The organism is Streptomyces sp. NPDC057445 (assembly GCF_042802855.1).
In the GTDB taxonomy this organism is placed as follows: domain Bacteria; phylum Actinomycetota; class Actinomycetes; order Streptomycetales; family Streptomycetaceae; genus Streptomyces.
This window is the reverse complement of record NZ_JBHVDH010000023.1, coordinates 1-57,671: the sequence shown is the minus strand read 5'-3', so window position 1 is coordinate 57,671 and position 57,671 is coordinate 1. Positions and strand designations below refer to the sequence as shown.

17 protein-coding genes and 2 pseudogenes (1 of these 19 running past the window's edge) are annotated in these 57,671 nt (G+C 70.9%); 15 read left to right on the top strand and 4 right to left on the bottom strand.

Annotated features, from left to right (window positions below):
- The 6 genes and pseudogenes from ACFU5O_RS31625 to ACFU5O_RS31600 form a co-directional block, all read left to right on the top strand.
- Positions 1 to 537, top strand: partial view of an AMP-binding protein gene (locus ACFU5O_RS31625; RefSeq protein WP_384245652.1) — the end only. 1,032 nt of this gene lie to the left of the window's left edge; the window shows 537 of its 1,569 coding nt (coding positions 1,033-1,569); its start codon lies off the left edge, out of view; it ends in the stop codon at positions 535 to 537.
- A 138-nt stretch (positions 538 to 675) separates the two neighbouring features.
- Positions 676 to 16,983 (top strand): type I polyketide synthase, encoded by a 16,308-nt coding sequence (locus ACFU5O_RS31620; RefSeq protein WP_384245732.1) that lies wholly within the window; start codon positions 676 to 678, stop codon positions 16,981 to 16,983.
- Positions 16,983 to 18,347, top strand: a pseudogene (locus ACFU5O_RS31615) (type I polyketide synthase); the annotation flags it as partial. The gene ACFU5O_RS31620 and the pseudogene ACFU5O_RS31615, both read left to right, overlap by 1 nt.
- A gap of 31 nt (positions 18,348 to 18,378) precedes the next feature.
- A complete protein-coding gene (locus tag ACFU5O_RS31610; RefSeq protein WP_384245651.1) occupies positions 18,379 to 19,059 on the top strand; it encodes a flavin reductase family protein in 681 nt (226 codons plus the stop codon).
- Between the two features lie 111 nt (positions 19,060 to 19,170).
- Positions 19,171 to 20,457, top strand: a complete 1,287-nt coding sequence (locus tag ACFU5O_RS31605; RefSeq protein WP_384245650.1) for an LLM class flavin-dependent oxidoreductase — start codon at positions 19,171 to 19,173, stop codon at positions 20,455 to 20,457.
- A 112-nt stretch (positions 20,458 to 20,569) separates the two neighbouring features.
- Positions 20,570 to 21,334: a thioesterase II family protein gene (locus tag ACFU5O_RS31600; protein WP_384245649.1), complete on the top strand. Its 765-nt coding sequence runs from the start codon at positions 20,570 to 20,572 to the stop codon at positions 21,332 to 21,334.
- A gap of 120 nt (positions 21,335 to 21,454) precedes the next feature.
- On the opposite strand, the gene ACFU5O_RS31595 is transcribed toward ACFU5O_RS31600, so the two are convergent.
- Positions 21,455 to 21,724, bottom strand: coding sequence for a hypothetical protein (locus tag ACFU5O_RS31595; protein WP_384245648.1), 270 nt, complete (start codon positions 21,722 to 21,724; stop codon positions 21,455 to 21,457).
- A gap of 252 nt (positions 21,725 to 21,976) precedes the next feature.
- Between ACFU5O_RS31595 and ACFU5O_RS31590 the strand changes: the two genes are divergently transcribed.
- Together ACFU5O_RS31590 and ACFU5O_RS31585 are read left to right on the top strand one after the other, a co-directional pair.
- Positions 21,977 to 22,954 carry an ATP-binding cassette domain-containing protein gene (locus ACFU5O_RS31590; RefSeq protein ID WP_384245647.1) on the top strand — a complete coding sequence of 326 codons (978 nt, stop codon included), beginning with the start codon at positions 21,977 to 21,979 and terminating at the stop codon, positions 22,952 to 22,954.
- Positions 22,955 to 23,006: 52 nt separating this feature from the next.
- Positions 23,007 to 23,738 carry an ABC transporter permease gene (locus tag ACFU5O_RS31585; RefSeq protein ID WP_384245731.1) on the top strand — a complete coding sequence of 244 codons (732 nt, stop codon included), beginning with the start codon at positions 23,007 to 23,009 and terminating at the stop codon, positions 23,736 to 23,738.
- A gap of 98 nt (positions 23,739 to 23,836) precedes the next feature.
- On the opposite strand, the gene ACFU5O_RS31580 is transcribed toward ACFU5O_RS31585, so the two are convergent.
- The 3 genes from ACFU5O_RS31580 to ACFU5O_RS31570 all read right to left on the bottom strand — a co-directional run bounded on the left by ACFU5O_RS31580 (position 23,837) and on the right by ACFU5O_RS31570 (position 28,324).
- Positions 23,837 to 24,583: a TylF/MycF/NovP-related O-methyltransferase gene (locus tag ACFU5O_RS31580; protein WP_384245645.1), complete on the bottom strand. Its 747-nt coding sequence runs from the start codon at positions 24,581 to 24,583 to the stop codon at positions 23,837 to 23,839.
- Positions 24,584 to 24,890: 307 nt separating this feature from the next.
- Entirely contained in the window at positions 24,891 to 27,017 is a 2,127-nt protein-coding gene (locus ACFU5O_RS31575; protein ID WP_384245644.1) for an MMPL family transporter, read from the bottom strand.
- A 551-nt stretch (positions 27,018 to 27,568) separates the two neighbouring features.
- The gene (locus ACFU5O_RS31570) at positions 27,569 to 28,324 is read right to left on the bottom strand and encodes a TetR/AcrR family transcriptional regulator (RefSeq protein WP_384245643.1); all 756 of its coding nucleotides are present in this window, start codon (positions 28,322 to 28,324) and stop codon (positions 27,569 to 27,571) included.
- 306 nt (positions 28,325 to 28,630) lie between these two features.
- Here ACFU5O_RS31570 and ACFU5O_RS31565 point away from each other — a divergent pair, with 306 nt between their 5' ends.
- From ACFU5O_RS31565 to ACFU5O_RS31535, 7 genes and pseudogenes are all read left to right on the top strand, one after another.
- Entirely contained in the window at positions 28,631 to 29,866 is a 1,236-nt protein-coding gene (locus tag ACFU5O_RS31565; protein WP_384245641.1) for a cytochrome P450, read from the top strand.
- Between the two features lie 15 nt (positions 29,867 to 29,881).
- On the top strand, positions 29,882 to 30,076 hold the full coding sequence (locus ACFU5O_RS31560) for a ferredoxin (protein WP_384245640.1): 195 nt from the start codon (positions 29,882 to 29,884) through the stop codon (positions 30,074 to 30,076).
- A gap of 134 nt (positions 30,077 to 30,210) precedes the next feature.
- Positions 30,211 to 31,401 carry a DUF993 family protein gene (locus ACFU5O_RS31555; protein ID WP_384245639.1) on the top strand — a complete coding sequence of 397 codons (1,191 nt, stop codon included), beginning with the start codon at positions 30,211 to 30,213 and terminating at the stop codon, positions 31,399 to 31,401.
- The gene (locus ACFU5O_RS31550) at positions 31,398 to 32,810 is read left to right on the top strand and encodes an NAD(P)/FAD-dependent oxidoreductase (protein WP_384245638.1); all 1,413 of its coding nucleotides are present in this window, start codon (positions 31,398 to 31,400) and stop codon (positions 32,808 to 32,810) included. The genes ACFU5O_RS31555 and ACFU5O_RS31550 overlap by 4 nt, the downstream gene beginning before the upstream one ends.
- Positions 32,807 to 40,774 carry an SDR family NAD(P)-dependent oxidoreductase gene (locus tag ACFU5O_RS31545; RefSeq protein WP_384245636.1) on the top strand — a complete coding sequence of 2,656 codons (7,968 nt, stop codon included), beginning with the start codon at positions 32,807 to 32,809 and terminating at the stop codon, positions 40,772 to 40,774. The genes ACFU5O_RS31550 and ACFU5O_RS31545 overlap by 4 nt, the downstream gene beginning before the upstream one ends.
- Positions 40,775 to 40,786: 12 nt before the next feature.
- Positions 40,787 to 45,634, top strand: a pseudogene (locus ACFU5O_RS31540) (type I polyketide synthase); the annotation flags it as partial.
- A gap of 37 nt (positions 45,635 to 45,671) precedes the next feature.
- Positions 45,672 to 57,671: SDR family NAD(P)-dependent oxidoreductase (locus tag ACFU5O_RS31535; protein WP_384245635.1), on the top strand; the 12,000-nt coding region annotated here is incomplete at its 3' end.

Genomic DNA, 57,671 nt, shown 5'->3' with positions numbered 1-57,671 from the left:
CACGAGGGACACCGGCACCTGCTGCTCACCCCGGACGGAGACCTGTCGGACCACGAGGGCGAACTGTGCGTCACCGGGCCGCAGATGACCCCCGGCTATCTCGATCCGGCGGACGACGCCGGACGGTTCCTCGAGCACGAAGGGCGGACCTGGTACCGGACCGGCGACCGGGTGCGCAGGCTGGGCAACGACGAGCTGATCTACCTCGGCCGGTGGGATTCCCAGGTCCAGGTCAACGGCTGGCGGGTGGAACTCGCCGAGATCGAGTTCGCGCTGGCCGGATGTCCCGAGGTGCGGGACGCGGTGGCGGTCGCCAGAACCGTGGACGACGGCACCGAGCTCGCGGTCTTCTACACCGGCGAACCCGTTCCCGCGGCCCGGCTGGCGAAACAGCTCGCAGAGATCCTGCCCAAAGGGATGATGCCGCGGCAGTACACGCACCTGACGGAATTCCCGCTGAATTCCAACCGGAAAATCGACCGGATCCGTCTGGCCGGCGAGGCGGCCGACCGGCCCGGCGGCATGCGGTCGAACTGAGGTCACATAGGGGTCGTTAGGGGCTCTTGCCCGTCACATCGCCGCGCATTGTGGGCCGGGAAAAGCAGGCGGAAACAGATCGCGGAGGACCTCGTGACGTCGGCACACACGCTCGGAGCGCTGCCCGGATCCGAGCAGATGCGAGTCCTGGTCGAGATGGTGCGCGAGCACCTGATGTCCGCGCTTCGCGAGGCCGGTACGGAGCCGCCCGCGACGGTCGACCCCGACCGCCCGTTCCGTGAGCTCGGCGTGGACTCGCTGGCACTGGTCAGGCTGCAGCAGCTGCTGAACGCCGCGACCGGCCTGGCACTGCCGCCCACGGTCGGTTTCGACTTCCCGACCGCGGCGGAGCTGGCCGCCCACCTGCGCGCCGAACTGCTCGGTTCCGCCGACGCGGCGCAGGAGCCGCCCGCCCCGGTGCCAGCCGCCGACGACGAGCCGATCGCGGTGGTGGGCATCGGATGCCGTTTCCCCGGCGGGGTGGCCTCGCCCGAGCAGCTGTGGCAGCTGGTCGCCGGGGGCAGTCATGTCGTCGACGAGTTCCCGGCGGACCGGGGCTGGGAGCTCGACACGCTGTACGACCCGGAACCCGGAAAGCCCGGTTCCACGTACGTGCGCCACGGTGGCTTCCTCGAGGGCGCCGGGGACTTCGACGCCGGCTTCTTCGGGATCAGCCCGCGCGAAGCCCTGGCCATGGAACCCCAGCAGCGCCAGATCCTGGAGACCACCTGGGAGGCACTCGAGCATGCCGGGATCAAGCCGGACTCCCTGCGCGGGAGCCGGTCCGGTGTGTTCATCGGCGCCGACCCGCAGGACTACGGCATGCCGCTGCACGAGGCGCCGGACGGGATCGACGGCTACTTGATGACCGGCAACGCGCCGAGCGTGCTGTCCGGCCGGGTCGCCTATGTACTGGGCACCGAAGGGCCGTCGCTGAGCGTGGACACGGCCTGCTCCAGCGCGCTGGTGGCGCTGCACCTCGCGGTGCAGTCGCTGCGGCGCGGCGAGTGCTCACTGGCCCTGACCGGCGCCGCGTCCGTGGTGGTCAATCCCGGGGTGTTCACCTCGTTCAGCCGCCAGCGCGGACTGGCACCGGACGGGATATGCCGTCCCTTCGCCGCGTCTGCCGCCGGCACGGCATGGGCCGAGGGCGTCGCGGTGTTCGTGCTCACCAGGCTCTCAGAGGCGCAGCGGCTGGGGCACCCGGTCCTGGCGGTCATCCGGAGTACGGCCGTCAACTCCGACGGTGCGAGCAACGGCCTCACCGCTCCCAACGGCCTCGCGCAGCAACGGGTCATCAGGCAGGCACTGGCCGAGGCAGGACTGACCGCCGCCGATGTGGACGCGGTCGAGGCGCACGGCACCGCTACCGTCCTCGGCGACCCGATCGAGGCCCACGCGCTGATCGCCACGTACGGCAAGGGGCATTCCGCCGACTCGCCGCTGTGGCTCGGCTCGATCAAGTCGAACATCGGGCACAGCCAGGCCGCGGCGGGCGGCGCGGGCCTGATCAAGATGATCATGGCCATGCGTCACGGCGTGCTGCCGCGGACCCTGCACGTCGACGAGCCCACGCCCCATGTGGACTGGTCCGCCGGAACCGTACGGCTGCTCACCGAACCCATGGCCTGGGAGGCGGGCGGACGAGCGCGCCGAGCCGGTGTCTCGGCCTTCGGCGTCAGCGGTACCAACGCCCATGTGATCGTGGAGGAGGCCCCGCCGGCGCGGCCGGCTCCCGAGCCGAAGCCCCGACCGGAAGTGCCGCTGCCGGTCGTTGTGTCGGCACGGTCCGGACAGGCCCTGCGGGCACAGGCACAGCGCCTGCTGGAGTTCGTCCGCACGGAGCCGCGGCCACAACTGGCCGATGTCGGCTACTCGCTGGCCACCGGCCGGACCTCCATGGCACACCGTGCCGTGCTGCTGGCGTCGGACCACGAGGATCTCGACGCGGGCCTTCGGGCGCTCGCGGCCGGTGAGCCGCACCGGAACCTGACGACCGGTCAAGTCTCTTACGGGGGCCTGGCGTTCCTGTTCACCGGGCAGGGCTCCCAGCGGCTGGGGATGGGCAGACAGCTGTACCAGGAGTACCCGGTGTTCGCCGAAGCGCTGGACGACGCCATCGGCTACCTCGATCTTCAGCTCGACCACTCGCTCTGGGACGTGCTGTTCGCCGATGAGGGCTCCGCGGCCGCGGAGCTGCTCGATCTGACGGTGTACGCCCAGCCCGCGTTGTTCGCGGTGGAGACCGCGCTGTTCCGCCTGGTGGAGTCCTGGGGCCTGCGTCCGGACTTCGTCGCAGGGCACTCGCTCGGCGAGCTCACGGCGGCACACGTCGCCGGGGTGCTCAGCCTGGCGGACGCTGCCGTGCTGGTGGGCGCCCGTGGCCGATTGATGCAGGAACTGCCGCGTACGGGCGCGATGGTGGCGGTGGAGGCGCCGGAGGAGGAGATCGCCGCACTGCTGCCGGGTGCGCCCGGGGTGGCCATCGCCGCCGTCAACGGCCCCACCGCCGTGGTGATCTCGGGCGACGAGGCCCAGACGCTGCGGGTCGCGGCCGCGCTGGCGGCACGGGGCCACCGGACCAAGCGGCTGCGGGTCAGCCATGCCTTCCACTCGGCGCTGATGGAGCCGATGCTGACCGAGTTCCGCCGGATCGCGCAGGTCATGTCGTACGAGGCGCCGAGCATTCCGCTCGTGTCGAACGTCACCGGTGCTCTGGTGGGCAGTGATCGGTTGTGTTCTCCGGAGTACTGGGTCGAGCACGTCCGGCGCCCGGTGCGGTTCGCCGACGGTGTCGCCTTTCTCGAGGCGGCGGGCGTGAGCACGTTCGTCGAGCTCGGCCCCGACCCTGTGCTCTCGGCCACGGGCCGGGAGTGCGTGGGCGAGGAGAGCGACTGCGCGTTCGTGCCGGCGATGCGCCGTGACCACGACGAGAGCACCGAAGTGCTCTCAGCCATGGCCTCGGCGCACGCACGGGGTGCGCGGGTGGCCCTGGGCGCCTGTTTCACGGACGCGCGGCGGATCGAGCTGCCGACCTACGCCTTCCAGCGGCAGCGGTACTGGCTGACCGCGCCGAGGTCGTCGGGCGACGCCTCCCGCATCGGACAGCTGCCCGCCGGTCACCCGCTGATCGGTGCGGTGCTGCCCCTGGCGGCCGGAGACGGCGTGGTCCTGACGGGGCGGCTCTCTCCGCGCTCGCAGTCGTGGCTCGCGGACCACCGGATCGCGGGCGCGACCCTGCTCCCGGGCACGGCATTCGTGGAACTGGCCGTGTTCGCCGCCGACCAGGTGGGCTGCGGCGCGGTCGACGTACTCGACCTCGAAGCACCGCTGGTACTGCCGGACGACTGCCCGATGGCGCTGCAGGTGGTGGTCGGCGAGGCCGATGCGGACGGGCGGCGGCCCGTGGAGTTCTACGCGCGCCGGGAGGACGGCCCCGCGGACGGCGACTGGACCCGCCATGCCGGCGGTGTGCTCGCGCAGGCCCGGACAGCGCCAGGGGCGGGGACGGCGCAGTGGCCGCCGACGGACGCGGAACCGGTCGACATCACCGGGTTCTACGAGAGCCTCACGGCTGAGGGATACGGCTACGGGCCGGCGTTCCAGGGCCTGAGGGCGCTGTGGCGCCGGGACGGGGAGGCGTTCGCCGAGGTGGCGCTGCCGGCGACAGAGGACGCAGCCGGGTACGGTCTGCATCCCGCACTGCTGGACGCGTCGCTGCACGCACTGAACCACGCGCTGCCAGGGTCAGACGGCGAGGTGACCCTGCCGTTCAGCTGGGGCGGGGTGTCGCTGCACTCCACCGGTGCGGCCTTGGTCAGGGTTCACATCGCGGCGACCGGGCCGGACACGGTACGCGTGGAGCTGGCCGACGCCGCGGGTGCGCCGGTGGCGTCCGTGGACTCGCTCGTGGTGCGCTCGGTCGGAACCGATCAGCTTGCCGGGACCGGCACGAAGGGCGCGTTGCTGCGGATCGACTGGACCGAACTGCCGCCCGACGCACATGCGGAGAGCGGCCCCTGGGCGATTCTCGGGCCTGATCCGTTCGACCTGGGCGGGGCACTGGGTGGAGCATCGGGCGGCGCACGGTATGTGGCAGGGCCGGACGAGGCCCCGGACGCAAGACTGTTCCTGGCATCCTTCGGGGCCACCGCGGGCGAACCCCTCGGCGCGGTTCGCGAAACGGTGGCACGGACGCTGCGGCTGGTACAGGACTTCCTGGCCGAAGAGACCTCGGCCGACGCCCGGCTGGTCGTGGTGACCAGGAACGCCGTACCCGCCTTGTGGGAGGAGGCTCCGGACGACTCAGCACTGGCGGTCGCCCCGGTGTGGGGGCTGCTGCGCGCCGCGCAGGCCGAGAACCCGGGACGGCTGGTGCTGCTGGACGTGGACGCGGCGGCGGGAGCGGAACCGGCATCGGCGCTGCCCGCCGCGGTTGCCGCCGGAGAGCCGGAACTGGCCCTCCGGGACGGGCGGCTGCTGGCCCCCCGTCTGGTCCGGACGTCGCACGGCAACGACGAGGAGGGCGCCTCCTGGTCCGCCGACGGCACGGTGCTGATCACCGGTGGCACGGGCGGACTCGGGGCACTGGTGGCACGCCACCTGGTCGTGGAGCACGGTGCCCGGCGCCTGGTGCTGGTCAGCCGGCGCGGGATCGAGACGCCCGGCGCGGCGGCACTACGCGAGGAGCTGACCGAACTCGGCGCCGAGGTCACGGTGGCTGCCTGCGATGTGGCGGATCGTGACGCGGTGGCCGCCGTGCTGGCCGGGATCCCGCGGGAGCATCCGCTGACCGCTGTGGTGCACGCGGCAGGTGTGGTCGACGACGGCACCTTCGGTGACCTGACGCCGGAGCGCATCGACACGGTGCTTGCGCCCAAGGCCGACGGGGCATGGCATCTGCACGAGCTGACCCGCCACATCCCGCTGCGCGTCTTTGTGCTGTTCTCGTCGGCGGCAGGATTCCTGGACGGGTCGGGCCAAGGCAACTACGCAGCGGCCAACACCTTCCTCGACGCGCTGGCGTGGCAGCGGCGGCTGGCCGGGCTGCCCGGCACCTCGATCGGATGGGGTCTGTGGCCGCGCGAGCACGGCATGGGCGCAGGCCTGTCCGACATGGCAGCGCACCGGGTGACGCGTCTTGGCCTGCGAGAACTCTCCGTTGCAGAGAATCTGGCCATGCTGGACGCCTCGCTGCGCAGTGGCGAGGCTTTCACCGCGCCGCTGTGGTTCGACACACAGGGCCTGCGCAGCCGCCCGGGCGGAGTGCCGCCACTGCTGCGCACTCTGGTCCGGGTGCCGACCCGGCGGGTGGCGGGCGCAAGCAGCGCCGCGACCGAGGACTCCTCCCTGGTGCACCGCCTCCGTGAGTTGCCGGATGCGGAGCGACCGGCCTTCCTGCTCGACCTGGTCCGTGGGCAGGTCGCCTCGGTGCTCGGGCATTCCGGCGCGGACGCGATCGAGGCGAAGCGGGCGTTCAACGAGATCGGGTTCGACTCGCTGGCGGCCGTGGAACTGCGCAACGCGCTGAACGCCGTCTCGGGCCTGCGCCTGTCCGCGACCCTCGTATTCGACTATCCGACGCCGCTGGCGCTGGCGAAACACCTCGGCGACAAGCTCCTTGACGTGCGGGACAAGCAGGCCACCGGCGGACCGGCGGCGACGGCCGTGACCGCGGCCTCCGGCGAACCGATCGCGATCATCGGCATGGCCTGCCGCTACCCCGGTGATGTGTCGTCGCCCGAGGACCTGTGGCGGCTGGTCTCGCGGGGGCAGGACGCGATCGCCGAGTTCCCCGGTGACCGTGGCTGGGACATCGCCGCACTGTACGACCCCGAGCCGGGCAAGCGGGGCAGGACCTCCACCAAGGAGGGCGGATTCCTTTACGACGCAGCCCAGTTCGACCCGGACTTCTTCGGTATCAGCCCGCGCGAGGCCGTGGCCATGGACCCGCAGCAGCGGCTGATGCTGGAAACCTCCTGGGAGGTGTTCGAGCGGGCCGGGATCGATCCCCGGTCCGTGCACGGTTCGCGGACCGGCGTGTTCACCGGCGTGATGTATCACGACTGGGCGACCAGGCCGGGCGAGGTGCCGGAGGAGTACGAGGGATATCTGGGCAACGGCGGGCACACGGCCGTGGTCTCCGGCCGAGTGGCCTACACCCTCGGCCTGGAGGGCCCGGCGGTCACGGTGGACACCGCGTGCTCGTCATCCCTGGTGGCACTGCATTTCGCGGTGCAGGCACTGCGCAACGGGGAATGCTCGCTGGCGCTGGCGGGCGGTGTCACGGTGATGTCCACGGCGGACACCTTCGTGGACATGAACCGGCAGGGCGGCCTGTCCAAGGACGGCCGGTGCAAGTCCTTCGCCGCCACGGCCGATGGAACCGGCTGGGGCGAGGGCGCCGGTGTGTTGTTGGTGGAGCGGTTGTCGGATGCGCGGCGTCTTGGGCATCCGGTGCTGGCGGTGGTGGCGGGTTCTGCGGTGAATCAGGACGGTGCCTCGAACGGGTTGACGGCGCCGAACGGTCCTGCGCAGGTGCGGGTGATCGAGCAGGCGTTGGTGTCTGCGGGGTTGTCTGCGGTTGATGTGGATGCGGTCGAGGGTCATGGGACGGGCACGGTTCTGGGTGATCCGATTGAGGCGCAGGCGTTGTTGGCGGCGTATGGGCAGGGGAGGGCTGAGGGTCGTCCGTTGTGGTTGGGTTCGGTGAAGTCGAATCTGGGGCATACGCAGGCGGCTGCGGGTGTGGCCGGGGTCATCAAGATGGTGCAGGGGATGCGGCATGGGGTGTTGCCGAGGACGCTGCATGTGGATGAGCCGTCGGGTCAGGTGGATTGGTCGGCTGGTGCGGTTGAGCTTCTGACGGAGGCGCGGGAGTGGCCGCGGGACGGGGATCGTCCGCGGCGGGCGGGTGTGTCGTCGTTCGGGATCAGTGGGACGAATGCGCATGTGATTCTCGAGGAGCCTGGGGCGGTCGAGGCGGCGGAGGATGTCCCGTTCGTTGCTGAGGGTGGGCCGGTGGCGTGGGTGTTGTCGGGGAGGTCGCCGGGGGCGTTGGTGGGGCAGGCGGAGCGGCTCGGGTCGTGTGTGGCTGAGTGTCCGGCGTTGCGGCCGGTGGATGTGGCGTGGTCTTTGGCGGGGCGGTCCGGGTTTGAGCATCGGGCTGTGGTGGTGGGTGCGGATCGTGCGCAGCTTCTGGACGGTCTGGCATCGGTGGTGCGCGGCGAGACGGCGACTGCGGCGGCCGGTGTGGGTGGGAAGTTGGCGTTGTTGTTTACGGGGCAGGGGTCTCAGCGGTTGGGGATGGGCCGGGGTATGTATGAATCATTCCCGGTGTTTGCTGAGGCGTTCGATGCTGTGGTGGGGGAGTTGGAGGGGTCTCTGCCGGGGTCGTTGCGTGGGGTGTTGTGGGGCGAGGATGCCGGGTTGGTGGAGGGGACGGGGTGGGCTCAGCCAGGGTTGTTCGCGGTTGAGGTGGCCTTGTTCCGGCTGCTGGAGTCTGCTGGTGTGCGGCCGGACTTTGTGGCGGGGCATTCGGTGGGGGAGCTGGCGGCTGCTCATGTGGCGGGGGTACTGAGTCTGGCGGATGCGGCCAGGCTGGTGGCCGCGCGCGGACTGTTGATGCAGGGCCTTCCTTCGGGTGGGGTGATGGTTGCGGTCCAGGCGTCCGAGGCGGAGGTTGCCCCCCTGTTGGGTGAGGGTGTGCAGATCGCGGCGGTGAACGGTCCGTCGTCGGTGGTGCTCTCGGGCATCGAGGATGCGGTGCTTGCGGTGGTGGCGGGGTTCGAGGCGTTGGGGCGCCGGACCCGCCGGCTCGCGGTGTCGCATGCGTTCCATTCGGGGTTGATGGATCCGATGCTCGAGGAGTTCGCGACGGTGGCGGGCGAGGTCTCGTTCCATCGTGCGGGGATTCCGTTGGTGTCGGCGCTGACCGGGCGGCTTGCGGGTGAGGAGGTACTCGCCCCGCAGTACTGGGTGCGTCACGCTCGGGAATCGGTGCGGTTCGCCGATGCGGTGAGCACTCTGGCGGGTTTGGGCGTTTCGCGGTTTGTGGAGGTGGGTCCGGATGCGGTGCTGACGGCCATGGCCCAGGACTGCCTGGCCGACACCGACGAGGCGCTGCTGGTTCCTACCTTGCGCCGGGACCGGGACGAGCCCCACGCACTGCTCACCGCTCTGGGTGACCTGCACACCCACGGTACCGACATCGACTGGAAAGCCACACTCACCGGCCGCGGCGCCCGCCGTGTCGACCTGCCCACCTACCCCTTCCAACGCCAACGCTACTGGCTGTCGCCGACCCGGACTGCCGGTGATGTCGGCTCGGCCGGGCTGGACGCCGTCGAACACCCCATGCTCAGCGCCGCCGTGACAACAGCCGACGCGGACCGTGTCATCCTGACCGGCCGACTGTCGCCCGGCCGGCAGGAATGGCTCGCCGACCACGAGATCCTCGGCAGCCTGCTGCTGCCGGGCACCGGTTTCGTGGAGCTGGCCGTCCGGGCCGGCGACCAGGTCGGCTGCGGACGTGTGGACGAGTTGACCCATCAGGCGCCGCTGATCCTGCCCGCCACCGGCACGGTGAGCGTCCAGGTCGTGGTGGGCGCGCCGGACGAGACCGGCGTACGTCCCCTGACCGTCCACTCGCGGCCGGACGACGCCGATGCCGTATGGACTCTGCACGCCACCGGCGCGGTGGCCCCCACCGTGACGGAACCTTCCTTCGATCTCACCGAGTGGCCGCCGCCCGGCGCGACTCCGCTGCCGGTCGACGGTTTCTACGAGGGTCTGCGCGAGCGCGGCTACGGCTACGGACCGGTCTTCCGGGCGCTGCGCAAGGCATGGCGGAACGGCGATCACGTGTACGCCGAGGTCGCCCTGCCCGAAGGCGGCGACGGGGCGGCGTACGGACTCCACCCCGCGCTGCTGGACGCCGCCATGCACGCGGACCAACTCGGTGAACACGGAGCGGTGGACGGGGACACGCTGCTGCCGTTCGCCTGGTCCGGCGTGACCCTGCACGCCACAGGCGCCACCACCTTGCGGGTGCACCTGGAGCGTTTGCGTGGCGACGAGGTGTGCGCCATGCGGCTGGCCGACCCGGAGGGCAAGCCGGTGGCCACTGTGGAGCGGATGTCCGTGCGTCCGGTGTCCGCCGCCCAGCTCGACCGGGGCCACAGGCCCGACGACCTGCTCCGGCTGCAGTGGACACCGGTTCCGGTGCCGCAGGACGCGACCACCACCGCCGCCGTGGTGATCGGCGATCTGCCGGGAACCCGGCTCGCGCAGTACCCGGACCTGGCCACGGTGGACGCCGTACCGCCCGTGGTCCTCTGGTCCGTCGGGCCCGTCGAGGGCGACCCGGTCACGGGAGGCCGCGAGGTCACCCGGGAGGTGCTGTCCGCGGTGCAGTCCTGGCTGGCGGACGAACGGTTCGCCGACAGCAGGCTGGTGTTCGTGACACGCGGCGCCGTCGCCACGGCCGTCGGTGAGGCGGTCGAGCCGGCCCAGGCGCCGGTGTGGGGCCTGGTGCGGGCGGCGCAGGCCGAGAACGTGGGTCGGTTCGCGCTGATCGACATCGACGGCGCGGCGGAATCCTGCGCTGTGCTCGGGCAGTTGGCCGGGCTCGTGGAACCGGAACTGGCGGTGCGGTCCGGCGCGGTGACGGTGCCACGCCTGGCAGCCATGCCCGTACCCGTGAGGCGCGAGTCGCCGTGGAATCCCCTCGGCACCGTGCTGATCACCGGCGGCACGGGCGGACTTGGTGCGCTGGTCGCCCGGCACCTGGTCACCGAGCACGGTGTCGGTCACCTGCTGCTGCTCAGCCGCCGTGGTCCGCAGGCGCCCGGTGCGACCGCCTTGCGTGACGAGCTTGTCGAGCTCGGCGCGGAGGTGACCGTCGTGGCCTGCGACGCCGCCGACCGGTCGCAACTGGCGGCCGTGCTGGACGGCATGCCGGACGAGCACCCCCTGACCGCCGTCGTGCACGCGGCGGGCATCGCCGACAGCGGCCTGGTCGCCGATCTGACGCCCGAGCGGGTCGACGCGGTACTCGCGCCGAAGGCGGACGCGGGCTGGCATTTGCACGAACTCACCCTCGGCAGGGAACTCGAAGCGTTCGTGATGTTCTCCTCGGCCGGTGGTCTGGTACTCGCCGCCGGGCAGGGCAACTACGCCGCGGCCAACGTCTTCCTCGACAGCCTTGCCGCACACCGCGCTGCGGCGGGACTGCCCGCCACATCGGTGGCTTTCGGCCTCTGGGACACCAGTGACCCCGCGGCGCCGGATCCCGCCCTGGAGGCCGACGCGGCGCATGTGCGGCGGCTGGGCCTTCCCGCACTGCGGCCTGCCGACGCTCTGGCGATGCTCGACGCGGCCGTCCGATCCGGTGAGCCGTTCGCGGCAGCGTTGAAGATCGACCGTACGGTGGTACGGGCCAGGGGCGATGTCCCGGCGCTGCTGCGCGGACTGGTCCGCGGCGCCCGGCGCAGCGCACAGTCCGCCGCCGGCACCGGCCGCTCCGCGTTTGCCCGGCAGGTGGCCGGGCTGCCCGAGGCCGAGCGGCTGCGCGTCGTCTCGGACCTGGTACGTGCCCGGGCCGCCACCGTGCTCGGCCACGCCGACGGCGACGACGTGCGTGCCGACCGGCCGTTCTCCGACCTCGGGTTCGACTCGCTGGCGGCGGTGGAGCTGCGCAACTCGCTGAACACGGCCACGGGTCTGCGGCTGCCCGCGACGCTGGTCTTCGACCACCCGAACGCCCAGGCGGTCGCCGAGTTCATCGTGTCCAAGCTGTCCGGCGCCGCACCCGCGACCACCCGGACCACGGTCTCGCCCAGGGACGGCGCCGCGGCCGACGAGCCGATCGCCGTCGTGGGTGTCCACTGCCGGTTCCCCGGCGGCGTGAACTCGGCCGAGGACCTCTGGCGGCTGCTCGCGGACGGCCGCGACGCGATCACCGACTTCCCGGTCGACCGAGGCTGGGACACCGACGGCGTTTTCGACCCGACGCCGGGCGCACCAGGAAAGACCTATGTGCGCCGCGGTGGATTCCTGCACGACGCGGGCGAGTTCGATCCCGAGTTCTTCGGGATCATGCCGCGCGAGGCACTGGCGATGGACCCGCAGCAGCGGCTGCTTCTCCAGGGCGCCTGGGAGACCTTCGAGCGGGCGGGGATCGACCCCACCTCGATGCGCGGCAGCCGGACCGGCGTCTACGTCGGCGTGATGTACACCGAGTACGGGGTACGGGTGCAGCAGTACGTGCCCGAGGAGATCGCCGCGTACCTCTCCGGCGGCAGCGGCGCCAGCATCGCCTCCGGTCGCGTCGCCTACACCCTGGGGCTCGAGGGCCCGGCGGTCACGATCGACACGGCGTGCTCGTCGTCGTTGGTGACGCTGCACATCGCCTGCCAGGCGCTGCGGCAGGGTGAGGTCGGTATGGCCCTGGCGGGCGGAGTGACCGTGCTGCCGACGCCGGACGTGTTCGTGGACTTCAGCCGCCAACGCGGTCTGGCGGCCGACGGCCGGTGCAAGGCCTACGCCAAGGGCGCGGACGGCACGGGCTGGTCGGAGGGCATCGGCCTGTTGCTGGTGGAGCGCCTCTCCGACGCCCGCCGCAACGGACATCCGGTGCTTGCCGTGATCCGCGGCTCCGCGGTCAACCAGGACGGTGCATCCAACGGCCTCACCGCCCCCAACGGCCCGTCCCAGCAGCGGGTGATCGAGGCCGCGCTGCTCGCCGCCGGGCTGTCGCCCCAGGACATCGACCTGGTCGAGGGCCATGGCACGGGGACCGCGCTCGGCGACCCGATCGAGGCGCAGGCGCTGCTCGCCACCTACGGCCAGGGCAGGCCGGAGGGCGATCCGGTATGGCTGGGCTCGGTCAAGTCCAACCTCGGACACACCCAGGCCGCGGCCGGGGTCGCCGGGGTGATCAAGCTGGTGCAGGCCATGCGCCACGGTGTGATGCCGAAGACCCTGCACGTGGATGAACCGTCGGACCAGGTCGCCTGGTCGGCGGGGGCGGTGGAGCTGTTGACGGAGGCCCGGGAGTGGCGTGCGGACGGCCGCCCGCGGCGGGCCGCGGTGTCCTCCTTCGGACTCAGCGGCACCAACGCCCACCTGATCGTGGAGGAAGCGCCTGCGGAGGGCAGTGAAGGGCAGGGCGGTGGGCGTCCCGAAGGCGCCGTACCGGGCACCGACGCCGACGACGTGGTTCCCTGGGTGTTCTCCGCGCAGACCGGGGCGGCGCTGCGGGCCATGGCCGGGCGGCTGTCCGCGCGGGTGGCGGACACCGACGCCGCGCCGGCCGACATCGGCTGGTCGCTGGCGTCCGGGCGGGCCGCCATGGAACACCGGGCCGTGGTGCTCGGCGGTGACAGGGCTCAACTGCTCTCGGGGCTGGATGCCGTCGCCACCGGGACACAGTCGCCCTCGGTGGTGACCGGTACGGTCGGCCGGGGCGGCCGGCTGGCGGTGCTGTTCACCGGCCAGGGCGCGCAGCGGCTCGGCATGGGCCGTGAACTGCACGCCGCGTACCCGGCGTTCGCCGCGGCGTTCGACGCTGTGGTGGACCATCTCGACGAACACCTGGACCGGCCGCTGCGGGACGTGCTGTGGGGCGAGGACGAGGACCTGGTCAACCGGACCGGGTACGCGCAGCCCGGCCTGTTCGCCGTCGAGGTGGCCCTGTTCCGGCTGGTCGAATCGTGGGGCGTGCGCCCGGAGTTCGTCGCCGGTCACTCGATCGGCGAACTGGCGGCCGCGCACGTGGCCGGGGTACTCACCCTGGCCGATGCCGCGAGACTGGCCGCCGCCCGTGGCGCACTGATGCAGGCCCTGCCCGTCGGTGGCGCCATGGCGGCGGTGCGGGCAGAAGCGGCCGAGGTACGCGAGGCACTGGTGGACGGACTGAGCATCGCCGCGGTCAACGGCCCACGCTCGGTGGTGGTTTCCGGTCCCGAGGACGCCGTGGCACGGCTGGTCGACCAGTTCGCGGCACGGGGTCGCAAAGCCACTCGCCTGAGGGTCAGTCACGCCTTCCACTCCGCGCTGATGGAGCCGATGCTCGACAGGTTCAGGGAAGTGGCGTCGGAACTGACGTTCAACGCCCCGCGGTTGTCGGTGGTGTCCAACGTGACGGGGCACCTGGCCGACGCCGAACTGCTCTGCTCGCCCGACTACTGGGTCGAGCACGTGCGGCGGACGGTGGCCTTTGCCGACGGCATCGGCGACCTCCTCGCCCGTGGCGTGACCGCGTTCCTCGAACTGGGTCCCGATGCCGCACTCACCCCCATGGTCGACGAGATGGCCGACGCGGGTCATGTCGTGGTGCCCGCGCTGCGCCGAGACCGCTCCGAGAGCGGACAACTGCTGACCGCGCTTGCCCAGCTCCATGTCACGGGCTTCCCGGTGAGCTGGGCGGAGAGCTTCGCCGGCACCGGCGCGCAGCGGGTCGACCTGCCCACGTACCCCTTCGAGAAGCGGCACTTCTGGCTCTCGCCCCCGGCGGGGTCGGCGGGGCAGCGGCCCGCCGACGCGAGCGGGCACGGCCAGCGCAACGCCGCCCACCCGCTGCTGTCCGCGGTGATGCCCTCACCCGAGGGCGGTGGCGTGGTGCTCACCGGCCGCATTTCGATGCAGACCGCTGCCCAGGCGTGGCTGGCCGATCACAACGTCATGGGCATGGGTCTGCTGCCCGGCACCGGATTCGTCGAACTGGCCCTGCGGGCGGCCGAGGAGGTCGGCTGCGACACCGTCGAGGAGCTGGTGATCCAGCAGCTGATGCCGCTGCCCGACCAGGGCGGCGCCGCCGTCCAGGTGGTCGTCGGTGAGGCGGACGAGTCCGGCCGGCGCCCGTTCGCGATCTACTCGCGGTTCGACGAGGCGCCCGACACGGTGCCCTGGACCCGTCATGTCACCGGCTCGCTGACGGCCGGGAACCGGCCCGCCGAGAGCCGGGAGGTCTTCGCCCCCGGTGTCGGGCAGTGGCCGCCCGCCGACGCGCGGCCGGTGGACATCGAGGGTGTCTACGACTACCTGACCGCCAAGGGCTACCACTTCGGCCCGATGTTCCGGGGCCTGCGCGCGGTGTGGCTGCGGGACAGGGACCTGTTCGTCGAGGTCGCGCTCCCGGACCACGCCGAGCCGGCCGCACGGGACTACCGGCTGCACCCTTCGCTCCTGGACGCCGCCATGTCGGCCACCGACTTCCTGGGCGGCCGCAAGCCGCAGGACATCGGCGCGGGTCAGCTGCCGTTCTTGTGGACCGGTGTGAGACTGCACTCGGCGGGCGGCCGGAGCAGGCTGCGGGTGCGGATCAACTGGATCGGCTCCGACGAGAAGGACGGTTCGGAAGCGGTCCGCATCGACCTCGCCGACACCGACGGCAACCCGGTCGCCTCCGTGGAGTCGCTGGTGGTGCGGCCGGTCACCGCGGACAGGCTGGTCGCCGCCGGCGCGGCACAGACCGGCGCCCGGCACCTGGAGTCGATGTTCCGGGTCGTCTGGAGCCAGCTGCCCCTCGGCGACGCGGCCGATGCCGCGACGGGCCGGTGGGCCGTGCTCGGCCACGACGGCTTCGGCATCGGCGGCGCGGACGTCCCGGTGTACGCGGGTCTCGGCGCGCTCAAGGCCGAGATCGACGCGGGCACGGCCGCCCCTGAGGTGATCTTCCTGCCGGTGGAACCGGGCGACGACGACGTGCCGGACGCGGTCCGCGCCGGACTGCGGACCGTGCTCGACACGGTGCAGTCCTTCCTGGCCGACGAACGGTTCGCGGCGAGCAGGCTCGCCGTCCTCACATGGTTCGCAGCGGACGGAGACGGCACGCACGTGGACGTCACCGTCGCACCGGTCTGGGGCCTGGTCCGTGCCGCGCAGGCGGAGAACCCCGGCCGGATCATGCTCGTCGACCTGGACAGCCAGGACTCCTCGATCCGCACACTGACCGCGGCCGCCGCCCTGACCGTCCCCGAGGTGTCGGTGGCCGGCAACCAGGTGCGGGTGCCACGGCTGGCGCACGTTCCCGCACCGCCGGAACCCGCTGGGCGGCCCTGGCGACCGGACGGCACCGTGCTGATCACGGGTGGCACGGGTGGTCTGGGCGCGCTGCTCGCCCGGCATCTGGTCGTCGAGCACGAGGTCCGCCACCTGTTGCTGGTCAGCAGGAGCGGTCCGGCCGCCCCGGGTGCCGTCGAACTCAGGGCGGAGCTCACCGGCCTGGGCGCGGAGGTCACCGTGGCCGCCTGTGACGTCGCCGACCGGGAGGCGCTGGCCGGGCTGCTGGGGTTCGTACCCGCGGAACACCCCCTCACCGGGGTGATCCACGCGGCCGGGGTCCTGGACGACGCGCCGGTCGCGTCGATGACGCCCCGGCAACTGGAGAAGGTGCTCGGGCCGAAGGTGGACGCGGCCTGGGCGCTGCACGAGCTGACCGAGGACCTCGGGCTCGACGCGTTCGTCCTGTTCTCCTCGGTCGCCGGGCTGTTCGACCCGCTCGGCCAGGGCAACTACGCCGCGGCCAACGCCTTCCTCGACGCCCTGGCCAGGCACCGGCGCCACCAGGGCCTGCCCGCCACCTCACTGGTGTGGAACCTGTGGGCGGGCGAGAGCGGCATGGCGGAGGTCACCGATCCCGCCGTGGTGCGCCGTCTGGCAGCCCGCGGAACGCCGGTGCTCACCACCGCAGAAGGGCTCGCCCTGTTCGACCGGGCCTTGGGCCTCGACGAGCCCGTGCTGGTGCCGCTGCGGACGGACCCCGGCGGTACGGAGATCCCGGACATGCTGCGCGACGTGGTGCGTACCCCCGCGCGCGGGTCCGACTTCGCCACCTCTGCCACCACGCCCGGTGGCACACCGACGAGAGCCCCCGACCCCGGGGACGAAGCAGGCCTGGTGCGGCAGTTGACGGCTCTGTCCGCAGAAGGACGGGAGCGGCTGCTGGCCGACCTGGTCCGCACGCATGTGGCCGGGGTCCGCCACGACGACGCGGGCACGGTCGACATGGAAAGGGGCTTCACCGAGCTGGGTCTCGACTCGCTCGCCGCCATCGAGCTGCGCAACCGGCTCGGCGCGGCCACAGGCCTGCGGCTGCCCGCCACCATGATGTTCGACCACCCGACCCCCGCGGAAGTGGTCACGCTGCTGCTCGAAGAGATGGGCGCCGTACTTCCCGAAGCAGGGGTGGTCGCGGAGTCCGCTCCGGCGCCGGACACCGGGGAACCCGACGACGCCGAGGTCCGGCGCAGGCTGGCCGCGATCCCGGTCGCCGCCCTGCGCTCGGCCGGACTGCTGGACGCGCTGCTGCGACTGGAGACGCCGGACGCCGGCACGCCCTCGGCCGGCACCGGGGACCGCAGCGAGGAGATCAGGAACATGGATGTCGACGACCTGGTCGCCGCCGCCCTCGCCGGTGCCGAAGCGAACGAGGAGCAGCGCTGATGGCGACGACCGGCACCGAGAAGATCGTCGCCGCGCTGCGGGCTTCCGTGCTGGAGAACGACCGGCTCAAGCAGGAGAACGCCCGGCTGCTGCGCGCGGAGACCGAGCCGGTTGCCGTCATCGGCATGGCCTGCCGCTACCCCGGCGGCGCCGACTCTCCCGAGGCGTTCTGGGGGCTGCTCGCAGAAGGGCGTGACGCGGTCACGTCCTTCCCCACCGACCGGGGCTGGGACGTTGAGGGGCTGTACGACCCGGAACCCGGCAAGCCGGGCAGGACCGTCACACTCGAGGGCGCGTTCCTGCACGAGGCAGCCGATTTCGACGCGGACCTGTTCGGCATGTCCCCGCGCGAGGCCCGCGACATCGACCCCCAGCAGCGGGTGGTGCTGGAGACGGCATGGGAAGCACTGGAGAACGCCCGGATCGACCCGCTGTCCCTCAGGGCCACCCCGACCGGCGTGTACTGCGGCGTCATGTACCACGACTACGACGGAGCCGACGGCGGGGGCAGTCTGACCAGCGGCCGGATCTCCTACACCCTGGGCCTGCAGGGGCCGGCCGTCTCCGTCGACACCGCGTGCTCCTCCTCGTTGGTCGCCCTGCACATGGCCATGCAGGCGCTGCGCTCCGGTGAGTGCACGCTCGCGCTGGCCGGTGGCGTGACCGTGATGTCCACGCCGGAGACCTTCGTGTACTTCAGCTCCCAGCGCGGACTGGCCCCGGACGGCCGGTGCAAGTCGTTCGCCGCCGCCGCGGACGGCACCGGATGGGGCGAGGGCTCGGGACTCCTCGTTCTGGAGCGGCTCTCGGACGCCGAACGCAACGGCCGGCGGATCCTGGCCGTCGTACGCGGCGCCGCCGTCAACTCCGACGGGGCATCGAGCGGCATCACCGTCCCCAACGGGCCGGCGCAGCGGCGGGTGATCCAGCAGGCCCTGCGGCAGGCGGGGCTGCGCCCCGACGAAGTCGACGCGGTGGACGCGCACGGCACAGGCACCCGGCTCGGTGATCCGATCGAGGCGCAGGCACTCCTGTCGGCCTACGGCCGTGCCATGCCCGCGGACCGGCCCCTGTGGCTGGGGTCGGTGAAGTCCAACATCGGGCACACGCAGGCCGCCGCGGGCGTGGCGTCGATCATGAAGATGGTGCTGGCCATGCGGCACGGCGTACTGCCCCGGACGCTCCATGTGGATGCGCCGACCCCACAGGTGGACTGGTCGGCCGGGGGCGTGGAGCTGCTGACCGGGCCCAGGCCGTGGCCGGACACCGGACGGCCGCGGCGTGCGGCGGTGTCCTCGTTCGGGATCAGCGGCACCAACGCGCATGTGATCCTGGAGCAGGCGCCCGTGGAACCCGATTCCGGCAATCCGGCCACCGACTGACAGCAGGTCAGTGATGCAGGCACATACGAAGCAGGCGCTGGAAGACAAGCCGCTCGAAGACAAGCACCCCGAAGAGGAGCCGCTCGCGGAGAAGTTGCCCGGAGACACGTCGCCGGAGGACGAGCGACCGGACGAGCGACCTGACAAGAGGCGACGGGACGACATGCCGCTCGGCGGCAAGCCGCTGGAGCCCGCACACCTGCGGCACGTCCTCGGTCACTTCTGCACCGGGATCACCGTCATCACCGCGATGGAGAACGGGCAGCCGCCGGTCGGTTTCGCCTGCCAGTCGTTCGTGTCACTGTCCCTCGAACCGCCCCTGGTGTCCTTCTCCGTCTCCCGCCTGTCCCGGTCCTGGCGGGGCATCCGGCGCGCGGGCCGCTTCTGCGTCAACATCCTCCATGCCGAGCAGGAGCCGCTGTGCCGCAGGTTCGCGGCCACCGGTGCCGACAGGTTCGCCGGCGTGGAGTGGTGGCCCAGCCCGGTCACCGGATCACCCCGGCTCGCGGGCGCGCTCGCATGGGTCGACTGCACGATCGAGACGGTGTATCCCGGCGGCGACCACAGGATCGCCGTCGGCCGGGTCCGGGACCTGGACATCGCCGACGGCGAGGCCGAACCCCTGCTGTTCTTTCTGGCCGGTTTCCGCCGAACGGCCCCACCCACCCCTAGCGCGTCAGCGCCCACCCCCTGAAGCCGTCGGCCGACCCCCTCAGTGCGCTGTCGGCCCCGGCTGATACCCGGTATCGCGTCCTAGTGTCGGTGACTGCAGCCCCCTTGCGGTTCTCGTCCTGCGGAGGAAGTCATGCGATTCGGCCTGATCTATCATCACCAGCTGCCGCGACCCTGGGAGGCGGACAGCGAGGAAAGACTGTTCACCGAGGCGCTGGAGCAGATAGAGCTCGCCGACCGGCTCGGGCTCGACTACGCCTGGGCGACCGAGCACCACTTCTTCGAGGAGTACTCCCACTCGTCGGCGCCGGAGGTCTTCCTGGCCGCCGCCGCGGCGCGTACGGAGAACATCCGGCTCGCCCACGGGATCGTCCACCTGCCGCCCGCGGTCAACCATCCGGTGCGGGTCGCCGAGCGGCTGGCCGTGCTCGACCTCATCTCCGGGGGCAGACTGGACTTCGGTTCCGGCCAGGGCAGTTCGCAGTTGGAGGTCGGCGCCTTCGGTATCGAGCTGCAGGACAAGTACACCCAGTGGCACGAGGCGCTGGAGGTCATCGTCCGGATGATGACCGAGACCCCGTTCACGGGTCACCGGGGCACATGGGTGGATCTGCCGCCGCGCAACATCGTGCCGAAGCCCAAGCAGAAGCCGCACCCGCCGCTGTGGCGGGCGTGCACGCGTCGCGAGAGCATCCAGGACGCCGCCCGTGAGGGCATGGGGGCGCTGGCCTTCTCCTTCGTCAACCCCGAAGAGGCCCGTGAGTGGGTGGAGGCCTACTACGACACCCTGGCGTCGGAGGAGTGCAGGCCGGTGGGGCGGGCCGTGAACGCCAACGTGGCGATGGTGCTGCCGTTCATGTGCCACGAGGACGAGGAGGTCGCCCTGGACCGCGGCCTGGAAGCGGCGCACTTCTTCTCGTACTCGCTGATGCACTACTACGTCACCGGTGAGCACCGACCTGGCGTCACGGACATCTGGGCGGACTTCCAGGCGGCCAAGGAGTCCCTGGGCTTCACCCGCGAACCCGTCGCCCCGAACGACGAGGACGTGCAGTCGCAGGTCGCGCAGGCGATGATGGACCAGGTCGGCATGCTGCGCCGGGGCATCGGCACGCCGGAGCAGATCCGCGACGTCATCCGGCGCTACGAGGCTGTCGGCGTCGACCAGATCATCTTCTCGGTGCAGATCGGCAAGAACAAGCACGAGCACATCTGTGAGTCGCTCGAGCTGTTCGCCCGCGAGGTCATGCCGGAGTTCGTCGAAGGCCGTGAGCAGAAGGAGGCCGAGAAGGCCGAGCGCCTGGTCGTGCCCGTCAAGGAGGCCCTCGGCCGGGTGGAGCGGAAGGCCGAGGACGTGTCGGACTTCTTCATCGCGCCCGAACTCTCCGCGGCCGGCTACGCCGACGAGGACGACGACTGACCGCTCGTCCGGTCGCACTGCCCTCGTTCCCCCGCGCCTCCGGGACCGGCCGCCCCTGCCGCGTCCCGGAAGCGTTGTGACACTCGTTCGACTCTTGACGAAAGGACAGTCGGTGGCCGTTGACAACGGTGCCTGGATCCGGCGCTTCCACCCGGCACCGGATGCGCCCGCCCGGCTGGTGTGTCTGGCTCACGCAGGTGGCTCGGCGTCCTATTTCTTCCCCGTCTCCCGGGCGCTGTCGCCGGTGGTGGACGTGCTGGCGGTGCAGTACCCCGGCAGGCAGGAACGGCGCTCCGAGCCCGCCTTTGAGGACGTGGGCCTGCTGGCGGACGCCATCGCCGAGCAGCTCGCGGCATGGACGGACCGGCCGCTCGCCCTGTTCGGCCACAGCCTCGGTGCCACCGTCGCGTTCGAGGTCGCGCTGCGACTCGAGGCGGGCGGCGTGACACCGCTGGCGCTGTTCGCGTCGGGGCGCCGGGCACCTTCCAGGCAGCGGGCCGAGCATGTGCACCTGGGCGATGACGAGCAGCTGCTCGCCGAGATCGTCAAACTCGAGGGCACCGACCCGTCGATGCTGCAGGACCCGGAGCTGGTCGGGATGATCCTGCCCGCCTTCCGCAGCGACTACAAGGCCGCCGAGACCTACCGGTGGCGGCCGGGAGCCACGTTGCGCTGTCCCGTGCACACCCTGACCGGGGACGCGGATCCGCAGGTCACCGTGGCAGAAGCCGAGGCATGGCACGAGCACACCACCGGCGCCTTCGAGCTGAAGGTGTTCCGGGGCGGCCACTTCTATCTCAACGCGCACGCGGCTGAGGTCATCGCGCTGATCCGGCAGCGGATGACGGCGCTGACGGGGAGTGTGACACCCCGTTAGCCCACGGTCCGGGCCGGGGGCGTGGACCGGTCCGCCCCCGATCCCGCCGAGAGCGTTCCCGGAAAGCCCGGAAAGCCCGGAAACGCCCGGACACCCGGCGCCGGCCTCGCAGGCGTCCGGTCAGCGGCCCTCGTGGATCAGCCCGGCAACGCGGAGCTCCTGCAGCCACCTCTCGATGACGACGAGAATCTCGGCCTGGTCCTCCCGCCAACTGGACGCGATCTCGTCCGCGGCGAGGTGGATGTCGCCGTCGTGGCGCTGCAGTGAGATCCAGGCGACCGTGTAAGGCGGCGGGTATTGAAACACCCTTGCGGTTCTCCCGCAGTGCAGAATCAGCCAGCCGTCCGCACTCACCGTCGCGTCGACTCCGTAAGTCCAGCGCACAATCATCCATGCCCTCCCCGACGAGAAATTCGGCAGTAGCGGTGTTCGAAATGCGTGAGGACGAGTACTGCTTCGGCGAACTCTTCGGTCACGGTTCCGGTCGACCGGGGCTCGGCCTGCCGAACGGCCTTTGTACAACCCTCTGTTGAGACGCAGAAGGTGGCTGGACGCCTGACTGTGTATGCTGTACGCTCTATAGCGTATGGTACACGCAGATCCTGTTCGACGAGCTGGTGGCGGCAAGGAGTGCGACGGAGTATGACCCACGATTTGGCGATCGAAGCCGAAGGACTGGTGAAGTCCTACGGCAAAGTACAGGTGCTCCAAGGTGTCGACATCGGCGTTCGGAAGGGCAGCGTGTTCGCGCTGCTGGGTCCGAATGGATCGGGAAAGACAACCACGGTCCGCATCCTGTCGACACTCACTTCCCTGGACGGAGGTCTGGCGAAAGTCGCCGGCTTCGACGTCACCCGGGAGGCCCGCAAGGTACGGCAGAGGATTTCGCTGACCGGTCAGCAGGCAGCGATCGACAAGAATCAGACGGGCGAGGAAAACCTCTTCATGATGGCCCGTCTGTGCGGCCTTTCTCGCACCCAGGCCCATGAGCGCGCGACCTATCTGCTCGAGCGGTTCGACCTCACCGAAGCGGGCGGCCGCCGACTGGGCACCTACTCGGGCGGTATGGCCCGTCGGCTGGACCTCGCGGCGAGCCTTGTCGGCGCGCCGTCGATCGTGTTCCTCGACGAGCCGACCACCGGCCTCGACCCGCGCAGCCGGCAGGCGCTCTGGGGTGTCATCGCGGACCTGGCCGCCAAGGGCCTGACCGTCTTCCTCACCACGCAGTACCTCGAGGAGGCCGACCGGCTCGCGGACCGTGTCGCGCTGCTCGACGGGGGCAGGGTCGTCGCCGAGGGCACTCCCGACGAGCTCAAGCAGCGGGTCGCCGGCCAGCGCCTGGACATCGAACTTGCCGACCGGCAGGCCTTCGAAGACGTGCTGGCCCTGCTCGGGAGCCGCGTGGTCGAGAAGGACCCCAACCTCCTGACCGTCGGGGTGCCCACGGACGGGTCGGCCGGTGAGGTCCGCGCCCTGCTCGACGAGGTGGACCTCGACCGCAGCCGGGTGGCGAAGTTCAACGTTCACAGCGCCACGCTGGACGATGTGTTCCTGGCGCTTACCGGTCGCACTGCCCCGAGCGCGGAGGCGGAACGAGTGAAGGAGACCGTCGGTGAGTGAGAGCCTCGTCCTGGAAACCGGGCCCCAGCCCCGGGGGACCGGGTCCAACCTGATGACCATGATCGGTCGCTGTACCCGGCTGACCAGCCGTGACGTCGACGCTCTCATCATGTCCCTGATGCTGCCGATCATGATGATGGTGCTGTTCGTCTACCTCTTCGGCGGGGCGATCCAGACCGGCGGCGACTACGTCACCTATGTCGCTCCGGGTGTGCTCCTGCTGTGTACGGCATGGGGAGCCGCCCAGACCGGTGTCGGTGTCGCCAACGACATGAGCACCGGCATCGTCGACCGTTTCCGGTCGATGGACGTCAGTGGCGCGGCTCTGCTCGGCGGACACGTGACGGCCAGCATCATCAAGAACATCGCCTCGACGGTCGTCGTGATCGGCGTCGCGCTGCTCATCGGGTTCCGTCCGAAGGCCGATCTGCTCCAGTGGCTCGCGGCGGCCGGCATCCTGGTGACGTTCATCCTTGCCATGTCCTGGCTCTCGGCAGTCGTCGGTCTGCTCACCAAGTCCACCGACGCCGCGGCCAGTTTCGCCTTCATCATGATGTTCCTGCCCTACGTCAGCAGCGCTTTCGTGCCGATCAACACGCTGCCCAGCTGGCTTCAGGGCGTGGCGAGGAACCAGCCGTCGACCGCCATCATCGAGAGCGTTCGCGGCTATCTGCTCGACCAACCGGTCGGCAACCACCCCTGGGTCGGGCTGCTCTGGTCCGGCGGCATCCTCGTGGTCTCGGTGGTGCTCGCCGCCGTCTTCTTCCAGCGGCGCGCGGACTGACGTGCCGCACCGCGTGAACCGGTCAAGGGGCGGCCCGTTGCGGGCCGCCCCTTGCCATGTCCGTCGTGGTCACGTCATCGACGTGACCACCGGGTGTGTCAGAGCTCCTTGCGCCAGTAGACCCCGACGCTGTCGGCGGGCTTGATCTCTTCCTTGATGCCGTGGGCATCGCGGTACTCGTGGACCGCGGTGCGGCACGGGGCCATGTTGTAGTCGTCGATGATGACGAAGCCGCCCGGGGAGAGCTTGGGGTAGAGCGCCGTCAGGGAGTCCATCGTCGACTCGTACAGATCGCCGTCCAGCCGGAACACGGCCAGCGAATCGATGGGCGCGGCCGGAAGGGTCTCGCTGAACCAGCCCTCGAGGAACTCGACCTGCTCGTCCAGCAGATCGTACGACTTGAAGATGGCGCGAACGGTGTCCGCGGACACGCTGAGTACGGTGTTGAGGTTGTGCAGTGCCATCTCCTGGTCGAGCGGGTGGCTGTCCTCGCCCGCCTCTGGCACGCCCTCGAAGGAATCGGCGACCCAGACGCGGCGGTCCTCGACCCCGTGCGCCTTGAGGACCGCCCGCATGAGGACGCACATGCCACCGCGCCAGACGCCGGTCTCGATGAGATCCCCTGGCACCCCGTCCGCCAGGGCCTGTTCGACGCAGTGCTGCACCGTGTCCAGCCCCTCGGGGCTGACCATGGTGTGGGCGGCGAACGCGGTCGGCTGCGTCTCGTTCGCGGCGGGTTCGTCTTCCGGGCCGGCCAGCCACGCCGTGGGGTTGTCCATCTGAATCCGGTTGGTGAGCACCTTCTTCAGCAGTTCCAGGTAGAGCATGGCATTCGTGTCGGTCATGTCGTCTCCTGCGAGCGGATGTCGTTGGCGCTGAGATGCCGTGCGCGTCGGCCGGCGCGGGATGGCACCGGACAGGGCGGGGCTGTGGGGAGACGCCCCGCCGGGAGCGCCGTGAACGCGGGCGCACTCGGGGCGGACCGTATCCGGATGAGACCTCGATGAGGCCCCCTGCTGTCCCCTAACCTCGGCGCCGGTGGCAGGAACGCGCATAGGCGTTGCGAACGACGCCGACGGCCACCGGGCGCGGGATGTCCGCGCCCGATGGCCGAGGAGGGGCAGAGGATGTGCCGGCCGGGGCCGGCTGGGGTCAGCGGCTCACCGTCACATCGGGCGGAGTCGTCTCGGACCGCACAACCGGTGCGGGCTGCCTGCCGAGTCGGCGGAACAGCGCGCCCGGCCACCAGCTTGCCCGCCCGATGTCGAAGGAGAGCGCGGGCACGAGCAGGGTGCGGACCAGGAACGCGTCCAGCAGCACGCCGACCGCGACGACGAGGCCGAACTGGACCATGTCGACGACCGGCATCGAGGCGAACACCGCGAAGGTCGCCGCCAGCACGATGGCGGCCGATGTGATCACACTGCCGGTCACGGAGAGACCTCGCCGAACGCCTTCCGCATGGCCGAGCAGCTCGGCCTCCTCCCGTACGCGGGTCATGAGGAAGATGTTGTAGTCGACGCCCAGCGCCGCGAGGAAGACAAAGCTGACCAGCGGAAGTTGCCAGGCGATGCCCGCATGTCCGAACACGTGCTCGAACAGCAGGCTGGACGCGCCCAACGCGGCGAAGTAGGACACGACGACGGTCGACAGCAGGACGAGCGGAGCGACCACCGCCCGGAGCAGAATGAGCAGGAAGAGCAGGATCACGCCCAGCACCACGGGGATGACGACCCGGACGTCGCGGCTCTGGGCCCGGTCGATGTCCAATGTCTCGGCCGTGGACCCGCCGACGATCGCGTGGGCCCCCGGCACGGCGTGCACGGCCGTTCGCAGATCCTCGATCGTGTCCCTGGCCGCATCGCTCTCGGGCGGATCCTCGAGGACGACATCGATCAGAGCACGGCGGCCGTCCGGACCGGGTGAGTCCTGGCCGACCTGAGCCCGGTCGACCTTCGCGAGCGCCGCCCTGACGGAATCCTTGGCCCCCGCGTCCGCGATGACGACGGCAGGATCGGACGCCCCGGACGGGAAGTGACGGGCAAGCTTCTCCTGGCTGGAGACGGACTCGGGCTTGCTCTGGAAGACATCGGACTGCCGCAGCCCCAGGTTCATGTCCAGAGCACTGAAGGCCAGGGCGCCGATCACCACAAGACAGCCGAGCCAGACCAACCGGGGTCGGCGCCCGACGGCGTTCCCGATCCGGGACCACATACCGGACGTGCTCCGGTCCTCCTGGCCCACCTTCGGCACGAACGGCCAGAAGACCCAGCGGCCGACGATGACCAGAAGCGCGGGCAGGATCGTCACCATGGCGATGTAGGCGCACAGAACGCCGGTGGCACCGACCAGTCCCAGACTGCGTGAACTCTGCATGTCCGCCAGGGCCAGGCAGGCGAGACCGACCACCACGGTCGCCGCGGACGCCAGGATCGCCGGGCCCGAGCGCCGCAGCGCGACCCCCATGGCCACGTGCCGGTCCTCGTGCCGGCGCAGCTCCTCGCGATAGCGGGCGATGAGCAGCAGGGCGTAGTCGGTGCCGACGCCGAACAGCAGGACCATCAGGAGGCTGGAACTGGCCGGATTCACGGGAAGACCGGCGTGCTTGGCGAGCAGGTAGGCCACACCCTGGGTCAGTACGCCGGCGAAACCGACCGAGAGCAACGGCAGGAGCCACAGGAACGGGCTCCGGTAGATCAGCAGAAGCAGGACGATGACGATCGAACTGGTCGCGATCATCAGGTTCACGTCAAGATTTTCGAACGCCTGGGTGTAGTCGTTCAGAAGGCCGCCCGGCCCGCCGACGGCGATGTCGAGACCGGCGGGTGCACCTTTCCCGGCCGTCGTGCGCATCTCCTTGACCGCGAAGTCGATCTCGACGTCGTCGCGGTTCAGCGGGACGACCATCATCAGCGCTTTCCCGTCCTTCGACGGGGTGGCCGGGGCGATGCTCTCGCCGCCCGCGACCAGCTTGGCGAACGCGGCGCGGTCGGACTCCGCCTTCTTGCGGTCCGCGTCCTGAATGCCGCTCTCGCGGGTGTAGACGGTGACCGCGGGCATCTGGTCCAGCGCCGAACTGTACCTGTCCAACTCGGCCATGACCGCGGTGGATTCCGCGCCGCGCGGCAGCGAGCCCGACGGGCTTCTGTCCTCGTAGTCCTCCAGGCCGCCGAAGACCGGAACGAGCAGGCCCGCCAGGATTAACCATCCGAGGAGGAGAAGCCACTTGGAGCGTCGGCCGCTCGGGACCTTCGCAAGAAGGCCCGTTGAATCACTCATGGTGAAGTACCTTTCCGTGCCCGGCGATTCGTCGTTGTCAGGGCACAGCTGCCCGGGAGGTCAACCACTCGCGACCGGAACCATCAACATGACGAGCGGGCTCAAGGCCCGCTTCTGCCTGTGCCGTGCCTTCTTGGGCTCACGCTTCTGCGTACGGCGCACGCGTATATGCTACGCAGTGCCGTCGAGGGCCGTCAAGCGTGTTGCGGGGCGTGTGGGAGTGAATGCTTCCGCACCGGAGGAATGGCATGCGACCTGCGGAAACGTGTAACCGGGGCGAGCGCGGCAAGGGCGGTGGGCGGCGGCGAGCAACGCCCCGCACCGGCCGGCCGGACCGGTCGGGGATGGTGCCGGTCGTGCGGGCACCCGGCGGCCGTAGAAGTCACTACCGTGAACGTGCCCCGAAGGTGGGGGAGTTGCGGCTGAGGGGGCACGGAAGGTGCCGGGCCGTCGAAGAGCCCGTCGGGCGTGATGCCGACGGGCTCTGCCCTCTCTGAAGCCCTCTCTGAAAGTCGTCGCGACGACCGGTCCATGGTCGCCGGCGGGGGAGATCAGTCCCGCGGCTGGTCGATGAGCACACCGACGCCGTCGAGAATGCGTTCAAGGCCGAACACGAACTCGTCGTCAGGACCGGCCGGCTCGTCCAGCACCCCGGCGTCGATCACCTTGTTGAGTGCGGGGAAGCGGTCGGGGCCGGTCAGTCTGCGGATGAGCTGGCCGTACGAGACCATGGCCGCGCGCTCGTCCGGGGCCTTCGCCATGAACGTCGCCTCGACATCGGCCGAGATGGTGGCCTCGCTCCTGGTGTAACCGCTCAGCAGCATGATCACCGAGAGCTTGTCGCCCTCAGCCAGCGGGGTGTCGCTCAGGCACTGCAGTCCTCGCTCGAGCCAGATGATCTGATTCGGTGTGACGGGCGGCCCCGTGATCGGAATGCGCAGTGCCCATGTGTGCTTGCGCAGGATGGTGTGCTGCTCCCAGGCCCAGCGCGACAGACCCTCGCGCCACCCCTCGTCGGCGGCCGCAGGCGGCGAGGGAGGAGTCTGGTAGATCGCGTCCATCATCAGAAGAAGCAGTTCGTCCTTCGATGTCAGATAGCGGTAGAGAGCCATGGTCGAGGCGCCGAGGTCGGCCGCCACGCGGCTCATCGAGACGGCCGACAGCCCCTCCGAGGCAGCGATCGCCACGGCGGCGTCGACGATCCGCGGGAGGCTCAGGCCGCGCTTCGGTCCCTTGCTCGGTCTCTCACGCAACCCCCACGCCTCGCCGAGGTAGCTCGGTAGGGCGGGCTCCCTGCTTGCGTCCATCGACTCCACTTCCTTTGAGCCCAGCCAGGGTCAGAGCTGGTCATTTCGTTCAGTGTAGGTGGTCGCCCGAACGTTGTCTGCGAAGGGTTGTCCCGTAACCGGAGGTCACGGCGCCGGCGTGACATGCCAACCATGCACGAGGTCTTTGGCCGAGAACGGCTCGACCGCCTGCTGTAGGGGAGACCCCAACAGGCCCGCCCCGCCGGGGTAGGGGTTGCCGGCCGACGTTAGGGGGAGGTTCCCGGCTGACCGGGTGTCCGGCGCGCGCTTGTATCGAGCCTCAATCGTAGAGAGGACACCTTGGTCATGACCGAGCACGCCGAGTCCGGCAGCACCGAAGGACCGCTCCCGGTGTTCCCGCTCGACCGCAGGAAGTGCCCGCTCTCGGTTCCTCAGGAATACGAGAACATGCGCGCCGGGGAACCGGTGGCCAAGGTCGTCAATCGCATGACCGGAAAGCCCGCGTGGGCGCTCACCCGGTACGCGGATGTGCGCGACGTATTGGGCGATCCCGCAATGAGCTCGAATGCCCGCAACCCCGGCTACCCCCATCAGTTCCAGGTGCCGGAAGAAATGCTGCCCTACATCGCCTTCCCGTTCGCAGCGATGGATCCACCGGAGCACACCGTGCGCCGCCGGATGGTGATCCCCGAGTTCACCGCCAAGCGGATCGCCGACCTGCGGCCGCGCACGCAGGCCATCGTCGACGCACGGATCGACGCCATGCTGGCCGGGGGCGGACCGCTCGACCTGGTCGCGGAGCTCGCCGTGCCGGTGCCGTCCCTGCAGTTCTGCGAGCTGATGGGGGCGGACCCGGAGCACATCGGCTACTTCCGGCGCTACGCCGAGACCACGACCGGCCGTGACTCCAGCCTGGAAGCGGTCGCCGGCGCGATCGCCGAGATGGACGAGTTCCTCGACGAGCTGATCACCGAGAAGACGCGTGAGCCCGGCGACGACCTGCTCAGCAGGATCGCCGCCAAGCTGCCGGAAGAACCCACACTCGAGCACGACGATCTGGTGGCCATCGCCCGTCTGCTGGTGATCGCCGGTTCGGACACCACGGCCAATGTGATCTCCCTGGGCACGGTCGTGCTGCTCGAGCACCCGGAGCAACTGGCCGAGATCCGCAACGACCCCTCGCTGCTGCCCGGCGCCATCGAGGAACTGCTGCGCTTCCTCAGCATCCTTGACTCGGCGACCGTGCGGGTGGCCACCCGGGACATCGAGCTGGCCGGCGGGGAGACCATTCGTGACGGCGAAGGAATACTCGCGCTCAACGGCGCCGCCAACTGGGACCCCGCGCAGTATCCGGAGCCGCACCGGTTCGACATCCATCGCGCGGTCGAGGGCCATATGGCTTTCAGCTACGGAAACCACATGTGCCCCGGCGCGAACCTCGCGCGGATGCAACTGGAAGTGGTGTTCCGCACGTTGTTCACCCGAATTCCGGGACTTCGCCTGGCGGCGCCCGTCGACGAACTTCCCTACATGTTCGATGCGCACGCGTACGGGCTTCACGAGCTGCCCGTCACTTGGTGAGGCAGGGCGAGGGAGATGCGCATCTCGGTCGACCGGGACGTGTGTGTCGGATCGGGAAACTGCGTCTTCTTCGCGCAGGGGGTGTTCGACCAGCATGCCGACGGTCGAGTACTCCTGGTCACCGATGAGCCGGACGAGGAAATGCGCGCCGCGACGCTGACCGCTTTCGCGAACTGTCCCGTCAACGCGATTTCCGTCGACGACGAATGAACCACGTCGCGCCCATCGGGGGCCGGGCGTGGGTTTCAGGGGCCCGACCGGTACGGCGCCGCTCTCGCCCGGCCCGCCGGGTGAATTCGACCGCATCACACGACCTTTCCAGGAATCAGGGTTCGGAGCAGAAGATGATCAAGATTCCCGCGGCGGACGGCACGCTGACCACCTACGAACCGGTGAACACCCCCGAGCAGTACCCGGCCGAGTCCGCCCCGTTCCGGACCCGCTCGGTACTGGCCACGGCACATGTGCTCGCCGACCCCCTGGCGGACAACGAACCGCTGGGCCCGGTGGGCCCCACCCCGCCTCCGCAGACACTGGACTGGGACGCCACGCTCGCGTTCCGCCGGCACCTGTGGTCCTACGGATTCACCCTGTGCGAAGGCATGGACACCGCGCACCGCGGCATGGGGGTGGACTGGCCGCTGGCCGCGGAGCTGATCCGCCGCTGCGGCGCCGAGGCGAAGGCGGTCGGCGGCCGGATGGCGGCCGCGGTCCTCACCGACCAGATCGGGCCGTTCGAGCCGTGCACGCTCAAGGAGGTACAGGGCGCCTACGAGGAGCAGCTGGAGGTCGTGGAGGAGGCCGGCGCCCAACCGGTGATCATGTGCAGCCCCCACCTCACCGTGGCGGCCCGGAGCTTCGACGACTTCGCCGAGGTCTACGGCCAACTCATCCGCCAGTCCAGCAGGCCCGTGATCCTCCACTGGATCACCTCGGAGTGGGACCCGCGCAACACCGAGTACTGGGGACACGAGGAACCCGAGCCCGCCTACGACGCCCTCCTCGAGATCGTCAAGGCGCATCCCGGCAAGGTCGACGGCGTCAAGATCGGGCCCGCGGATCTCGCGCGGCAGATCGAGTGGCGCGCCAAGCTCCCGGAGGACGTGAAGTTCTACACCAGCGACACCACCGACTACTCGCGCATGTTCGTCGGTGACGAACAAGGTCACAGCCACGCACTCACCCCCGTGATGGACGCGGTGATCCCCGTTGCCGCGCAGGCCTTCCGCGCGCTCGACGCCGGGGACGACGCGAGGGCGGGCGAACTGCTCGACGCGACCCTGCCGTTGAGCAGGCACCTGTTCAGCGGCGAGGGCCGCAGCATCTACTTCTTCCGGACCGGCGTGACCTTCCTCGCCTGGCTGTCCGGTCACGCCGACCACTTCCGGATGGTCTGGGGCGAGCAGTCTGCGCGCTCGGTGCCGCATCTGGCCACCGCGTACCGACTGGCCGACACACTGGGCGCCTTCCCCGACCCCGAACTCGCCGAGCAGCGGATGAAGCTGTTCCTCGCCGTCTCGGGGGTCGAGCAGTGACCACCGCACTCGTACTCGGCGGAGGCCTCGCGGGCCTGCTGGCCGCCACGGCACTCGCGGACCGGGTGGACGGCGTCACCGTGCTGGAGCGGGACAGGTTTCCCGACTCCGCCGCGCCGCGCCGCGGCCTGCCACAGGGCCACCACAGCCACATCCTGATGCGGGGCGGCGTCGAGGCGATCGACGAACTGCTGCCCGGCACCGTCGAGTTGCTCTACGCCGCAGGCGCCAAGAAGCGCGGGCTGCCCTTCGGCGCGCTCGCCCGCGGCCCGGAAGGCTGGATGGAGCGGCTCGAGACCGACGCGTATCTGCTGCTGTGCAGCCGCGACCTGCTCGACCACATCGTCCGTAGGCAGGTGCTGCGCAACAGCAGGATCAGTGTGCGCGAAGGCACCAAGGTGCTGGGGCTGACCGGCACCGCATCCCGGGTCACCGGGGTACGGATCGAGGACACCGGCCATGTGCGGGCGGAGCTGCCCGCGGACATCGTGGTCGATGCCACCGGCCGGGGCTCCGGCGCCCCGGACTGGCTGAGCTCCCTCGGGCTGCCCGAAGTCCGCGAGGACGTCGTCGACGCCGGGATCACCTATGTGAGCCGGTGGTTCGAGGCGCCGCCCGGCGCCAAGGAGGACTTTCCCGGCGTGATGATCCAGCTGACGCCCGGAACCGGGAAGCCGGGGAGAGGCGCCGGGCTGCTGCCGATGGAGGACGGGCGTTGGATTCTCAGCCTGTTCGGCAGCCGCGGTGGTGAACCGCCGTCCGACGAAGAGGGCTTCGAGCGGTTCGCCAGAGAGCGACACCACCCGATCATCGCCGACCTGATCGCCCAGGCCACCCCGGCCGGCCCGATCAGGACCTACCGCAACATCCCGGACCGCATTCGGCGGTTCGAGAAGCTCACCATGCCGGACGGTTTCGTGGTGATCGGCGACGCCGCGTCGGCGCTGAACCCCGTGCACGGCACCGGTATGTCCGTCGCGGCCCAGTGCGCCCGGCTGCTCCGCGACGAGCTGGGCAACGGAGGCGTACGGCCGGGTCTGGCCGCCCGCGTACAGGCCGGCATCGCCAAGATCAACGGTGGTGCGTGGCAGCTCGCGATCGGCACCGACCAGGGACTGCCGGACGTGCGCGCCAACGTCAAGCTGCGCGGCGGCGACTTCGCGAACAAGCTGGCGGCAAGGGTGGCCAGAACCGGCTGCCGCGACCGGAACGTGATCAACACGGTGTTCGGGGTGGCCTCGCTGGTCAAGCCGATGAGCGCGATGATGTCGCCCTCCTTCCTGCTCTCGGTGCTGCGCGGGCCCCGCAAGCCCGCGCTGCTCGCCGAGCAGGCGATCGCCCAGTTCCCGGAGTTCGACGGCCTGCTCCCGTACGGTTCGCCGGACCAGTCGACCCGCAGCAAGGCATGACCGGGCAGGCAGGCGGGCCGCGCGAGGCCATGCCGGTGGTGCCGTGGGTGGTGTCCGGCCGGGGAGAGAACGCGCTGCGCGGCCAGGCGGAGCGACTGGCGTCCTTTGCCGACGGTGGCTCCGACGCCGGCAGCACCGTCGACATCGGCCACTCACTGCTCACCACTCGCGCCCTGCTCGGGCACCGGGCCGTGGTGCTCGGCGCGGACACGCACGAGATGGCGGCCGGCCTGCGTCTGCTGGCCACCGGCGAACGCGAGGAGCCCGGTGCCGCCACCGTGGTCTCGGGTGTGGTGCTGCCGGACCCACGAGTGGCATTCGTCTTTCCCGGGCAGGGCTCGCAGTGGCGCGGCATGGCCCGCGAACTCCTCGACACCGCACCGGCCTTCGCCGGACGGCTACGGGAGTGCGAGTCCGCGCTGGAGCCCTTCGTGGACTGGAAGCCGACGGATGTGCTGCGGGACGCCGAATCCCCGCTGTGGGACCGTGTGGACGTGGTGCAACCGCTGCTGTGGGCGGTCATGGTCTCACTGGCCGGGCTCTGGCAGTCCTACGGAGTGCGGCCGTCCGCCGTCGTGGGCCACTCACAGGGCGAGATCGCCGCCGCGTGCGTGGCCGGCGCGCTGTCGCTGTCGGACGGCGCCAGGGTCGTGGCCCTTCGCAGCCGGCTGATCAGGGCCGAGCTGGCAGGGCTCGGCGGGATGATCTCCGTGCCGCTCTCCCAGGCGGACGCCGCACCCCGGCTGGAGCCGTGGGCGGACCGGCTGCAACTGGCCGCGGTGAACGGCCCCTCCTCCGTCGTCGTGTGCGGTGAGGTGACCGCGCTGGACGAGCTGTTCGCGCGGTTGACGGCCGAAGGGGTCCAGGTCCGCCGGATCGCGGTCGACTACGCCTCGCACTCGCACTACGTCGAAGCACTGAGGGACGCCCTGCTGGAGACCCTGGCACCGGTGCGGCCCGGCTCCGCCGAGATCGCGTTCTACTCCACGGTCACCGGCAGGCCACTGGACACCGCCGAGCTGACCGCCGACTACTGGTACCGGAACCTGCGCGGCACCGTCCGTTTCGCCGAGGCAACCCAAGCGCTGCTGGCCGACGGGTTCCGGGTGTTCGTGGAATCGAGCGCGCACCCCGTGCTGACCAGCGGTGTGCAGGACAGCTGTGAGGCCGCCGGGGTGGATGCGGCTTCGCTGGGCTCACTGCGGCGCGACGAAGGCTCCGTCACCAGGTTCGCCCTGTCGCTGGCGCAGGCGTACGTCCGGGGTGTCCCGGTGGACTGGACCCCGTTCCTTCGGGGAGCCAGGACCGTGGACCTGCCGACGTATGCCTTCCAGCGCAGCCGGTACTGGAAGAACGTGACCGCCACGGACAACGGCCGGTCCGTCGCAGGGCAGCGGGCCGTGGAACATCCGCTGCTGGCGACCGCGGTGGAACCGGCCCACGCCGGAGGCGTGCTGTTGAGCGGCCGTTTGTCCGCACAGGCGCAGCCGTGGCTGGCCGACCACGAGGTGTTCGGCGCGACGGTGGTGCCGGGGTCGGCGCTGGTCGAGCTCGCGCTCTGCGCCGGTGACCAGGTGGACTGCCCGGTGCTGGGAGAACTCACCCTGCGCGCCCCGTTGGTGCTGCCGGAACGAGGTGGTGTGGCCGTCCAGGTCTCCGTCGGAGCGGCCGACGAGTCGGGCGCCCGGTCCTTCCTGGTGCACTCAGGTGCCACAGAGGACGCGGGACCGTGGACACTGCACGCCGAAGGCGTGCTCACCGACGAACGAGACCCGACCGCCGAGCTCGACACGGACGGCGAGCGCGGCTCGGCCGGCGAGCTCGACGCGACCGACTCCGTATCCGGGTTCGACTTCACCCAATGGCCGCCCACCGGGGCCACGGTGGTGGACACCGCCGAGGCCTACACAAGCCTGTCCGCCAGGGGGTACGGCTACGGCCCGGCGTTCCGCGGCGTCACGGCGATGTGGCGGCGGGGCGGCGAGCTGTTCGCGGAAGTCGAGTTGCCGGAGGCCGCCCGGGCGGAGGCGGAATGCTACCTCCTGCATCCCGCACTGTTGGACGCATGCCTGCATCCCGCCGTGCTGGCCGACCCGGACGGACCGGCGAAACTGCCGTTCGCGTGGACCGGTCTGCGCCTGCACGCCGTGGGCGCGGGCGCGTTACGCATCCGGATCGCCGACGGGCCGGCCGGCGAGCGGCTGGACGCTGCGGATCCTGTGGGCAGGCCCGTGCTGTCGCTGGCCGCTCTGGCGGCCCTACCGGTGACCCCTGAGCAGCTGATGGCCGCACGCGGCCGTACCGGGGTCCAGCCGCTGCGACTGGAGTGGACCGACGTCACGGTCCGACCCGGCGAGCACGTCGCCGTCGCCGATCTCGACACCGTCCGTGCCACCGCACCGGACGACGCGGACGACGTACCCGAGGCCGTGGCCTGGCCGGTCGAGGCGAACACCGGCGACGTGCCGGGCTCCGCGCACGAGACGGCCCGGCGTGCGCTGGCCGTGATGCAGGACTGGCTGGCCGACGAACGGTTCGCCGCCTCGAAACTGGTCGTGCTGACCCACCGGGCGGTGTCCGTACCCGGAGACCGGCACACCGCCGACCTGACCGTCGCGCCCGTGTGGGGCCTGGTCCGCGCGGCCATCGCGGAGAACCCGGACCGGTTCGTGCTCGTCGACACCGATGACCACGCCGAGTCGGTCCGCGTACTGCCCGCCGCCCTCGCCTGCGGGGAAGCGGAGCTGGCACTGCGAGCCGGTGCGGTCCGGGCACCCCGGCTGATACGGGCCCCGCTGGTCGCAGAAACCCCGCCGCCGCTCGATCCCGACGGCACGGTGCTGGTCACGGGCGGGACCGGCGGGCTCGGCGCACTCGTGGCACGGCACATGGTGGTGCAGCACAACGTCCGCAGGCTCGTCCTGACCAGTCGCCGGGGTATGGACGCTCCGGGCGCCGCGGAGTTGGCGGCCGAGCTGGCCGGGCTGGGTGCCACGGCCGTCGTAGCGGCCTGCGACGTGTCCGACCGGGAGGCGCTGGCGGAACTGCTGGCGGGCATCCCGGCCGAACATCCGCTCACCGGCGTGGTGCACACCGCCGGCGTACTCGACGACGCACTGGTGGCCGCGCTCACGCCCGAGCGGTTGGAGGCCGTGCTCGCGCCGAAGACGGACGGCGCCTGGCACCTGAGCGAGCTGACGGCCGGCCACGACCTGGCCATGTTCTGCATGTTCTCCTCGGCAGCAGGCATGGTGGCGCCTGGCGGCCAGGGCAACTATGCCGCTGCCAACGTGTTCCTGGACGCGCTGGCCGCCCACCGCAGGGCCGCCGGGCTGCGCGGCCAGTCATGCGCATGGGGCCTGTGGTCCACGGGCACCGGCATGACAGGCCATCTCGACGGGACCGCGCTGCGCCGCCTGCACCGCCAGGGGTTCGGCACCCTCTCGGAGGCCGAAGGACTGGCGCTGTTCGACGCCGCGATCGCCTCCGACGTCACCGTTCCCGTACTGCTCAAGCTCGAACCCGCGGGGCTGCGGGCCCAGGCGGCGTCCGACGCTATACCGCCGGTGCTCCGCGGGCTGGTCCGCATGCCGCGCCGGCAGGCTGACCGGGCTGCCGTGAGCGCGACGCTCGCCGACCGGCTGCACCGCCTGCCGGTGGATCGGCGCAGGCCGGTGTTGCTGGAGCTGGTACGCCGCGAGATCGCGGAGGTGCTCGGCCATGCGTCCGCCGAAGGCGTTGCGCCCGACCGTGCTTTCAAGGAGCTGGGGTTCGACTCGCTGACCGCGGTCGAACTGCGCAACCGGCTCAACACCGCCACCGGTCTGCGGCTGCCCGCCACGCTGGTGTTCGACCACCCGACCGCCGCCGCGGTCGCCGAGCACCTGGTCGCCGTACTGGTGGGATCCGCGCGCCAGAGCGCGGCGGCCGTCGGCCGTGCGGGAGCGCAAGCCGATGACGAGCCGATCGCCATCGTCGCGATGTCCTGCCGCTTCCCCGGTGGAGTGTCCTCGCCCGAGCAGCTGTGGCGGCTCGTCGAGTCAGGTGTCGACGCGGTGGCGGAGTTCCCCCGGGACCGTGGATGGGACGTCGAACGGCTCTACCACCCCGAGCCGGGCGTGCCCGACCGAACGTACTCGCGCTCGGGCGGATTTCTGTACGACGCGGGGGAGTTCGATGCCGGGTTCTTCGGTATCAGCCCTAATGAGGCGCTGGCGATGGATCCGCAGCAGCGGTTGTTGCTGGAGACGTCGTGGGAGGCGTTCGAGCGGGCGGGGATCGATCCGGTCTCGCTGCGGGGAAGCGCCACCGGTGTGTTCGTCGGACTGATGTACCACGACTACGCGAACAGCTCCGCGACCGGCTCGATCGCCTCGGGCCGGATCTCCTACACCTTCGGGTTGGAGGGGCCCTCGGTCACGGTGGACACGGCGTGCTCGTCCTCGCTGGTGGCGTTGCATCTGGCGGCGCAGGCGCTGCGCGCGGGGGAGTGCTCCCTCGCCGTTGCCGGCGGTGCCACCGTGATGGCGACGCCCGAGGTACTGCTGGAGTTCAGCCGGCAGCAGGGGCTGTCGGCGGACGGGCGGTGCAGGTCGTACGCATCGGCGGCGGACGGCACGGGGTTCTCCGAGGGTGTGGGTGTGTTGTTGGTGGAGCGGTTGTCGGATGCGCGGCGTCTTGGGCATCCGGTGTTGGCGGTGGTGGCGGGTTCTGCGGTGAATCAGGACGGTGCCTCGAACGGGTTGACGGCGCCGAACGGTCCTGCGCAGGTGCGGGTGATCGAGCAGGCGTTGGTGTCTGCGGGGTTGTCTGCGGTTGATGTGGATGCGGTCGAGGGTCATGGGACGGGCACGGTTCTGGGTGATCCGATTGAGGCGCAGGCGTTGTTGGCGGCGTATGGGCGGGGGAGGGCTGAGGGTCGTCCGTTGTGGTTGGGTTCGGTGAAGTCGAATCTGGGGCATACGCAGGCGGCTGCGGGTGTGGCCGGGGTCATCAAGATGGTGCAGGGGATGCGGCATGGGGTGCTGCCGAGGACGCTGCATGTGGATGAGCCGTCGGGTCAGGTGGATTGGTCGGCTGGTGCGGTTGAGCTTCTGACGGAGGCGCGGGAGTGGCCGCGGGAGGGGGATCGTCCGCGGCGGGCGGGTGTGTCGTCGTTCGGGATCAGTGGGACGAATGCGCATGTGATTCTTGAGGAGTCTGGGGCGGTCGAGGCGGCGGAGGAGCTTCCTGACACTGATGGTGGGTTGCCGGTGGCGTGGGTGTTGTCGGGGAGGTCGCCGGGGGCGTTGGTGGGGCAGGCGGAGCGGCTCGGGTCGTGTGTGGCTGAGTGTCCGGCGTTGCGGCCGGTGGATGTGGCGTGGTCGTTGGCGGGGCGGTCCGGGTTTGAGCATCGGGCTGTGGTGGTGGGTGCGGATCGTGCGCAGCTTCTGGACGGTCTGGCTGGTGTAACCGGTACGGCTTCACCTGGTCCGGGTGGGAAGTTGGCGTTGTTGTTTACGGGGCAGGGGTCTCAGCGGTTGGGGATGGGCCGGGGTTTGTATGAGTCATTCCCGGTGTTTGCTGAGGCGTTTGATGCTGTGGTGGGGGAGTTGGAGGGGTTTCTGCCGGGGTCGTTGCGTGGGGTGTTGTGGGGCGATGACGGCGGGTTGGTCGAGGGGACGGGGTGGGCTCAGCCGGGGTTGTTCGCGGTTGAGGTGGCTTTGTTCCGGCTGTTGGAGTCTGCTGGTGTGCGGCCGGACTTTGTGGCGGGGCATTCGGTGGGGGAGTTGGCGGCTGCTCATGTGGCGGGGGTGTTGAGTCTGGCGGATGCGGCCAGGCTGGTGGCCGCGCGCGGACTGTTGATGCAGGGCCTTCCTTCCGGTGGGGTGATGGTCGCGGTCCAGGCGTCCGAGGCGGAGGTCGCACCCCTGCTGGGTGAGGGTGTGCAGATCGCGGCGGTGAACGGTCCGTCGTCCGTGGTGCTCTCGGGCATCGAGGATGCGGTGCTCACGGTGGTGGCGGGGTTCGAAGCGTTGGGCCGCCGGACCCGCCGGCTCGCGGTGTCGCACGCGTTCCATTCAGGGTTGATGGATCCGATGCTCAAAGAGTTCGCGACGGTGGCTGAGGGTGTGTCCTTCCATCGTGCGGGGATTCCGTTGGTGTCGGCGCTGACCGGGCGGCTTGCGGGTGAGGAGGTACTCGCCCCGCAGTACTGGGCACGTCACGCTCGGGAATCGGTGCGGTTCGCCGATGCGGTGAGCACTCTGGCGGGTTTGGGCGTTTCGCGGTTTGTGGAGGTGGGTCCGGATGCGGTGCTGACGGCCATGGCCCAGGACTGCCTGACCGACACCGACGAAGCCCTGCTGGTACCCACCCTGCGCCGGGACCGGGACGAACCCCACGCACTGCTCACCGCCCTGGGTGACCTGCACACCCACGGCACCGACATCGACTGGAAAGCCGTACTCGCAGGCCGCGGCGCCCGCCATGTCGACCTGCCCACCTACCCCTTCCAACGCCAACGCTACTGGCTGTCCCCGCCGAAGAGCACAGACATCACGGGCTTCGGTCAGGCCGCCACCGGTCACCCCGTTCTCGCCGCCAAGATCGCAGTGCCCGGGAGCGATCTCGTCGTACTGACCGGCAGACTGGACGAATCCCACCACGCCTGGCTCGGTGACCACGACCTCCACGGGAGGGTGCTCCTCCCGGCGGCCGGCTTCGCCGAACTGGCCCTGACAGCCGGGCGGCACGCGGGCTGTGGTCTGCTCGGCGAACTGACCGTGGAGACCTCGTTGGTCCTGGGCGGCGATCCGGTGACGCTGCAGGTGGTCGTGGGGGCCGAGGACACCGGGTCCGGAACCAGGCCGGTGGTGATCCACAGCCGCGCCGGTGAGGACCTGCCCTGGATCCAGCATGCCCACGGGACACTGGAACCCGCGGATCTCGCGCCCGCGAACGTAACCGGGCACTGGCCGCCCGCCGGTGCGACCCCGGTGGACGTGCACGAGCTCTACGAGCGGTTGCTCGCCGCGGGCTACGGCTATGGCGCGGTCTTCCAGGCCGTACGAGCGGCGTGGCGGCACGGCGAGGAGTCCTACGTGGAGGTGGCACTGCCGGCCGAGGCCGACAGTGAGGGATTCGTGCTCCACCCGGCCCTGCTCGACGCGGCACTGCATCTCGGCCGACCGCCGGCCGAGGACGAGCTGGTGCAGCCGATGGTGTGGCGGGGCGTGTCCCTCGACGCCACGGATGCGCGGGCACTGCGGGTACGGATCACGCCGAGCGGCAAGGGCGTCGCGCTGACGGCCACCGACGAGGCCGGGCGACCGGCGCTGTCCGTGGCGCAGGTGGTCAGCCGCACGGTCAGCCGGGCCGAACTCGCCGCCGAGGAAGCCCGGCCCCGTCCGCGGCCTCTCGTCACGCGGCCCGCGCAAGCCGGAGATCTGCGCGAACAGCTGGCTGAGATGCCGGAGAACAGGCGTGGGCAGGTGCTGCTCGAACTGGTGCTCACCCACGTCGCCGCAGTGCTCGGACACGGGTCGTGGCAGGACGTGGCGCCCGACCGGCCGTTCCAGGACCTGGGATTCGACTCACTGGCCGCGGTCGAGCTGCGCAAGGCGCTGAGCATCGCCTGCGGGCGCTGGTTGTCGCCCACGCTCGTCTTCGACCACCCGACCGCGCAGGACGTTGCCGAGTACCTGGGTGCGCAGCTGAGCGATGCCACCGACCTGGCGGATCCGGTGCTGGCCGAGGTCGACCGGCTCGCGGCACTGCTCACGGATGCCGCGCTGCAACACGCCGGGACGGACCGTGTCACCGCGCGGTTGGAAGCGTTGGTGCGCGACTGGCGCGACGCCATGGACCGGACCGACGGGACCACCGCCGCCTCCGCTGCCTCCGCCACCACCGATGACGACCACGACCTGGATTCGGCCTCCGACGACGAACTGTTCGCGATGCTGGACAACCTCCAGAGCTGAAGGACCATGGCTGACGACGAAAAGCTCCGCGAATACCTCAAGCGGGCCACGGCCGAACTGCGGCAGACGACCCGACGACTGCGGGACGCCGAGCAGCGCCTGCACGAACCCGTCGCGATCGTGGCGATGGGCTGCCGCTTCCCGGGCGGCGTCCGCACCCCCGCCGACCTGTGGGATCTGGTTGCCTCCGGCGGTGACGCGATCTCCGCGTTCCCGCGCAACCGTGGCTGGGACGTGGAAGGCCTGTACGACCCGGAACCGGCCACACCCGGCAGGACCTACTGCGCACAGGGCGGCTTTCTGCACGACGCGGGGGAGTTCGACGCCGACTTTTTCAAGATGAGTCCGCGCGAGGCCAGGGAGACCGATCCACAGCAGCGACTGCTGCTCGAGTTGTCGTGGGAACTGCTGGAGCGGGCCGGGATCAATCCCGCGTCGCTGAAGGGCAGTTCGACCGGCGTGTACGCAGGCGTCGTCTACCACGACTATGCGGCCAAGGGCATAGGCAGCCTGGCCGGCGTCGCCTCCGGACGCGTCGCCTACACGCTGGGCCTGGAGGGCCCTGCGGTGACCGTGGACACCGCATGCTCGTCCTCGCTGGTCGCGGTGCACCTGGCGGCGCAGGCGCTGCGCGCGGGGGAGTGCACCATGGCCATCGCGGGCGGCGTCACGGTGATGTCCACGCCGGACTCCTTCGTGGGCTTCAGCCAGGACCGCGGCCTGGCCCCGGACGGCCGGTGCAAGTCGTTCTCCGCGGACGCCGACGGCACGACCTGGGCCGAGGGCGTCGGACTGCTGCTGCTGGAACGTCTGCCGGTGGCGCGCATGCTGGGCCATCCGGTGCTGGCTGTACTGCGGGGCAGCGCGGTCAACCAGGACGGCGCGAGCAACGGGTTGTCCGCGCCCAACGGACCGTCCCAGCAGCGGGTCATCCGGCAGGCGCTGGCCAATGCCCAGCTGTCCGCCGATCAGGTCGACGCCGTCGAGGCACACGGCACCGGCACCGCGCTCGGTGACCCGATCGAGGCGCAAGCGCTGCTGGCCACCTATGGGCAGGGCCGCTCAGCCGAACGCCCGCTGTGGCTCGGTTCGATCAAGTCCAACATCGGCCATGCCCAGGCCGCGGCCGGGGTCAGCGGCGTGATCAAGATGGTCGAGGCGCTGCGTCACGAGACCTTGCCGCGAACGCTGCACCTGACCGAGCCCACGCCGAACGTGGACTGGTCGGCGGGTCACGCGCGGCTGCTGACCGAGGCCCGGCCGTGGCCTCGTACCGACCGGACCCGGCGGGCAGGTGTCTCGGCGTTCGGCCTCAGCGGCACCAACGCCCACGTGATCATCGAGGAAGCACCTGTTGGGGAAGCACCTGTCGAGGAAGCACCTGTCGAGGAAGCACCCGGCACGGAGCCGGCCGAGCCCGTACCGTCCGCGTCCCGGCCCGTGCCGTTGCTGCTGTCCGGCCGCGGCGTCCGGGCGCTGCGGGCCCAGGCGGGTGCCCTGCTCGCCTACATACAGGCCAACCCGGGACAGACGCTGCTCGATCTCGGCCACTCGCTGGCAGTCTCCAGGGCCGGGCTCGAGGACCGCGCGGCGGTGATCGCCGTCGATCCCGCCGCGGCGTGCCGCACACTTGCCGGGCTGGCCGACGGCGAGGCGGCCGACGGCTCCGTGCGCGGGTTCGCGCGCGCGGACGCCAGGACGGCGTTCCTCTTCACCGGGCAGGGCGCCCAGCGCATCGGAATGGGCCGTGAGCTGCACGCGAAGTACCCGGCGTTCGCCGAGGCGTTCGACGCGGCGACGGCCGCTCTGGACCCTTGGCTGGACCGTCCGATGCGCGAGGTCATGTGGGGCGCCGACGCCGCTCGGCTCGACCGGACCGGCTACGCCCAGCCCGCGTTGTTCGCCGTCGAGGTCGCACTCTTCCGGCTGCTCGAGGCGTGGGGCGTGCGCCCCGGCCATCTGCTCGGTCACTCGATCGGTGAACTCGCCGCGGCGCAGGTGGCCGGGGTCCTGACCCTGGAGGACGCCGCCGAACTGGTGGCCGCGCGTGCTCGGCTGATGCAGGCCCTGCCGCCCGGCGGGGCCATGGTCGCGGTGCAGGCGGGCGAGGACGAGGTCGGCCCCCTGCTGAACGACCGGGTCGGTGTCGCCGCGGTGAACGGCCCGTCGTCGATCGTGCTCTCCGGCGCCGAGGACGCCGTGCTGGCCGTGGCCGCCCGGCTGAAGGCCTCCGGCCGGAGGACCAAGCGGCTGGCCGTGTCGCACGCCTTCCACTCGGCGCTGATGGAACCGTTGCTCGACGAGTTCGCCGAAGTGGCCGCCGGGCTCGACTACTCCGCACCGCGGCTGCCCGTCGTCTCGACCCTGACCGGCGGGCCGGTGACCGGCGAACTGAGCGACCCCGGCTACTGGGTGCGACAGGTGCGGGCGACCGTCAGGTTCGGCGCCGGTGTCCGGTGGCTCGCCGGCCAGGGCGTGAGCACCTTCCTGGAACTCGGCCCGGATGCCGCGCTCTGCGCGACCGGACCGGAATGCCTCGCGCCCGAACACGACGCGCTGTTCGTCCCGTTGCTCCGACGCGGCCGCTCGGAGGAAGACGCACTGGTCACCGCCGTGGCCCAGGCCCACACCAGAGGCGTTCCCGTGGACTGGGCTGCGTTCTACGGGGCCGGCCGCGCCCGCCCGATCGATCTGCCGACGTACCCGTTCCAGCGCAAGTGGTACTGGTGGGACGCCGAGGCCCCGTCGTCGGGGGACCCGGCCGACGCTGCCTTCTGGGACGCCCTGGAACACGCCGACCTGCCCGCGCTGGCGGCGGACCTGGGCGTCGACGCCGACGCGCTCGCCCAAGTTCTGCCCGCCCTTGCCTCGGCCCGCAGCGCCCGGCACGCCGAGTCCACGGTGCAGGACTGGCGATACCAGGTGACCTGGCAGCCGGTCGCCGACCCCGAGCCAGGCCCGTTCCACGGTCGCTGGCTGGTCGTGATGCCTGCCGACCTGGGCAGCGACCCGCGGGTCGCCGCGATCACCGAGGCCCTCGGGGAGCGGGGCGCGGAGGCCGTCCCTTTCCCGGTCTCCCACACCGAGGACCGTGCCACGCTGGCCGACCGGTTGCACGAGCACACCGGTGCACACCGGGTGCTGTCGCTGCTCGGGACGGACAACCGGTCGCATCCGCGCCATCCGGCCCTGAGTACCGGTCTCGCCGCGACGGTCGTCCTCGTCCAGGCGCTCGCCGACGCAGGCATCACCGCACCGTTGTGGTGTGCGACGGTCTGCGCGGCCGGCATCGACGACGCCGACGAGCCCAACCCCCGCCAGGCGATGGTGCAGGGCCTCGGGATCGGACTCGCCCTGGACCTGCCGGACTCCTGGGGCGGGCAGGTGGACCTGCCCGCCGACCCCGATCCCGGCGCCGAGGCGCTGCGCCGCCTGTGCGACGTCCTGTCCACGGACAACGGTGAGGACCAGGTGGCGATCCGGGCCGGCGGTGTGTTCGCCCGTCGCATGCTCCGCGCCCCGATCGACAGCGCCCGGGCCACTCCGTGGCGGACGTCCGGCACCGTTCTGATCACCGGTGGCACCGGCGGTCTCGGGGCGCATGTCGCCCGGCTCATGGCCACGTCCGGCGCCCGACATCTGCTGCTGGCCGGCAGACGCGGTCGCGACGCGGCGGGAGTCGACGAACTGGAAGCCGAGCTGACCGCCCTGGGGGCCGAAGTCACCGTGGCCGCCTGCGACGTGTCCGACCGCGACGCCGTACGCACACTGCTGGAGAGTGTCCCCGGCCACCAGCCGCTGACAGCCGTGGTCCACGCCGCGGGCGCCATGCAGCGGATCGCCCCGCCGGCCGAACTCGGCATCGACGAACTCGCCGACGTGGCCGCCGCCAAGGTGGCCGGCGCCGCGCATCTCGACGAGCTGCTCGCCGGAACACCCCTGGACGCGTTCGTGCTCTTCTCCTCCGGCGCTGCCGTGTGGGGCAGCGCCGGCCAGGCCGGGTACGCCGCCGCCAACGCCTACCTGGACGGGCTGGCCGCACGGCGGAGGGCCCGCGGTCTCGCCGCCACCTCGATCGCCTGGGGATCCTGGGAAGGCGGCATGGTCGACGCCGAACTGAGCGCGGGCATGCGGCGGCTCGGCGCCCCGCCCATGAAGCCCGAACTGGCCGTCACCGCGCTGCGCCAGGCCCTCGACCACCGCAGGCACCACCTCGTGGTCGCCGACATCGACTGGTCCCGGTTCGCGCCCGTCTACACCATGGCCCGCCGCCGCCCGCTGCTCGACGCCCTGCCGGAGGTGACGACTCTGCTCAGCGGCGGCCGTGACCGGACGGACAAGCCGTCCGGTCTGGTCGAGCGCCTCGCCGGACTGCCGACCGCAGGGCAGAGCCGTGCGGTGCTCGACCTGGTCCGTACCCATGTGGCCGCGCTGCTCGGCTACGACGGCGTCGAGGAGCTCGAGCCCGGGAAGGCCTTCTCCGATCTCGGCTTCGACTCCGTCGCCGCCACCGACCTCAAGGTCAGGCTGTCCGCCGCCACCGGCCTGGACCTCCCGGCCACACTGGTCTTCGACCATGCCACCCCCGCCGCGGTCGCCGAGCACCTGCGGACCCGGCTCGTACCCGAAACCGGCGCGGCACGAGTGCTCGCCGACCTCGACACGCTGGAGGCCGCGGTCGCGGCGCTGCCCGACAGTGATGCCGACCAGGACCGGATCGCCGCACGGCTGCGCACCCTGCTCGGCACGGTCGAGGCCACCACCACGGCCACCGCTCCGGAGGAGGCCCGGATCAGCCAGGACGCCACGGCCGACGAGCTCTTCGACTTCATCGACAACCAGCTCGGACTCAACAGCTAATCCCCACGCACCCGACCATGCAGACGAGGACAGTGTGATGGCCGAGGACCAGAAGCTTCTCGACTACCTGCGGCGGGTGACAGCCGATCTCGCGCAGACCAGGCAGCAGTTGCACGAGGCGGAGAACGCCGACCGCGAACCGATCGCGATCGTCGCCATGGCATGCCGCTACCCCGGCGGTGTGCGCACGCCCGAAGCGCTGTGGGACCTGGTGGCAGGCGGCGTGGACGCGGTCGGTCCGCTGCCGACCGACCGGGGCTGGCCACTGGACCGGCTGCTCGCCACCGGCTCCGGCCGGCAGGGCACCAGCTATGTGGCCGAAGGCGGATTCCTGTACGACGCCACCCGCTTCGACGCCGGACTGTTCGGGATCTCCCCACGCGAGGCCGTCGTCATGGACCCGCAGCAGAGGCTGATGCTCGAGGTGTCCTGGGAGGTGTTCGAACGGGCGGGGATCGCCCCGGACGCCGTGCGCGGCAAGCCCGTCGGTGTGTTCACCGGATCCGGCTACCAGGATTACGGCGACCTGCTCAACGCCTCCCCCGAGGCGGCCGAGGCCTACCTCGGCACCGCCGCGGCGGCTTCCGTGATCTCCGGCCGTGTCGCCTACACCCTGGGCCTGGAAGGGCCCACGCTCACCGTGGACACCGCGTGCTCGTCCTCGCTGGTCGCACTCCACCTGGCAGTACAGGCGCTGCGCCGCCGGGAGTGCACGATGGCACTGGCCGGTGGCGTGATGGTCATGTGCACCCCGGCGCCGTTCGTGGCGTTCAGCCGCCAGCGCGGGCTGGCACCGGACGGCCGTTGCAAGGCGTACTCCGACAGCGCGGACGGCACCGGCTGGGCGGAGGGCGCCGGTGTGCTGCTGCTGGAACGACTCTCCGAAGCCCGTCGCAACGGCCACCAGGTACTGGCCGTGGTCCGGGGCAGCGCGGTCAACCAGGACGGCGCGAGCAACGGTCTCACGGCGCCCAACGGCCCCTCGCAGCAACGGGTCGTCCGGCTGGCCCTCGAGAACGCCCAGGTGCCGGCAGCCCAGGTCGACATGGTCGAAGGCCACGGAACGGGCACCACACTCGGTGATCCCATCGAGGCGCAGGCGCTCATCGCCACCTACGGCCAAGGCCGCGCACAGGAACGGCCGCTGTGGCTGGGCTCGTTGAAGTCCAACTTCGGCCACGCCCAGGCCGCCGCCGGGGTCGGCGGAGTCATCAAGACGGTCATGGCCCTCCGGCACGGCGTGCTGCCGGGGACCCTGCACGTCTCCGAACCTTCGTCCAAGGTGGACTGGTCTTCTGGCACCGTGCGGTTGCTGACCCAGGCCCGTCCGTGGCCCGACCACGGCCACGCCCGGCGGGCCGGGGTCTCCTCCTTCGGTGTCAGCGGAACCAACGCCCATGTCATCCTCGAAGAGGCTCCTCTGACGGAGAACGCTCCGGACGAACCGTCCCACCCCGAACTGCCCCACCAGGCCACCGGCGTTCAGGATGCCCCCGCAGCCCATGCCTGGGTGATCTCGGCCGGCGATCGTGACGCGCTCGCCGACACGGCCGGGCAACTGGCCGATTTCGTCACCGCCGGTGACCTCGACCCTGCCGATGTCGGGTACTCGCTGGCCACCTCGCGGGCAGCGCTCGGCAGGCGGGCCGTGGTCACCGGCACGGACACAGCCGAACTGGTGGCCGGACTGACTGCGCTGGCCGGTCACCGCGACGCGGCGAACGTGGTCAGGGGCGGCGCACGCGGCGGCCCGCAAGTGGCGTTCGTCTTCCCCGGCCAGGGTTCCCAGTGGACCGGAATGGCGGTGCAACTGCTGCGTTCGTCCCCGGAGTTCGCGCGGCGGATGGCCGAATGCGCCGAAGCCCTGCGGCCCTTCGTGGACTGGGATCTGCTCGCCGTACTCCGCGCAGAGCCGGACGCGCCTACCCTGGAAGCCGTCGACGTCGTGCAGCCCGCTCTGTGGGCGGTCATGGTCTCTCTCGCGCAACTGTGGCGGACCCACGGCGTGGAGCCCGCCGCCGTCATCGGCCACTCCCAGGGCGAGATAGCCGCGGCATGCGTGGCGGGCGGCCTGTCCCTTGAGGACGGCGCACGAGTGGTCGCCCTGCGCAGCCGACTGATCGCGGGCGAACTGGCAGGCCTGGGCGGCATGATGTCCGTCGCGCTGTCCGCAGAGACGGCCGCGGCCCATCTGCGTGACCAGGATCAGTTGTCACTGGCCGCGGTCAACGGCCCGGGTTCGGTCGTGGTCTGCGGCGAACGGGATGCCCTGGAGCGACTCCACACCGAACTGACCGCCTCCGGCGTCCGCGCCCGGATGATCCAGGTGGACTACGCCTCGCACTCCCACTACGTCGAAGGCATCCGCGACCGGCTGCTGGAGCTGCTCGCGCCGGTACGGCCGCGCCGCGGCGACGTGCCGTTCTACTCCACGGTGACCGGTGGCCTCCTCGACACCGCCCAACTCGACGCCGAGTACTGGTACCGCAACCTGCGCCGGACCGTCCGCTTCGCCGACACCGCCCGCGCCATGGTCGACGCCGGATTCGACGTGTTCGTCGAGTCCAGCGCACACCCCATGCTCAAGCTCGGCCTCGAGGAGACCTTCGCCGACGCCGGGGCGCCCGCGATCGCCACCGGCACGCTGCGCCGCGACGACGGCGGCCTCGACCGGTTCGTGTCCTCGCTCGCCGAGGTCCACGTGCACGGCGTCACCGTCGACTGGCCGCGCATCCACCCCGGCGCCCGCCGGGTCGACCTGCCCACGTACCCCTTCCGGCAGGCCCGCTACTGGCTCGACGCGACCGGTACGGCAGAGGGTGACGTGGCGGGCGCAGGCCTGCGCGCGGCCGGCCATCCGCTGCTGAGCGCCGTCGTGGCCGCTCCGGCGTCGGACGGGGTGGTGCTGACCGGCAGGCTCTCCACGGTCACGCAGCCCTGGCTGGCCGATCACACCGTGCTCGGCTCAACCGTTCTCCCCGGTACCGCTTTCGTGGAGCTCGCCGTTCGCGCGGGCGACGAGATCGGCTGCCCGGCAGTGAGCGAGCTGACCATCGAAGCCCCGCTGGTGCTCGCCGGCGGCGTGGGCACCCAGGTCCAGGTCCTGGTGGGCGCCGCCGGGGAGCACGGCGTCCGGCCGGTGCATGTGTACGCCCGCCCCGAGGACGCGCCCGAGGACGTGCCGTGGACGCGCCACGCAACAGGTCTGCTCACCCCCGAGTCCGCAGCGGCCCCGGACGATCCGGCGCAGTGGCCGCCGGCGGGTGCGACGGCCGTGGACCTCCACGGTTTCTACGACGAACTGGCCGCGACCGGACTGAGCTACGGTCCCGTGTTCCAGGGTCTGAGCGCGCTCTGGCGCGACGGCGACGACGTGTACGCCGAGGTCGAACTGCCCGAACCGACGGGGACCTCTCCCGGTACCTCTGATGGCGCCTTTGCCGGTTCCGCCGGGATCTCCGGCGGTACCTCCAACGGGACAGATGGGCCCGAGCCCCGCGGGCAGCGATTCGGCCTGCACCCGGCGCTGCTGGACGCCGCACTGCACTCCTGCGCGCTGACCGGCGCGGTCGGCGAGCAGGCCATGCTGCCGTTCGCGTTCTCCGGCGTCACCCTGCACGCCTCCGGGGCGTCCGCATTGCGGGTACGGCTGACTGTTGTCCGCGAAGGCGAGGTCGCACTCGAAGCAGCCGACCCGTCCGGCTCCCCCGTGGTCTCGGTCGCCTCGGTCGTGCTGCGGCCGACATCGGCCGAGCCGTCCGCCGAGACCCCGCAGACGGTCCGCAACGCCCTGCACAAACTCTCGTGGACCCCGGTGGCGGACGAATCGGCCCGACCCGTGTCCGCCGTCGGCTGGGACCAGGCGGCCGACACCGTCACCGTTCCGGACGTCGTCACCTTGGCCGTCGAACCCGGCACGGACCGCGCCACTGTGCACGCCGCCACGCATCGCGTGCTGGAAGTCCTGCAGACCTGGCTGACCGACCCCCGGTTCGCCGACTCGACCCTCCTCGTTCACACCCGCGGCGCCGCAGCCCTGGACGACGAACCACTCACCGACCTGGCCGGCGCCGCGGTATGGGGACTGGTGCGTTCGGCTCAGTCGGAGAATCCCGGCAGGATCGTGCTGGCCGACACCGACGGCCCGCTGTCCGAACCGCTGCCCGCGATCATCGCCTCCGGACAGCCACAGCTGATATCCCGTGGCACCCAGTTGTACGCGGCCAGGCTCGTCCGGGTGCCGGCCGACACCCACACCGAAGGCACCGAGGACGGGGAGGAGCCCGGCGCCTTCGACCCGGACGCAACCGTCCTCATCACCGGCGGTGCCGGCACACTCGGCGGGCTGCTCGCCCGACACCTGGTCGCCAGGCACGGTGTGCGGCACCTGCTGCTGCTCAGCCGTCGCGGGCCCGATGCGCCCGGCGCCGACGCCCTTGCTGCCGAACTGACCGCCATCGGCGCCCGCACCGTCACGTTCGCCGCATGCGACGCCGCCGATCGCGACGCGCTCGCCGCGGAGCTCTCCGCCGTACCCACCGACCGGCCGCTGCGCGGGGTCGTGCACGCAGCCGGTGTGCTGGCCGACGGCACCATCAATTCCCTCACCCCGCAAGGCGTCGACGCCGTGTTCCGGCCCAAGGTGGACGCGGCGCTCAACCTGCACGAACTGGTCGGCGACGTGGACGTGTTCGTGCTGTATTCCGGTGCGGCAGGAGTCCTTGGCTCGCCGGGCCAGGGCAACTACGCCGCCGCGAACGCCTTCCTCGACGGCCTGGCGGTGCACCGGCGGGCGCGAGGTCTGGCAGCGCAGTCGCTCGCGTGGGGCTTCTGGGCGCAGGGCACCGGAATGACCGGCAAACTCGACGCGGACGATCGCGCCCGTATCTCCCGCAACGGCATGATCGGTCTGACCGACGACGAGGGCCTGGCATTGTTCGACGCGGCCGTGCGGCGGACCGAGCCCGCGCTGCTGCCCGCCCGCTTCGACCTGGCCGCGATGCGCGGCCGGGCCGAGGTGCCCGCGCTGTTCCGCCTCCTGCTCCCCGGAGCCCGGCGCAGCGCGTCCGCCGCCCGGTCCCAGGACCCGTCCGCCGACTTCCTCACCGGGCTGTCCGAGGCCGACCGGGAGCAGGCGGTACTGGATCTCGTCCTGGACCGGGTCGCGGTCGTCCTCGGGTTCGCCTCGGCGTCCGAAGTCGATCCCGACCGTGCGTTCCGAGAGATGGGTTTCGACTCGCTGACCGCCGTGGAGTTCCGCAACCGGCTGAGCCAGGCGCTCGATCTGCGGCTACCGGTGACGCTGGCGTTCGACTACCCGTCGCCGGCCGCGATGGCGCGCTTCCTGCTCGGCGAGCTCTCCGGAACGGACACCACGCCGAAGACCACGACACGGCTCGCTGCGGCGGCCGACGAGCCGATCGCGATCGTGGCGATGAGCTGCCGCTATCCCGGTGGCGTGTCCTCGCCGGAGGAGCTGTGGCGGCTGGTCGCCGACGGTGTGGACGCCATCTCGGAGTTCCCCGCCGACCGCGGCTGGAGCGTCGATGAGCTGTACGACCCGACCGCGGAACGCCCGGGCACCAGTTACACCAGGGACGCCGGTTTCCTCCACGACGCGGGGGAGTTCGATGCCGGGTTCTTCGGCATCAGCCCGAACGAGGCGCTGGCGATGGATCCGCAGCAGCGGTTGCTCCTCGAGTGCGCCTGGGAGGCCTTCGAGCGGGCGGGCATCAACCCGGCCGCCCTGCGGGGCAGCCGCACCGGAGTGTTCTCCGGCCTGATGTACCACGACTACGCGGGCAACAGCGGCACCGGCGCGAATGCCTCGGGCCGGGTGTCCTATGTGTTCGGGCTGGAGGGTCCGGCGGTCACGGTGGACACCGCGTGCTCGTCGTCCCTGGTCGCGTTGCATCTGGCGGCGCAGGCGCTGCGCTCCGGCGAGTGCTCGCTCGCGCTGGCGGGCGGGGCCAGCGTGATGGCCACACCGGAGATCTTCGTCGAGTTCAGCAGGCAGCGCGCCCTGTCCCGCGACGGACGGTGCAAGTCCTTCGCCGCCACGGCGGACGGCACCGGAATCGCCGAGGGCGCCGGTGTGTTGTTGGTGGAGCGGTTGTCGGATGCGCGGCGTCTTGGGCATCCGGTGCTGGCGGTGGTGGCGGGTTCTGCGGTGAACCAGGACGGAGCCTCGAACGGCTTCACCGCGCCGAACGGTCCTGCGCAGGTGCGGGTGATCGAGCAGGCGTTGGTGTCTGCGGGGTTGTCTGCGGTTGATGTGGATGCGGTCGAGGGTCATGGGACGGGCACGGTTCTGGGTGATCCGATTGAGGCGCAGGCGTTGTTGGCGACCTACGGTCAGGGGAGGGCTGAGGGGCGTCCGTTGTGGTTGGGTTCGGTGAAGTCGAACATCGGGCACGCCCAAGCTGCTGCGGGTGTGGCCGGGATCATCAAGATGGTGCAGGGCATGCGGCACGGGGTGCTGCCCAAGACGCTGCATGTGGATGCTCCGACGTCAGCCGTCGACTGGTCGGCTGGTGCGGTTGAGTTGTTGTCGGAGGCGCGGGAGTGGCTGCGGGAGGGGGATCGTCCGCGGCGGGCGGGTGTGTCGTCGTTCGGGCTGAGTGGCACCAATGCGCATGTGATTGTGGAGGAGTTCGCGCCGACTGAGGTTGCGGTAGATCTTCCTGACACTGATGGTGGGTTGCCGGTGGCGTGGGTGTTGTCGGGGAGGTCGCCGGGGGCGTTGGTGGGGCAGGCGGAGCGGCTCGGGTCGTGTGTGGCGGGGCAGTCTGCGTTGCGGCCGGTGGATGTGGCGTGGTCGTTGGCGGGGCGGCCCGGGTTTGAGCATCGGGCTGTGGTGGTGGGTGCGGATCGTGCGCAGCTTCTGGACGGTCTGGCATCGGTGGTGCGCGGCGAGACGGCGACTGCGGCGGCCGGTTCGGGTGGGAAGTTGGCGTTGTTGTTTACGGGGCAGGGGTCTCAGCGGTTGGGGATGGGCCGGGGTTTGTATGGCGCGTTCCCGGTGTTTGCTGAGGTGTTTGATGCGGTGGTGGGGGAGTTGGAGGGGTTTCTGCCGGGGTCGTTGCGTGGGGTGTTGTGGGGCGAGGATGCCGGGTTGGTGGAGGGGACGGGGTGGGCTCAGCCGGGGTTGTTCGCGGTTGAGGTGGCTTTGTTCCGGCTGTTGGAGTCGGCTGGTGTGCGGCCGGACTTTGTGGCGGGGCATTCGGTGGGGGAGTTGGCGGCTGCTCATGTGGCGGGGGTGTTGAGTCTGGCGGATGCGGCCAGGCTGGTGGCCGCGCGCGGACTGTTGATGCAGGCGCTGCCTTCGGGTGGGGTGATGGTCGCGGTCCAGGCGTCCGAGGCGGAGGTCGTACCGCTGTTGGGTGAGGGTGTGCAGATCGCGGCGGTGAACGGTCCGTCGTCCGTGGTGCTCTCGGGCATCGAGGATGCGGTGCTTGCGGTGGTGGCGGGGTTCGAGGCGTTGGGGCGCCGGGCCCGCCGGCTCGCGGTGTCGCATGCGTTCCATTCGGGGTTGATGGATCCGATGCTCGAGGAGTTCGCGACGGTGGCGGGCGAGGTCTCGTTCCATCGTGCGGGGATTCCGTTGGTGTCGGCGCTGACCGGGCGGCTTGCGGGTGAGGAGGTGCTCGCTCCGCAGTACTGGGTGCGCCACGCTCGGGAATCGGTGCGGTTCGCCGATGCGGTGAGCACTCTGGCGGGTTTCGGCGTTTCGCGGTTTGTGGAGGTGGGTCCGGATGCGGTGCTGACGGCCATGGCCCAGGACTGCCTGACCGACACCGACGAGGCCCTGCTGGTTCCTACCTTGCGCCGGGACCGGGACGAACCCCACGCACTGCTCACCGCCCTGGGGGACCTGCACGTCCACGGCACCGACATCGACTGGAAAGCCACACTTACCGGCCGCGACGCCCGCCGTGTCGACCTGCCCACCTACCCCTTCCAACGCCAACGCTACTGGGCCGATGCTCGGGAGTACTGGTCAAACGCCTGGGCCGGGGCCGGCGGTGGCGATGTCGTGTCCGCGGGGCTGCGTCCGCTCGACCATCCACTCCTCGGCGCAGGCATCACCATGCCCGGCTCCGGGGAACTCGTCCTCTCCGGCAGGATCTCGTCAGCCACTCATCCCTGGCTGGCCGACCACGCCGTCACGGGCGTGGTGCTCCTGCCGGGTGCCGCGCTGGTCGAGATGGCCATGCATGCGGGTGACCTCGTGGGCTGCCCGGAGCTGGCCGAACTGACGCTTCACGCACCGCTGACCCTGCCAGAGGAAGGTGCGGTGGTAGTGCGGGTGGTGGTCGGCGGGCCGGACGAATCCGGCTCCCGCCCGGTGAGCGTGTACTCCCGGATCGCCGATGATTCGCCGTGGACCCTACATGCAGACGGCCTGCTGGCCACCACGGTCTCCGCACCGTCGCACGATACCGGCGAGTGGCCGCCTGACGGGTCCGCCGAGGTGTCCACAGAGGACTGCTACGGCCGGTTGCTCGACGACGGCTACACCTACGGTGGCGCCTTCCAAGGTCTGCGTGCGCTCCGGAGGCGCGGTGAAGAGCTGTTCGCCGAGGTGTCCCTGCCGGAACAGGCACACGCCGACGCCACGCGGTTCGGTCTGCATCCCGCGCTTCTCGACTCCTGCCTCCATGCCCCACTGGTGGCCGCACCGGACAGGGACGGTGGCGCGCTCCTGCCGTTCTCGTGGTCCGGCGTGACGCTGCACGCCACCGGCGCGACCGAGCTGCGGGTGCGGATCTCGCCGACAGGCAAGAACAGCGTGACGATCAGGGCCACCGACCCACTGGGCAATCCCGTGTTGTCGGTCGGTTCGATCGTGTCCCGCCCGGTGGCGGCCGACCAGCTCAACAACCGGGCCGCGGACCAGGACGCCGCGTACCGCATCGAGTGGGCACCCGTTCCGCAGTCGTCCGCCACGACCACACTGGCAGTGCTGGGAGAGGCGCCGCCCGTCGGCTTCCACGACGTTGTGTCCTATCCGAACCTTGCCGCGCTGGCGACAGCCGTCGGCGAGGGCGCGCCGGTGCCTGACCGCCTGGTGGCCTGGTGCGAGCCGCCCGACGGCGCCGATGTGCCGGCCCGGATCCGCTCGGTCACCGGCCGCACGTTGCGGCTCATGCAGGACTGGCTCGCGCTGGAAGGGGCCGAGGGCTCTCGACTGATGCTCGTCACCTCGAACGCCGCAGCGTGCGGTGCCGGCCCGATCGACCTGGCGACGGCCCCGGTGCACGGCCTGGCTCGCGCGGCGGAGGCCGAGCACCCCGGCCGGTTCGGACTCATCGACAGCGACGACAGCGAAGCGTCCGCCAGGGCGCTGGCCGCGGTTGCGGTCTCCGACGAACCCGAGATCGTCGTGCGTGAGGGCGAACCGCGTGCGCCGCGACTCGTACGTGTCGTCGGCTCCGACGAGCCCCCGGCCCTCGACGGAGTCGGCACGGTGCTGGTCACCGGCGGAACCGGAGGTCTCGGCAGCCAGATCGCTCGGCATCTGGTCACGACACACGGCGTCCGCAGGCTTCTTCTGACCAGTCGCCGGGGTATGGATGCTCCGGGCGCCGCGGAGTTGGCGGCCGAGCTGGCCGGGCTGGGTGCCACGGTCGTCGTCGCGGCCTGCGACGTGTCCGACCGGGAGGCGCTGGCGGCGTTGCTGGCGGGCATTCCGGCCGAACATCCGCTCACCGGTGTGGTGCACACCGCGGGCGTACTCGACGACGGTGTGGTCGACGCGCTCACGCCGGAACGGCTCGACACCGTCCTGCGAGCAAAGGCGGACGCCGCATGGCATCTGCACGAGCTGACCCTGGACCGTCCACTGGCCGCGTTCGTGCTGTTCTCGTCGTCGTCCGGTGTCCTCGGCGCGCCCGGCCAGGGCAACTATGCCGCTGCCAACGTGTTCCTGGACGCGCTGGCCGCCCACCGAAGGGGCATGGGACGCCCCGGTGTGTCGCTGGCCTGGGGCCTCTGGGCGTCAGGCGGAATGGGCGAGAGCCTGGACGGCGCCGAACTGCGCCGCTTGGGCCGCAACGGCTTCCCCGCTTTGCCGGTGGACCAGGGCCTCGCGCTGTTCGATGCCGCCCTGGCCGCCGACGAACCGTTGCGGGTCCTGGTCCGGCTGGACCTCCCCGTACTGCGCGCCGTCGCCGCGTCCACTCCGCTCGCTCCCATGCTGCACGCCCTGGTCTCGTCGGGCCGCCGTACCGCGGGGGCTCCCACCGCCAAGTCACTGCACGCACGCTTGACCGATCTCGCTCCCGGCGCGCGCGGCTCTGTGCTCCTCGAAATGGTACGGACAGAGGTGGCCAAGGTGCTCGGCCATCCGTCGGCGGCCTCCGTGGCCGCGGACCAGGCTTTCAAGGACCTCGGCTTCGACTCGCTGACCGCGGTCGAACTGCGCAACCGGCTCAACACGACCACCGGCCTGCGACTGCCTGCGACCTTGGTGTTCGACCACCCGACGGCGGTCGCGGTCGCCGAACACCTCGACATCACCCTGTCCGGCACCGACCACCGCCCCGCACCGGTCACGACCCCGCGCCGGTCGGACGACGAGCCCATCGCGATCATCGGCATGGCGTGTCGCTACCCAGGTGGGGTGTCCTCGCCCGAGGAGCTGTGGCGGCTGGTCGCGGACGGCGTCGACGCCGTGTCCGACTTCCCGGCCAACCGTGGATGGGACGTCGAACGGCTCTACCACCCCGAGCCGGGCGTGCCCGACCGAACGTACTCGCGCTCGGGCGGATTTCTGTACGACGCGGGGGAGTTCGATGCCGGGTTCTTCGGTATCAGCCCTAATGAGGCGCTGGCGATGGATCCGCAGCAGCGGTTGTTGCTGGAGACGTCGTGGGAGGCGTTCGAGCGTGCGGGGATCGATCCGGCCTCGCTGCGGGGTAGCGCCACCGGTGTGTTCGCGGGCGTGATGTACCACGACTATCAGGACAACAACAACACCGGCTCGATCGCCTCGGGCCGGGTGTCCTATGTGTTCGGGCTGGAGGGTCCGGCGGTCACGGTGGACACCGCGTGCTCGTCGTCCCTGGTCGCGTTGCATCTGGCGGCGCAGGCGCTGCGCTCCGGCGAGTGCTCCCTCGCCGTGGCCGGCGGTGTGACCGTAATGGCCTCACCCGAGGTGTTCGTCGAGTTCAGCCGGCAGCAGGGGCTGTCGACGGACGGCCGGTGCAAGTCCTTCGCCGCGGCGGCGGACGGCACGGGGTTCTCCGAGGGTGTGGGTGTGTTGTTGGTGGAGCGGTTGTCGGATGCGCGGCGTCTTGGGCATCCGGTGCTGGCGGTGGTGGCGGGTTCTGCGGTGAATCAGGATGGTGCGTCGAACGGGTTGACGGCGCCGAACGGTCCTGCGCAGGTGCGGGTGATCGAGCAGGCGTTGGTGTCTGCGGGGTTGTCTGCGGTTGATGTGGATGCGGTCGAGGGTCATGGGACGGGCACGGTTCTGGGTGATCCGATTGAGGCGCAGGCGTTGTTGGCGGCGTATGGGCAGGGGAGGGCTGAGGGGCGTCCGTTGTGGTTGGGGTCGGTGAAGTCGAATCTGGGGCATACGCAGGCGGCTGCGGGTGTGGCCGGGATCATCAAGATGGTGCAGGGGATGCGGCACGGCGTGCTGCCGAAGACGTTGCATGTGGATGCTCCGACGTCAGCCGTCGACTGGTCGGCTGGTGCGGTTGAGTTGTTGTCGGAGGCGCGGGAGTGGCTGCGGGAGGGGGATCGTCCGCGGCGGGCGGGTGTGTCGTCGTTCGGGCTGAGTGGCACCAATGCGCATGTGATTGTGGAGGAGTTCGCGCCGACTGAGGTTCCGGCAGAGCTTCCCGACACTGATGGTGGGTTGCCGGTGGCGTGGGTGTTGTCGGGGAGGTCGCCGGGGGCGTTGGTGGGGCAGGCGGAGCGGCTCGGGTCGTGTGTGGCGGGGCAGTCTGCGTTGCGGCCGGTGGATGTGGCGTGGTCGTTGGCGGGGCGGTCCGGGTTTGAGCATCGGGCTGTGGTGGTGGGTGCGGAT

Coding starts and splice junctions, on each gene's coding strand:
- ACFU5O_RS31555 (WP_384245639.1), top strand. CDS start 30,211: ATGATCAAGATTCCCGCGGCGGACGGCACGCTGACCACCTACGAACCG.
- ACFU5O_RS31580 (WP_384245645.1), bottom strand. CDS start 24,583: ATGACCGACACGAATGCCATGCTCTACCTGGAACTGCTGAAGAAGGTG.
- ACFU5O_RS31620 (WP_384245732.1), top strand. CDS start 676: ATGCGAGTCCTGGTCGAGATGGTGCGCGAGCACCTGATGTCCGCGCTT.
- ACFU5O_RS31605 (WP_384245650.1), top strand. CDS start 19,171: ATGCGATTCGGCCTGATCTATCATCACCAGCTGCCGCGACCCTGGGAG.
- ACFU5O_RS31570 (WP_384245643.1), bottom strand. CDS start 28,324: ATGGACGCAAGCAGGGAGCCCGCCCTACCGAGCTACCTCGGCGAGGCG.
- ACFU5O_RS31610 (WP_384245651.1), top strand. CDS start 18,379: ATGCAGGCACATACGAAGCAGGCGCTGGAAGACAAGCCGCTCGAAGAC.
- ACFU5O_RS31560 (WP_384245640.1), top strand. CDS start 29,882: ATGCGCATCTCGGTCGACCGGGACGTGTGTGTCGGATCGGGAAACTGC.
- ACFU5O_RS31590 (WP_384245647.1), top strand. CDS start 21,977: ATGACCCACGATTTGGCGATCGAAGCCGAAGGACTGGTGAAGTCCTAC.
- ACFU5O_RS31545 (WP_384245636.1), top strand. CDS start 32,807: ATGACCGGGCAGGCAGGCGGGCCGCGCGAGGCCATGCCGGTGGTGCCG.
- ACFU5O_RS31575 (WP_384245644.1), bottom strand. CDS start 27,017: ATGAGTGATTCAACGGGCCTTCTTGCGAAGGTCCCGAGCGGCCGACGC.
- ACFU5O_RS31565 (WP_384245641.1), top strand. CDS start 28,631: ATGACCGAGCACGCCGAGTCCGGCAGCACCGAAGGACCGCTCCCGGTG.
- ACFU5O_RS31585 (WP_384245731.1), top strand. CDS start 23,007: ATGACCATGATCGGTCGCTGTACCCGGCTGACCAGCCGTGACGTCGAC.
- ACFU5O_RS31595 (WP_384245648.1), bottom strand. CDS start 21,724: ATGATTGTGCGCTGGACTTACGGAGTCGACGCGACGGTGAGTGCGGAC.